The 55,769-nt window shown below is 68.9% G+C and carries 54 protein-coding genes (2 of these 54 only partly in view); 35 read left to right on the top strand and 19 right to left on the bottom strand.

What is annotated here, in order from left to right; all coding sequences use genetic code 11:
• Together UG56_RS02115 and UG56_RS02110 are read right to left on the bottom strand one after the other, a co-directional pair.
• A protein-coding gene (locus UG56_RS02115) for an acyltransferase family protein (protein WP_045547117.1) crosses the window boundary here: on the bottom strand, positions 1-1,082 show its 5' portion. Its footprint begins 73 nt before the window's first position; 1,082 of the gene's 1,155 nt are visible here — the first part of the coding sequence; its start codon is at positions 1,080-1,082; its stop codon lies off the left edge, out of view.
• A gap of 4 nt (positions 1,083-1,086) precedes the next feature.
• Positions 1,087-2,502, bottom strand: a complete 1,416-nt coding sequence (locus UG56_RS02110; RefSeq protein WP_045547118.1) for a bifunctional cytidylyltransferase/SDR family oxidoreductase — start codon at positions 2,500-2,502, stop codon at positions 1,087-1,089.
• A gap of 333 nt (positions 2,503-2,835) precedes the next feature.
• Here UG56_RS02110 and UG56_RS02105 point away from each other — a divergent pair, with 333 nt between their 5' ends.
• The 8 genes from UG56_RS02105 to UG56_RS02070 all read left to right on the top strand — a co-directional run bounded on the left by UG56_RS02105 (position 2,836) and on the right by UG56_RS02070 (position 11,680).
• The gene (locus UG56_RS02105; RefSeq protein ID WP_045547119.1) at positions 2,836-3,756 is read left to right on the top strand and encodes a Rossmann-like and DUF2520 domain-containing protein; all 921 of its coding nucleotides are present in this window, start codon (positions 2,836-2,838) and stop codon (positions 3,754-3,756) included.
• On the top strand, positions 3,756-4,625 hold the full coding sequence (panC, locus tag UG56_RS02100; RefSeq protein ID WP_045547120.1) for a pantoate--beta-alanine ligase: 870 nt from the start codon (positions 3,756-3,758) through the stop codon (positions 4,623-4,625). Before UG56_RS02105 ends, panC begins: the two co-directional genes overlap by 1 nt.
• Positions 4,622-5,047 (top strand): aspartate 1-decarboxylase, encoded by a 426-nt coding sequence (gene panD, locus UG56_RS02095; protein WP_045547121.1) that lies wholly within the window; start codon positions 4,622-4,624, stop codon positions 5,045-5,047. Before panC ends, panD begins: the two co-directional genes overlap by 4 nt.
• 9 nt (positions 5,048-5,056) lie before the next feature.
• Positions 5,057-6,712, top strand: a complete 1,656-nt coding sequence (locus UG56_RS02090) for an L-aspartate oxidase (RefSeq protein ID WP_045547122.1) — start codon at positions 5,057-5,059, stop codon at positions 6,710-6,712.
• Positions 6,712-7,641, top strand: a complete 930-nt coding sequence (nadC, locus tag UG56_RS02085; protein WP_045547123.1) for a carboxylating nicotinate-nucleotide diphosphorylase — start codon at positions 6,712-6,714, stop codon at positions 7,639-7,641. Before UG56_RS02090 ends, nadC begins: the two co-directional genes overlap by 1 nt.
• Positions 7,642-7,653: 12 nt before the next feature.
• Positions 7,654-8,436 carry a type III pantothenate kinase gene (locus UG56_RS02080; protein WP_045547124.1) on the top strand — a complete coding sequence of 261 codons (783 nt, stop codon included), beginning with the start codon at positions 7,654-7,656 and terminating at the stop codon, positions 8,434-8,436.
• A 120-nt stretch (positions 8,437-8,556) separates the two neighbouring features.
• Positions 8,557-8,880 (top strand): histone-like nucleoid-structuring protein Lsr2, encoded by a 324-nt coding sequence (locus tag UG56_RS02075; protein ID WP_045547125.1) that lies wholly within the window; start codon positions 8,557-8,559, stop codon positions 8,878-8,880.
• A gap of 214 nt (positions 8,881-9,094) precedes the next feature.
• On the top strand, positions 9,095-11,680 hold the full coding sequence (locus tag UG56_RS02070; protein ID WP_045547126.1) for an ATP-dependent Clp protease ATP-binding subunit: 2,586 nt from the start codon (positions 9,095-9,097) through the stop codon (positions 11,678-11,680).
• Between the two features lie 163 nt (positions 11,681-11,843).
• Here UG56_RS02070 and UG56_RS02065 read toward each other — a convergent pair whose 3' ends face one another.
• Positions 11,844-12,710: an A/G-specific adenine glycosylase gene (locus UG56_RS02065; protein ID WP_256206391.1), complete on the bottom strand. Its 867-nt coding sequence runs from the start codon at positions 12,708-12,710 to the stop codon at positions 11,844-11,846.
• A gap of 80 nt (positions 12,711-12,790) precedes the next feature.
• On the opposite strand from UG56_RS02065, the gene UG56_RS02060 reads away from it, so the two are divergent.
• Positions 12,791-13,504, top strand: a complete 714-nt coding sequence (locus UG56_RS02060; protein WP_143054871.1) for a hypothetical protein — start codon at positions 12,791-12,793, stop codon at positions 13,502-13,504.
• A gap of 289 nt (positions 13,505-13,793) precedes the next feature.
• Here UG56_RS02060 and disA read toward each other — a convergent pair whose 3' ends face one another.
• Complete coding sequence (disA, locus tag UG56_RS02055; RefSeq protein WP_052693162.1) at positions 13,794-14,876, bottom strand: DNA integrity scanning diadenylate cyclase DisA; 1,083 nt, start codon at positions 14,874-14,876, stop codon at positions 13,794-13,796.
• Between the two features lie 88 nt (positions 14,877-14,964).
• Positions 14,965-16,350, bottom strand: a complete 1,386-nt coding sequence (gene radA, locus UG56_RS02050) for a DNA repair protein RadA (RefSeq protein ID WP_045547129.1) — start codon at positions 16,348-16,350, stop codon at positions 14,965-14,967.
• A 123-nt stretch (positions 16,351-16,473) separates the two neighbouring features.
• Between radA and UG56_RS02045 the strand changes: the two genes are divergently transcribed.
• Positions 16,474-17,511 carry a LacI family DNA-binding transcriptional regulator gene (locus UG56_RS02045; protein WP_084100324.1) on the top strand — a complete coding sequence of 346 codons (1,038 nt, stop codon included), beginning with the start codon at positions 16,474-16,476 and terminating at the stop codon, positions 17,509-17,511.
• 28 nt (positions 17,512-17,539) lie between these two features.
• Positions 17,540-18,700 carry an NAD(P)/FAD-dependent oxidoreductase gene (locus tag UG56_RS02040; protein ID WP_045547130.1) on the top strand — a complete coding sequence of 387 codons (1,161 nt, stop codon included), beginning with the start codon at positions 17,540-17,542 and terminating at the stop codon, positions 18,698-18,700.
• Positions 18,701-18,702: 2 nt separating this feature from the next.
• Here the strand turns inward: UG56_RS02040 and UG56_RS02035 are convergent, their stop codons facing one another.
• Entirely contained in the window at positions 18,703-19,467 is a 765-nt protein-coding gene (locus UG56_RS02035) for a M15 family metallopeptidase (RefSeq protein ID WP_045547131.1), read from the bottom strand.
• A gap of 100 nt (positions 19,468-19,567) precedes the next feature.
• Positions 19,568-20,299 carry an SDR family oxidoreductase gene (locus UG56_RS02030; protein ID WP_045547132.1) on the bottom strand — a complete coding sequence of 244 codons (732 nt, stop codon included), beginning with the start codon at positions 20,297-20,299 and terminating at the stop codon, positions 19,568-19,570.
• 101 nt (positions 20,300-20,400) lie between these two features.
• Here UG56_RS02030 and UG56_RS02025 point away from each other — a divergent pair, with 101 nt between their 5' ends.
• Positions 20,401-21,243: a LysR family transcriptional regulator gene (locus tag UG56_RS02025; RefSeq protein WP_045547133.1), complete on the top strand. Its 843-nt coding sequence runs from the start codon at positions 20,401-20,403 to the stop codon at positions 21,241-21,243.
• Positions 21,244-21,252: 9 nt separating this feature from the next.
• On the opposite strand, the gene UG56_RS02020 is transcribed toward UG56_RS02025, so the two are convergent.
• From UG56_RS02020 to UG56_RS02010, 3 genes are all read right to left on the bottom strand, one after another.
• The gene (locus tag UG56_RS02020; protein ID WP_045547134.1) at positions 21,253-21,966 is read right to left on the bottom strand and encodes a class I SAM-dependent methyltransferase; all 714 of its coding nucleotides are present in this window, start codon (positions 21,964-21,966) and stop codon (positions 21,253-21,255) included.
• Between the two features lie 45 nt (positions 21,967-22,011).
• Positions 22,012-22,668 (bottom strand): VOC family protein, encoded by a 657-nt coding sequence (locus tag UG56_RS02015; RefSeq protein WP_052693164.1) that lies wholly within the window; start codon positions 22,666-22,668, stop codon positions 22,012-22,014.
• A gap of 77 nt (positions 22,669-22,745) precedes the next feature.
• Positions 22,746-23,507 carry a hypothetical protein gene (locus UG56_RS02010; RefSeq protein ID WP_045547135.1) on the bottom strand — a complete coding sequence of 254 codons (762 nt, stop codon included), beginning with the start codon at positions 23,505-23,507 and terminating at the stop codon, positions 22,746-22,748.
• A gap of 128 nt (positions 23,508-23,635) precedes the next feature.
• Here UG56_RS02010 and UG56_RS02005 point away from each other — a divergent pair, with 128 nt between their 5' ends.
• The gene (locus UG56_RS02005) at positions 23,636-25,072 is read left to right on the top strand and encodes an ATP-binding protein (RefSeq protein WP_052693166.1); all 1,437 of its coding nucleotides are present in this window, start codon (positions 23,636-23,638) and stop codon (positions 25,070-25,072) included.
• 32 nt (positions 25,073-25,104) lie between these two features.
• On the opposite strand, the gene sigJ is transcribed toward UG56_RS02005, so the two are convergent.
• Entirely contained in the window at positions 25,105-25,989 is an 885-nt protein-coding gene (gene sigJ / locus UG56_RS02000) for an RNA polymerase sigma factor SigJ (protein WP_045547136.1), read from the bottom strand.
• Between the two features lie 135 nt (positions 25,990-26,124).
• Between sigJ and UG56_RS01995 the strand changes: the two genes are divergently transcribed.
• On the top strand, positions 26,125-26,715 hold the full coding sequence (locus UG56_RS01995) for an NADPH-dependent FMN reductase (RefSeq protein ID WP_045547137.1): 591 nt from the start codon (positions 26,125-26,127) through the stop codon (positions 26,713-26,715).
• Complete coding sequence (locus UG56_RS01990) at positions 26,712-27,143, top strand: YybH family protein (protein ID WP_045547138.1); 432 nt, start codon at positions 26,712-26,714, stop codon at positions 27,141-27,143. The genes UG56_RS01995 and UG56_RS01990 overlap by 4 nt, the downstream gene beginning before the upstream one ends.
• Before the next feature lie 67 nt (positions 27,144-27,210).
• Here the strand turns inward: UG56_RS01990 and UG56_RS01985 are convergent, their stop codons facing one another.
• From UG56_RS01985 to UG56_RS01975, 3 genes are read right to left on the bottom strand one after another with little or no spacing between them, the layout of a single operon-like run.
• Positions 27,211-28,239 (bottom strand): ABC transporter permease subunit, encoded by a 1,029-nt coding sequence (locus UG56_RS01985; protein ID WP_045547139.1) that lies wholly within the window; start codon positions 28,237-28,239, stop codon positions 27,211-27,213.
• Positions 28,236-29,126 (bottom strand): ABC transporter ATP-binding protein, encoded by an 891-nt coding sequence (locus UG56_RS01980; protein WP_045547140.1) that lies wholly within the window; start codon positions 29,124-29,126, stop codon positions 28,236-28,238. The genes UG56_RS01985 and UG56_RS01980 overlap by 4 nt, the downstream gene beginning before the upstream one ends.
• Positions 29,123-29,518 carry a GntR family transcriptional regulator gene (locus UG56_RS01975; RefSeq protein ID WP_177191402.1) on the bottom strand — a complete coding sequence of 132 codons (396 nt, stop codon included), beginning with the start codon at positions 29,516-29,518 and terminating at the stop codon, positions 29,123-29,125. The genes UG56_RS01980 and UG56_RS01975 overlap by 4 nt, the downstream gene beginning before the upstream one ends.
• 231 nt (positions 29,519-29,749) lie before the next feature.
• On the opposite strand from UG56_RS01975, the gene UG56_RS01970 reads away from it, so the two are divergent.
• The 5 genes from UG56_RS01970 (at position 29,750) to UG56_RS01955 (ending at position 34,619) form a co-directional block, all read left to right on the top strand.
• Positions 29,750-31,012: an MFS transporter gene (locus UG56_RS01970; protein WP_045547141.1), complete on the top strand. Its 1,263-nt coding sequence runs from the start codon at positions 29,750-29,752 to the stop codon at positions 31,010-31,012.
• A gap of 173 nt (positions 31,013-31,185) precedes the next feature.
• Positions 31,186-32,295, top strand: a complete 1,110-nt coding sequence (locus UG56_RS27400) for a helix-turn-helix domain-containing protein (protein WP_177191401.1) — start codon at positions 31,186-31,188, stop codon at positions 32,293-32,295.
• 10 nt (positions 32,296-32,305) lie between these two features.
• Positions 32,306-32,830 carry a hypothetical protein gene (locus UG56_RS01965; RefSeq protein WP_045547143.1) on the top strand — a complete coding sequence of 175 codons (525 nt, stop codon included), beginning with the start codon at positions 32,306-32,308 and terminating at the stop codon, positions 32,828-32,830.
• 52 nt (positions 32,831-32,882) lie between these two features.
• Complete coding sequence (locus tag UG56_RS01960) at positions 32,883-33,839, top strand: Ppx/GppA phosphatase family protein (RefSeq protein WP_045547144.1); 957 nt, start codon at positions 32,883-32,885, stop codon at positions 33,837-33,839.
• A gap of 9 nt (positions 33,840-33,848) precedes the next feature.
• Positions 33,849-34,619 (top strand): sugar phosphate isomerase/epimerase family protein, encoded by a 771-nt coding sequence (locus tag UG56_RS01955; protein WP_045547145.1) that lies wholly within the window; start codon positions 33,849-33,851, stop codon positions 34,617-34,619.
• Between the two features lie 59 nt (positions 34,620-34,678).
• Here the strand turns inward: UG56_RS01955 and UG56_RS01950 are convergent, their stop codons facing one another.
• Positions 34,679-35,041: a LysR family transcriptional regulator gene (locus UG56_RS01950; RefSeq protein WP_045547146.1), complete on the bottom strand. Its 363-nt coding sequence runs from the start codon at positions 35,039-35,041 to the stop codon at positions 34,679-34,681.
• Between the two features lie 345 nt (positions 35,042-35,386).
• Between UG56_RS01950 and UG56_RS01945 the strand changes: the two genes are divergently transcribed.
• Both UG56_RS01945 and UG56_RS01940 read left to right on the top strand, forming a co-directional pair.
• Positions 35,387-36,544, top strand: coding sequence for a hypothetical protein (locus tag UG56_RS01945; protein WP_143054870.1), 1,158 nt, complete (start codon positions 35,387-35,389; stop codon positions 36,542-36,544).
• Positions 36,545-36,679: 135 nt separating this feature from the next.
• Positions 36,680-37,108, top strand: coding sequence for a hypothetical protein (locus UG56_RS01940; RefSeq protein WP_143054869.1), 429 nt, complete (start codon positions 36,680-36,682; stop codon positions 37,106-37,108).
• Between the two features lie 3 nt (positions 37,109-37,111).
• On the opposite strand, the gene UG56_RS01935 is transcribed toward UG56_RS01940, so the two are convergent.
• Positions 37,112-38,317 carry an MFS transporter gene (locus tag UG56_RS01935; RefSeq protein ID WP_045547149.1) on the bottom strand — a complete coding sequence of 402 codons (1,206 nt, stop codon included), beginning with the start codon at positions 38,315-38,317 and terminating at the stop codon, positions 37,112-37,114.
• A 74-nt stretch (positions 38,318-38,391) separates the two neighbouring features.
• Here UG56_RS01935 and UG56_RS01930 point away from each other — a divergent pair, with 74 nt between their 5' ends.
• From UG56_RS01930 to UG56_RS01885, 10 genes are all read left to right on the top strand, one after another.
• Complete coding sequence (locus UG56_RS01930; protein WP_045547150.1) at positions 38,392-39,594, top strand: heparan-alpha-glucosaminide N-acetyltransferase domain-containing protein; 1,203 nt, start codon at positions 38,392-38,394, stop codon at positions 39,592-39,594.
• Between the two features lie 9 nt (positions 39,595-39,603).
• Positions 39,604-40,200: a TetR/AcrR family transcriptional regulator gene (locus UG56_RS01925; RefSeq protein ID WP_045547151.1), complete on the top strand. Its 597-nt coding sequence runs from the start codon at positions 39,604-39,606 to the stop codon at positions 40,198-40,200.
• A gap of 44 nt (positions 40,201-40,244) precedes the next feature.
• On the top strand, positions 40,245-40,958 hold the full coding sequence (ccmA, locus tag UG56_RS01920; protein ID WP_045547152.1) for a heme ABC exporter ATP-binding protein CcmA: 714 nt from the start codon (positions 40,245-40,247) through the stop codon (positions 40,956-40,958).
• Positions 40,955-41,692: an ABC transporter permease gene (locus UG56_RS01915; RefSeq protein ID WP_045547153.1), complete on the top strand. Its 738-nt coding sequence runs from the start codon at positions 40,955-40,957 to the stop codon at positions 41,690-41,692. The genes ccmA and UG56_RS01915 overlap by 4 nt, the downstream gene beginning before the upstream one ends.
• 333 nt (positions 41,693-42,025) lie before the next feature.
• Entirely contained in the window at positions 42,026-44,065 is a 2,040-nt protein-coding gene (locus UG56_RS01910) for a molybdopterin oxidoreductase family protein (protein ID WP_084100315.1), read from the top strand.
• The gene (locus UG56_RS01905; RefSeq protein WP_256206390.1) at positions 44,062-45,567 is read left to right on the top strand and encodes an FAD-dependent oxidoreductase; all 1,506 of its coding nucleotides are present in this window, start codon (positions 44,062-44,064) and stop codon (positions 45,565-45,567) included. The genes UG56_RS01910 and UG56_RS01905 overlap by 4 nt, the downstream gene beginning before the upstream one ends.
• On the top strand, positions 45,564-48,185 hold the full coding sequence (nirB, locus tag UG56_RS01900) for a nitrite reductase large subunit NirB (RefSeq protein ID WP_045547157.1): 2,622 nt from the start codon (positions 45,564-45,566) through the stop codon (positions 48,183-48,185). Before UG56_RS01905 ends, nirB begins: the two co-directional genes overlap by 4 nt.
• Positions 48,182-48,529: a nitrite reductase small subunit NirD gene (gene nirD, locus UG56_RS01895; RefSeq protein ID WP_045547158.1), complete on the top strand. Its 348-nt coding sequence runs from the start codon at positions 48,182-48,184 to the stop codon at positions 48,527-48,529. Before nirB ends, nirD begins: the two co-directional genes overlap by 4 nt.
• Positions 48,530-48,617: 88 nt before the next feature.
• Positions 48,618-49,772: a uroporphyrinogen-III synthase gene (locus tag UG56_RS01890; protein ID WP_045547159.1), complete on the top strand. Its 1,155-nt coding sequence runs from the start codon at positions 48,618-48,620 to the stop codon at positions 49,770-49,772.
• A complete protein-coding gene (locus tag UG56_RS01885) occupies positions 49,769-50,443 on the top strand; it encodes a sirohydrochlorin chelatase (RefSeq protein WP_045547160.1) in 675 nt (224 codons plus the stop codon). The genes UG56_RS01890 and UG56_RS01885 overlap by 4 nt, the downstream gene beginning before the upstream one ends.
• Positions 50,444-50,456: 13 nt before the next feature.
• Here UG56_RS01885 and argJ read toward each other — a convergent pair whose 3' ends face one another.
• A complete protein-coding gene (gene argJ / locus UG56_RS01880) occupies positions 50,457-51,605 on the bottom strand; it encodes a bifunctional glutamate N-acetyltransferase/amino-acid acetyltransferase ArgJ (RefSeq protein ID WP_045547161.1) in 1,149 nt (382 codons plus the stop codon).
• 173 nt (positions 51,606-51,778) lie between these two features.
• Positions 51,779-52,240, bottom strand: coding sequence for a hypothetical protein (locus UG56_RS01875; protein WP_045547162.1), 462 nt, complete (start codon positions 52,238-52,240; stop codon positions 51,779-51,781).
• 332 nt (positions 52,241-52,572) lie between these two features.
• Between UG56_RS01875 and UG56_RS01870 the strand changes: the two genes are divergently transcribed.
• The 3 genes from UG56_RS01870 (at position 52,573) to UG56_RS01860 (ending at position 55,512) form a co-directional block, all read left to right on the top strand.
• Complete coding sequence (locus tag UG56_RS01870; RefSeq protein ID WP_045547163.1) at positions 52,573-54,414, top strand: phosphoenolpyruvate carboxykinase (GTP); 1,842 nt, start codon at positions 52,573-52,575, stop codon at positions 54,412-54,414.
• A gap of 166 nt (positions 54,415-54,580) precedes the next feature.
• Positions 54,581-54,955, top strand: a complete 375-nt coding sequence (locus UG56_RS01865; protein ID WP_052693168.1) for a DUF805 domain-containing protein — start codon at positions 54,581-54,583, stop codon at positions 54,953-54,955.
• A gap of 59 nt (positions 54,956-55,014) precedes the next feature.
• Complete coding sequence (locus UG56_RS01860; RefSeq protein WP_045547164.1) at positions 55,015-55,512, top strand: PGPGW domain-containing protein; 498 nt, start codon at positions 55,015-55,017, stop codon at positions 55,510-55,512.
• Positions 55,513-55,518: 6 nt separating this feature from the next.
• On the opposite strand, the gene UG56_RS01855 is transcribed toward UG56_RS01860, so the two are convergent.
• Positions 55,519-55,769 carry the end of a DUF5107 domain-containing protein gene (locus UG56_RS01855; RefSeq protein ID WP_071326832.1) on the bottom strand. 1,630 nt of this gene lie beyond the right edge of the window, so the window shows 251 of its 1,881 coding nt (coding positions 1,631-1,881); its start codon lies beyond the right edge, outside the window; the stop codon is at positions 55,519-55,521.

Below are 55,769 nucleotides of genomic sequence, written 5' to 3'. Positions count from 1 at the left end.
TCGACCAGGTAGTGGAGAGCGATGGCCAGCACGAGAGCGGTCGACACCGCGGCGGCCAGGACGACGTACTCGTCGTAGCGGCCGTGGAACGTGTCGATCACCCAGAACGCGAACTGCGCGTGGATCAGGTAGAGCGGGTACGTCAGCGCCCCGAGCGTCGTCAGGAAGCGTGCCTCCACCCGGCCCAGCGGGCCGGCCGAGACCAGCCAGACGAGCGCCGCGAACGCCACGATCGCCCAGCCGGTGACCGCCGGCGAGACGGTGGCGCCGACGAGCTCGGTCGCCCGGTCGGCGTACTCCGTCGCCTGACGGATGCCGAGGATCACGTTGTAGGCCACCGCGAGCCAGGCGATGAACGAGTTGCCGAACCGGTAGATCAGGAACAGCGCCATGCCCATCGCGAAGAACGGGGCGTACTCGGCGAAGAGCAGCGAGTTGAGCACGCCGGAGTCGGTCGCGCGGGCGATCTGGGCGATCAGCGGCCACAGGAAGACCATCGCGATGACCCGCTGCTTGGTGATCCCGAGGAGCAGGAAGATCCCGATCAGCAGGTAGAACTTGAGCTCGATCCAGAGCGTCCAGAAGGCACCCTGGGCGCTGAGCACGTTCCAGGCGTCCTGGGTCATCGTCATGTTGATCAGGCCGCCCACGAAGCCCTGGTCGCGGCCGCCCTTCCAGTAGGCCTGGAGGATCAGCGTGATGATCACCGCGACCCAGTAGGCGGGGAAGAGCCGGGCGACGCGGGAGGAGACGAACCGGGGCAGGTCGCGTCCCCACGCGGTCATCAGGATCACGAAACCGCTGATGATGAAGAAGAGCTCCACGCCGAGGTAGCCATAGCGGGTGACGTGGTTGAGGGTCGGGAAGACCTCGCGGGGGTCGACGCCCCAGTAGGGGGTCGAGATCCCGGTCAGGTGGTAACCGACGACGACGGCTGCCGCGAGGAACCGGAGCGCGTCGAGCGCGCCGAGCCGGGAGCGGCGTACGACCTTGGTGGGGGCGGGGGCCGGGTCGGGGGCGGGGGCCGCGTCCGCGGGGGCGGTCGAGGTGTCGGCCGGGGCGCTGGTCGGGGCGCTGGTCATCGGATCAGTTCCCCGCCGCGGCGTCCAGGGCCTCCTGGATCGGGTCGATGCGGCGCAGGTCGATGACGTGGCCGGTGCTCGACGCGATCAGGGTCTCCAGCGACGCCCGGGCGACCGCCTTCGACTCCAGGAGCGTGTGGGAGGGCTCCTGGCCGAACGCCTTGGTGCGCATCGGGGTCGCGGTGCGCTCGGGGTTGATCGCGTTGACGCGTACGCCCTGGTCGGCCCACTCGTCGGCGAGCGCCTGGGTCAGGTTGACGGTGGCCGCCTTGGCGGAGGAGTAGAGCGCGTAGCCGCGGCGACCGCGGGTGTAGGAGCTCGAGGTGAAGAAGAGCAGGGAGCCCTTCGCGCGGGCGAGGTAGGGGAAGAACTCCTGGGCGATCAGGACCGGCGCGATGTAGTTGATCTCGGTCGCGCTGTAGATCGTCTCCTCGGACACGGTGGCGAGCTCGCCACGGGGCAGCACGCCGGCCGTGTTGACGACGAAGTCGATCGAGCCGAAGCGCTTGCCGGCGTCGGCCGCCGCGGCGACGATGTCGGCCCGCTTGGAGACGTCGGTGTTGGTGGCCGAGCGGCTGTAGGAGGCGACGTTGGCGCCGTAGGACTCGGCCAGCTCCGCGATGTCGGCGCCGATGCCGTAGCTGCCGCCGAAGACGACCATGTTCTTGCCCTCGAGGGCGGCCCGGTAGTCGTCCTCGGACTTCTGCGGGAACTGCTGGTGGGCGGTGAGCTGGAAGAGCTTGTCGGCGATGTAGACGTCGATCGGCTCGGTGACCTTCATGTTCTGCTCGTGGCCGTCGACCACCCAGATCTTGGTGTCGGGCAGGTACTTCAGCACCACGCTGCAGTCGTCGGTCGCCTTGAACGTCGGGTCCTGGTCGGCGATCTCGTAGGCGCGCTTCAGGGTCGAGGCGAGGAAGGCCTGCGGGGTCTGGCCGCGGCGCAGCCGCGAGCGGTCCGGGATCTGCGCGATGGTGTTGTCGTCGTTGAGCTCGATGATCGTGTCCGCGGACGGGATCGCCACGTCGACGGCCTGGTAGGTCACCAGCGCCTTGAAGCAGTCGGTGATCACGTCCTCACTGAGCAGCGGACGTACGGCGTCGTGGAGGAGTACGTTGCAGTCCTCGCCCTCGGGGAGGGCGGCCAGGGCGCGCTTGGTCGTCTCGTTGCGGGTCTCGGCGCCCTCGAGGATCTTGGAGACCTTCGGGTAGCGGCCGTCGCGGGTCATCGCGTGCACGGCGTCGAGGTGGCCCGGGGCCATCAGGATGATGATCTCGTCGATCTGGGGGTGGCGGTCGAGCACACCGAGGGTGTGCTCCATGATCGGCATCCCGGCGATCTTGATGAGCTGCTTCGGGATGTCGAGACCCACGCGGGAGCCCACACCGCCGGCAAGCAGCACGGCAACGTTACGAAGCACTGAACTCTGACCCTTTGATAGATGACGAGGAGCCGTGGATTCTTCCACGTTGCTCGCGGTTGACTCCAATGCTGGGGGAGAGGTGGTACCCAGCCGTTGGTTCAGCGTGTGATCCGCGGCATGGCCACCGCTGGTGTGATCGCAGTCACTGCAGCGTGATGTTTCGGAAGAGTGTCCGGCGGCGTACCTTTGTTTCGGCTTCGTTGAAGCGAAGCCCGAAACAATACAGCTCGGTCACGGTGGCTGAGCAGGCAGGCACAACGTCTGGTACCCAACCCGGCTCCGCTCACCAGGGGGAGTGGTCGGAGGGACTGGAACGAAAGGTCTACAACCATGAACCCACTCAGGGTGGGCGTCGTCGGCGCGGGTCGCGTCGGGGCCGTCCTTGCTGCAGCACTTCGGTCCGCCGGTCATGAGATCGTCGCGGTCGCCGGAGAGTCCGACGCCTCTCGCGCGCGGATCGCCTCTCTTCTCCCGGGTGTCCCGGTCGAGAAGCCGACCGCTGTCGCCCGCGCGTGCGACCTCCTTCTTCTCACCGTCCCCGACGACATGCTCGGCAACGTCGTCCGGACGATGGTCGATGCCGGTGCGATCCGACCCGGGATGTACGTCGCCCACACCTCCGGTCGCCACGGCCTGGCGATCCTGGAGCCGGCCGCCGCGATCGGCGCCCACGTGATGGCCGTCCACCCGGCGATGACCTTCTCCGGCACGTCGGTCGACCTCGCCCGCCTCTCCGGCTGCGTCTTCGGCCTGACCGCCGCCACGCCGGCCGACCGGGGCTTCGCCGAGGCGCTGGTCCACGACCTCGGTGGCAACCCGATGTGGGTGCCCGAGGAGATGCGGACGCTCTACCACGCCGGTCTCGCCCACGGTGCGAACCATCTGGTCACCCTCGTGACCGAGGCGATGGAGATCCTCGCCGCCGCCGGCGCCACCGACCCCGCGGGCACGCTGCGGCCGCTGCTGACCGCCGCCCTCGACAACGCCCTGGAGCACGGCGACGCGGCGCTGACCGGACCGATCGTCCGTGGCGACGCCGGCACGGTGGCCGCCCACCTCGACGACATCCGCACCAACGCTCCGCAGACCCTGGCGTCGTACGTCTCGATGGCGCGGGCCACGCTCGACCGGGCCGTCTCCGACGGGCGGCTGCTGCCCATCCGGGCGCTCAAGATCAAGAACTTGCTCGACGACGCCGACCGTGCAGCCGTGCAGCCGCTGCCGCGTCCCGCCCACCTCTGGAACCAGTGATGACCGTTCTCGCCTCCACTCGCGAGGAGCTCGCGAAGCTCCTCGACTCCGCCCGCCGCGACGGCATCCCTGTCGGGTTCGTGCCGACGATGGGCGCGCTCCACGAGGGCCACGCCTCGCTGATGCGGGTCGCCCGCGAGCGGGTCGGGTCCACTGGCCCTGTCGTGGTGTCGATCTTCGTCAACCCGCTCCAGTTCGGCGCGGGCGAGGACCTCGACCGCTACCCGCGCACCCTCGAGGCGGACCTGGAGGTCTGCGAGCGGGAGGGCGTCGACGTCGTCTTCGCACCGTCGGTGGAGGAGGTCTACCCAGGTGGTGACCCGCAGGTCACCGTGGCCCCCGGGCCGCTCGCCGAGGTGCTCGAGGGCAAGACCCGCCCGGGCCACTTCGGCGGCGTGCTCACCGTCGTCGCGAAGCTGTTCGGGCTGGTGAAGCCCGACGTCGCCGTCTTCGGCGAGAAGGACTACCAGCAGCTCGCCCTCATCCGCCGGATGGCGGCCGACCTGTGCCTCGGCGTCGACGTGGTCGGCGCACCGACGCAGCGCGAGCCCGACGGGCTGGCCCTCTCCTCGCGCAACCGCTACCTCTCGCCCGAGCAGCGGGAGGAGGCGACGACGCTGTCGCGCGCCCTCTACGCAGCGCAGGCCGAGGCCGGGCACGGCGTCGAGGCCGCGCTCCAGGCGGCTCGCGCCGAGCTGCGTCGCGCGAAGGGGGTCGACCTCGACTACCTCGTCATCACCGACCCCGCCCTGGCAGCGCTGCCCACCGACCCGGAGCCGGCCACCGAAGCCCGGATCCTCATCGCCGCCCGGGTCGGCACGACCCGCCTCATCGACAACATGAGCCTCACGATCGGAGCATCCCGATGACTCGTCTGCGCACCATGATGACCGGCAAGATCCACCGCGCCACGGTCACCGAGGCAGACCTCCACTACGTCGGCTCGGTCACCGTCGACGCCGATCTCCTCGACGCCGCGGACATCCTCCCCGGCGAGCTGGTCTCCATCGTCGACATCACCAACGGTGCCCGGCTGGAGACCTACACGATCGCCGGCGAGCGCGGGTCGGGTGTCCTGGGGATCAACGGCGCCGCCGCCCACCTCGTCCACCCCGGCGACCTCGTCATCCTCATCGCGTACGCGCAGATGAGCACCGAGGAGGCGAAGGCTCTCGAGCCGCACGTCGTCCACGTGGACGAGGCCAACCACATCGTCGCGCTCGGCTCCGACCGGAGCGAGCCGGTTCCAGGGACCGACCAGATGCGTGGACCGCTCGTTCTCACGCAGTAGCGTGCCGCTATGAACATCGAGCTCCTGTCCGCCCGCGATCCGGGCTGGACCGAGTGGGCGGACGTGATCGTGGTGGGCTCGGGGATCGCCGGGTTGACCGCGGCGCTGCGGCTGAAGGACCAGGTCGAGCGGGTCGCGGTCGTCACCAAGGACGTGCTCCAGGCCGGCTCGACGCAGTGGGCCCAGGGCGGCATCGCGGCGGCGCTCGGCGAGGGTGACACCCCTGCTCAGCACGAGGTCGACACGCTCGTGGCCGGCGCCGGGGCGTGCGACCTGGAGGCCGTACGCGTCCTGGTCGGTGAGGGCGCCGAGGCGGTCCGCGAGCTGATCGAGTGGGGGGCCGAGTTCGACAAGGACCCGGCCGGCAACCTGTCGCTCACCCGCGAGGGCGGTCACCGCCGCGACCGGATCGCGCACGCCGACGGCGACGCGACCGGGGCCGAGATCCAGCGCGCGCTGATGGAGGCCGTGCGACGGGCTCCGGAGATCCTGGTCTTCGAGCACGCCATGGTCGTCGACCTGCTCACGGCCGCCGACGGCGGCGTGGCCGGCCTGACCATCCACGTGATGGGCGAGGGCGACGCCGACGGCGTCGGGATCGTGCGTACCCGGGCCGTCGTGCTGGCCTCCGGTGGCCTCGGCCAGGTCTTCTCCCAGACCACCAACCCCGCCGTCGCGACCGCCGACGGCATGGCGATCGCGCTGCGGGCAGGAGCGACGCTGCGCGACCTCGAGTTCGTCCAGTTCCACCCGACCGTGATGTATCTGGGTGAGGACTCCCGCGGCCAGCAGCCGCTGATCTCCGAGGCCGTACGCGGCGAGGGCGCCTTCCTGGTCGACTGGGACGGCAACCGGCTGATGGAGGGTGTGCACGAGCTCGGCGACCTCGCGCCGCGAGACATCGTCTCCAAGGCGATCATGAAGCGGATGCTCGAGACCGGCCACCCCAACATGTGGCTCGACGCCCGCCACCTCGGCCGTGAGTTCTGGGAGAAGCGCTTCCCCAACATCCTGGCCTCCTGCGAGCAGCACGGGGTCGACCCGTCGGCCGACCTGATCCCGGTCGCGCCGGCCTGCCACTACGCCTCAGGTGGCGTCCGCACCGACCTGTGGGGTCGTTCGGACGTACCCGGGCTCTACGCCACCGGCGAGGTCGCGTGCAGCGGCGTCCACGGTGCCAACCGGCTCGCCTCCAACTCCCTTCTCGAGGGACTGGTCTTCTCGCGCCGGATCGCCGAGGTGCTGCCCGGCGAGCTGCGCCAGCTCGAGGATCCCGCCCCCGGCGCCGGACGGGTGCTCGTCCCGGGCAACGCGCTCAAGCAGCTGCAGGAGACGATGACGACCAAGGTCGGCGTGCTCCGCAACGCGACCGGTCTCGCCGAGGCGATCGACGAGCTCGAGCAGCTCGGGAGCACCCCGGCGGCCGAGATCGACCCGGCGGCCTGGGAGGCGACCAACCTGCTGACCGTCTCGCTCGCGCTGGCGAAGGCGGCGCTGCTGCGCGAGGAGACCCGCGGGTCCCACTGGCGCGAGGACTTCGCCGAGCGCGACGATGCCGGGTTCGCCGGCCACTTCGACGTTCGGCTCCGGGACGGCGAGACTGTCGTCAGCTTCACCCCGGCCCCAGCGACCGACCGCACCACCTCAACCATGGCAGGAGCCTGATGACCATCCGACGCGTGCCCTTCGACGAGATCCCGCAGTCGCTGCGCGACGAGCTGACCAGTGCCGGCCTGGACGCCGGCGAGGTCTACGACGCAGTGGAGCTCGCTCTCGACGAGGACCTGCCCTCGGCCGCCCCCGGTGACATGCCCAGTGAGGACGTGACCTCCGTGGCCACGATCGCCCCCGACTCGACCGGGATCGGCGTCTTCGCCGCCCGGGAGGACGGCGTGGTGGCCGGCCTCGGCGTGGCCGAGCTCGTCTTCGCGTACGTCATGGGGGATCACGTCACGGTCACCGACCGCGTCAAGGACGGGTCGAAGGTGAAGGCCGGCGACGTCATCATGCGGATCGCCGGGCCGACCCGCGGGCTGCTGACCGCGGAGCGTACGGCTCTCAACTACGCCTCCCACCTCTCCGGTGTCGCCACCGGTGTCGCGGCCTGGACCGAGGCGCTGGAGGGCACCGGCGCCCAGGTCCTCGACACCCGCAAGACGCTGCCGGGCTTCCGGGCGCTGGAGAAGTACGCCGTCCGTTGCGGCGGCGGCGCGAACCACCGGATGTCGCTCTCCGACATGGCGCTGGTCAAGGACAACCACATCGTCGCCGCGGGCGGGGCGGTGCAGGCCTACGAGGCCGTGAAGTTCGCCTACCCGGACGTGCCGATCGAGGTGGAGGTGACCACGCTCGAGGAGCTCAAGGCGCTCCTCGACGCCGGCTGCGGCCGGATCATGCTCGACAACATGTCGACGGCGATGATGAAGGAGGCCGTCGAGATCACCGCCGGCCGTGCGGTGCTCGAGGCGTCCGGCGGGCTGACCCTCGACCGGGCCCGCGAGGTCGCCGAGACCGGTGTCGACTATCTCTCCGTCGGTGCGCTGACCCACTCGGTGAAGGTCTTCGACATCGGCTTCGACCTGTCCGAGGGCTGAGGCGTCCCCGCCATGTCCCTGCTCGCGGTCAACATCGGTAACAGCCACACGGTTCTCGGGCTGATCGCCGACGGCGTCGTGTCCGCGGACTGGCGGGTCTCCACGCTCGAGCACCGCACCGCCGACGAGTGGTGGGCGCTGCTGCGGGGGACCATGGGCGACCCGCTGGTGGCGGGCATCTCCGGGGTGGTGGTCTGCGCGACCGTGCCCTCGGTGCTGCACGAGTGGCGCGAGATGATCGCCCGCCACCTGGGCTCGGTCGCGAGCGTGGTGGTCGAGCCGGGCGTACGCTCCGGCATCCCGATCCTCATGGACAACCCGCGCGAGGTCGGCACCGACCGGATCGCCAACGCGGTCGCCGCGGTGACCCTTCATGGCGGACCCGCGATCGTGGTCGACTTCGGCGGGACGGCGACGACCTTCGACGTGGTCAACGCCGCCGGGCAGTACGTCGGTGGCGCGATCCTGCCCGGGATCGAGCTGTCGTTGGAGGCTCTGGGGCGGCGCGGCGCGCAGCTGCGGAAGGTCGAGCTCGCCCGGCCCCGGTCGGTGATCGCCAAGAACACCGTCGAGGCGCTGCAGTCCGGAATGGTCTTCGGGGTCGCCGCCCAGGTCGAGGGTCTGGTCGCCCGGATCATCGCGGAGCTGGATGTCCCCACCGATGAAGTCACCGTGATTGCGACCGGCTATCTCGCGGAGTTCGTTCTGGGCGAGAGTAAATGTTTCTCGACGCATTCTCCGTGGCTGACGTTGCAAGGTCTCGAGCTCATATTCCAACGAAATGTCATTCGTTAGTTTTTTCAGTATGGCGACCTGTTGATTCATCTGGATCGTATGTAATGCTATGGGCATCTCGCTTAACGGCGATGGCTATATTCGGCCCGTTTCCGGGTGAAGAGCAGTGAAGGTAGGAACATGGCTAAGAAGGTTCAGATCATCCTCGAGGATGACATCGACGGCTCGGAAGCTGCAGAGACGGTGTCTTTTGCCCTGGACGGCACCTCTTACGAGATTGATCTCAGCGATGCCAATGCGGCAAAGCTTCGTGATTCTCTCGCTCTCTTCATCGGCCACGCGCAGAAGGTGAGCGGTCGTCGTGGGAGCGCCAAGAAGGCGCCTGCTGCCGGTGGGTCCACCCCGAAGGTCATGCGCGAGTGGGGCAAGGCCAACGGTTACACCGTTCCCGACCGCGGCCGCATTCCGGCCGATGTCCGAGCGGCTTTCGAAGCGGCTCACTGACCGACCGTCGCACCGCACCGAACGACCGGCTGCCGCGCCCTCCGGGGCGCGGCAGCCGTCTTTGTCCGGGGCCGGCCGTGGAGGGGGACCGTCCGGCGTACGAAACGCTTGTTCGCTCTCAGCGCACGGATCGCGTTGTGTTGTCGGGAACGCGTAGGCTGTCTGCGGGGTTGAATCTTGGTGACGCCCCAGAATTCTTAGGAGAGATGCGTACATGTTCGAGCGGTTCACTGACCGAGCCCGCCGGGTGGTCGTGCTGGCCCAGGAAGAGGCCCGCATGCTCTCCCACAACTACATCGGGACCGAGCACATCCTGCTCGGCCTCATCCACGAGGGCGAAGGCGTCGCGGCCAAGGCCCTCGAGTCCCTCGACATCTCGCTCGAGGCGGTGCGCAACCAGGTCGAGGAGATCATCGGCCAGGGTCAGCAGGCGCCGTCCGGGCACATCCCGTTCACGCCGCGTGCCAAGAAGGTGCTCGAGCTGTCCCTGCGCGAGGCGCTGCAGCTCGGCCACTCCTACATCGGCACCGAGCACATCCTGCTCGGCCTGATCCGTGAGGGCGAGGGCGTCGCGGCCCAGGTGCTGCAGAAGCTCGGCGCCGACCTCAACCGGGTCCGCCAGCAGGTCATCCAGCTGCTCTCGGGCTTCCAGGGCAAGGAGGGCCAGGCCGGCACCTCCGGCGCCACCGCGTCGACCGGCACCACCTCGACCGAGGCTCCTTCTTCCAGCCTCGTGCTCGACCAGTTCGGCCGCAACCTGACCCAGGACGCCCGTGAGGGCAAGCTCGACCCGATCATCGGTCGCGAGGGCCAGATCGAGCGCGTCATGCAGGTGCTGTCGCGGCGTACGAAGAACAACCCGGTCCTCATCGGTGAGCCCGGCGTCGGTAAGACGTCGATCGTCGAGGGCCTGGCCCAGGACATCGTCAAGGGCAACGTTCCCGAGACGCTCAAGGACAAGCAGATCTACACGCTCGACCTGGGTGCGCTCGTCGCCGGCTCGCGTTACCGCGGTGACTTCGAGGAGCGCCTCAAGAAGGTGCTCAAGGAGATCAAGACCCGCGGCGACATCGTGCTGTTCATCGACGAGATCCACACTCTTGTCGGTGCCGGTGCGGCCGAGGGCGCGATCGACGCCGCCTCGATCCTCAAGCCGATGCTGGCTCGTGGCGAGCTGCAGACCATCGGTGCGACCACGCTGGACGAATACCGGAAATACCTGGAGAAGGACGCCGCTCTCGAGCGCCGTTTCCAGCCGATCCAGGTGCCGGAGCCCTCGATCGCGGTCGCGATCGAGATGCTCAAGGGCATCCGCGACCGTTACGAGGCCCACCACCGGGTGACGATCACCGACGAGGCTCTGGTCTCCGCGGTGACGCTGGCCGACCGTTACATCTCCGACCGGTTCCTGCCGGACAAGGCGATCGACCTGATCGACGAGGCCGGCTCGCGTCTGCGGATCCGCCGGATGACGGCCCCCGCCGACCTGCGGGAGTACGACGACAAGATCGCCGACGTGCGCCAGCGCAAGGAGGCCGCGATCGACGGCCAGGACTTCGAGGCGGCGGCGCGTCTGCGCGATGAGGAGAAGCAGCTCATCGCCAAGAAGGCCGAGCGTGAGAAGGCCTGGCGTGCCGGCGACATGGACGAGGTCGCCGAGGTCGACGAGGAGCTGATCGCCGAGGTTCTCGCCGTGGCGACCGGCATCCCGATCGTCCAGGTCAACGAGGAGGAGTCCCAGCGCCTTCTGCGCATGGAGGACGAGCTCCACAAGCGCGTCATCGGTCAGGACGAGGCGGTCAAGGCCCTGTCCCGCGCCATCCGACGCACGCGTGCCGGTCTGAAGGACCCGAAGCGCCCCGGCGGGTCGTTCATCTTCGCCGGTCCGTCCGGTGTCGGTAAGACCTGGCTGTCCAAGACGCTCGCCGAGTTCCTCTTCGGCGACGAGGACGCGCTGATCCAGCTCGACATGTCGGAGTTCGGCGAGAAGCACACCGTCTCGCGACTCTTCGGTTCGCCTCCGGGCTACGTCGGCTACGAGGAGGGCGGCCAGCTCACCGAGAAGGTGCGCCGCAAGCCGTTCTCCGTGGTCCTCTTCGACGAGGTCGAGAAGGCCCACCCGGACATCTTCAACTCGCTGCTGCAGATCCTGGAGGAAGGTCGCCTGACCGACTCCCAGGGCCGCGTGGTCGACTTCAAGAACACCGTGATCATCATGACCACCAACCTCGGCACGCGGGACATTGCGAAGTCGGTCAACCTGGGCTTCTCCCAGGCCAGCGACGCCGCGGGCTCCTACGAGAAGATGAAGGCCAAGGTCTCCGACGAGCTCAAGCAGCACTTCCGTCCGGAGTTCCTCAACCGTGTCGACGAGGTCATCGTGTTCCCGCCGCTGTCGCAGGAGCAGATCATCGCGATGGTCGACAACATGATCGGTGCCGTCGAGATCCGCCTCAAGGACCGCGACATGGGCATCGAGCTCACCACGGCCGCGAAGAAGCTGCTCGCCGAGCGCGGTTTCGACCCGGTCCTGGGTGCTCGTCCGCTGCGCCGCACGGTGCAGCGCGAGATCGAGGACGTGCTCGCCGAGAAGATGCTCTACGGCGACATCGGCCCCGGCTCGATCGTCGTCGTGGACGTCGAGGGCGAGGGTCCGGCCGCGAAGTTCACCTTCGAGGGTCAGAAGCGTTCCTCCATCCCGGACGTTCCCCCTCTCGAGGGCGCGACCGTGACCGATATCGAGCTCCCCGACCAGGATGAGCCGATCAACATCGAGAAGCCCAAGCCCGACTCGGAGTAGTCGGTCAATAGCGACGCCCCGGCCGTTTAGGCCGGGGCGTTTGCTTTATCCCCGCCGAGTCGGCAGAAATGCCGGCCGAGACGTCAGTTGCGGCGGCCGAGACGTCAGTTGTGGCGGACGAAAGTAGAGTTTCGTCCGCCATTTCTGCGGTTTCGGCTGGAGGTTAGGGGAGGGCGAAGAAGTCTGGTTCCACCTCGGTGGCGAGATTGTCCTTCAGCAGTCCCTCGAGGGCGCGTTTGCGTTGGGTCTCGTCGGACCAGACGACGTCGAGGCGGCTGCGGTGGACGGGGGAGTCGGCGTCGCGCAGCACGGCGAGAAGCCGGCCGCGGCACTGGCGATCGGTGCCGGCCCAGGTCTGGACCTTACGAGGAGGACCGTCGTACGCGGGATGGCCGGCCGCGCGCCAGGCGCAGAGGTCCGTGACGGGGCAGCGGGCGCAGGACGGGTTGGCGGCCGTGCAGACGAGGGCGCCGAGCTCCATCACCGCGACCGACCAGGTGGCGGCGGTGGGCTCGTCCTGAGGGAGTACGCCGGCGGCGAGCTCGCGCTCGGCCTTGTTCACCGACTGCGCGGGGAACTCGACGCCGCTGAGCGTCCTGGCGAAGACGCGGCGTACGTTCGTGTCGAGGACCACGTGGCGCTTGTCGTAGGCGAAGGTCGCGATCGCGGCCGCCGTGTAGTCGCCGACGCCGGGGAGTGCGATGAGCTCGTCGTAGGAGTCGGGCACCTCGCCGCCGTGGTGCTCGACGATCGCGGTGGCGGCCGCGTGCAGGCGTAGCGCCCGGCGGGGGTAGCCGAGGCGGCCCCAGGCGCGTACGGCCTCGCCGGTCGGCTCCGCGGCCAGGTCGGCGGGGGTCGGCCATCGCTCGAGCCAGGCCTCGTGGATGGGAAGCACGCGGGAGACCGGGGTCTGCTGGAGCATGAACTCGCTGACCATCACCGACCATGGAGTCGCGGTGGCGGATCGCCACGGGAGGTCGCGGGCGTTGGCGTCGTACCAGTCCAGAACGGCGTCGTGGAGTTCGGTCACACCCAGATTGTGCCGTGCGACAGGTATTGCCACGGAGTGGCACCCCGAAACCTGCGCGTGTGGTCACTACGGTGTCGCCTATGGCCCGTGGGAGAAGGACTGGAGGACGACTGCCGGCCTCGGTCTACTGGCGCCGGCGGCTGGCGGTGCTCGGCATCGTCCTGCTCCTGGTCGTCGGGATCTCGCGCTTCTTCCTCAGCGGTTCCGACGCGGCCGACGACACCGCGACCCCGGTGGCCGACGAGCCCACGGCGACCGTGACCGTCACGCCGACGCCGAGCGCGAAGCCGTCGAAGGAGGCGGGCAGCGCGGGCAAGCCCAAGAAGCCGAAGAGCAGTGCACCGCCCGAGCCGACCGGCGAGTGCTCGCCCTCCGACATCGTCGTCGAGCCTGCCGTCACCGACGGCTACTCCTACGACAACGTCACCATCCCGCTGCAGCTGCGCACCGTGAAGGCGTCCGCCTGCACCTGGAAGCTGTCCGCCGACGCTCTTCAGGTCCGGATCTCGCAGAAGGGCGGCGACCTGGTCTGGTCCACGGTCGACTGCCCCAAGGCGGTGCCGACCAAGGAGATCGTCGTACGCCGCGACGCCGTCACCACTCTCCCGCTCACCTGGACCGGCCGCCGTGTCGTCGCCGGCGAGTGCACCGGCCACGGCCCGTGGGTCAAGCCGAACTTCTTCGTGATCGTCGCCGCCGCCCTCGGTGGCGAACCCGCATCCGCCACCTTCGGCCTCTACAAGCCCGGCACCGCCCTGTCGCGTACGGAACCCGACTCCCCGGTCGCCCGATAGCCGAGGCGTCAGCCCGGTCGGTCGAGGCGTCAGCCCGGTCGGTCGAGGCGTCAGCCCGGTCGGTCGAGACGTCAGCCCGGTCGGTCGAGACGTCAACTAGGACGGCCCAGACGTCAGCTAGGACGGCCGAGACGTCAACTAGGACGGCCGAAACGTCAACTAGGACGGCCGAGACGTCAGTCCGGTCGGGCGAGAGGGTCAGCCCGTGCCAACTCGGCCGACGTAAGTGACGTCTCGGCCGACGTACCTGACGCTTCGGCCGACGGGGCCGACGCCTCGGCAGAGAGGGTCAGACGTAGCGCTCGAGGATGGTGGACTCGGCGAGGCGGGAGAGGCCTTCGCGTACGGAGCGGGCGCGGAGCTCGCCGACGCCTTCGACGGCCTGGAGGTCGTCGACGCTGGCGGAGAGGAGCTTCTGGAGGGTGCCGAAGTGGTCGACCAGGCGGTCGACGACGGCGGGTGGGAGGCGGGGGACCTTGGCGAGGAGGCGGTAGCCGCGCGGGGCCACGGCGCCGTCCAGAGCATCGGACGTGGTCAGGCCCAGCACCCGGGCGGTGGCGGCGGGGTCGACTAGCTCGGCGGAGTTGAGCGCCTCGAGCTCGGCGAGCAGCTCCTCGGGCGAACGGGCGCGCCGGCCGCGGGGGAGATAGTCGCGGATGACCATCTCGCGCTCAGCGTCGACGCCGGTGATGAGCTCCTCCAGCTGGAGGGACAGCAGCCGGCCGTCGGTGCCGAGCTCGAGCACATAGTCCTCGATCTCGCGGGCGATGCGGGTGACCATCTCCAGGCGCTGCGCCACGACGGCCACGTCGCGCACGGTCACCAGGTCCTCGATCTCCAGCGCCGACAGGGTGGAGGCCACCTCGTCGAGCCGCAGCTTGTAGCGCTCCAGGGTCGCCAGCGCCTGGTTGGCGCGGGAGAGGATCTGGCCGGAGTCTTCCAGGACGTGGCGGGTCTCCCCGACGTACGCAGCGATGATCTGCATCGACTGGGACACCGAGATCACCGGGTGACCGGTCTGCTTCGCGACCCGGTCGGCGGTGCGGTGGCGGGTGCCGGTCTCGGTCGAGGGGATGGTGTGGTCGGGCATCAGGTGGACGGCGGCCTGCACGATGCGGCTCAGCGAGTCGTCGACGATGATCGCCCCGTCCATCTTGGCGAGCTCGCGCAGGCCGGTGGAGGTGAACGGTACGTCGAGGGTGAAGCCACCGGTCGAGATGCCGTCGACCATCTTGTCGTGGCCGAGGACGATCAGCGCGCCGGTGCGGCCGCGAAGGATGCGCTCGAGCCCATCACGCAGCGGCGTTCCGGGCGCGATCAGAGCGAGCGTCTCGCGCAGTCGGATGGAGTCCGCGGTGCGGTCGGCGGGCACGAGGATCCTTTCGGAGTGGGATGGGGTGATTCTAACCGTGGATCCAACCGTAATGCCGAGAACGTTCGGCCACGAGTCACCAAGCCGATCACACCAAGCGGAGGAATTCCAGCGCGGCACTGATGCTGTGCACCTCAAAGACACGCATCCCGTCGACATCGCGCTCCTTGGGACGGTTGGGCACCGGAGCTCCCGGGTCGGCAGGTACGACCGCGACGGTGAACCCCAGCCGCGCCGCTTCCGAGAGCCGCTGGTCGAGATCCCGCACCCGGCGCAGCTCTCCGGCGAGGCCGATCTCCCCGAGCGCCACCACCCCGCGTGGCGTCGGTGTGCCGGTGTGGCTCGACGCCACCGCCAGCGCCATCGCCAGGTCGGCGGCCGGGTCGCTGATCCGGGCTCCGCCGACGGTGGAGGCGAAGACGTCGCGACCGGAGAGGCCGACCCGCGCGTGACGCTGCAGCACGGCGAGGATCATCGCGAGCCGGGAGCCGTCCAGCCCCGAGGTCGTACGTTTCGCCCGCTCCTCCGCGCCCAGCACGGTCAGCGCCTGGATCTCGGCGAGCAGCGGCCGGCGGCCCTCCATCGTCACGGTGACGCAGGTGCCGGGGACCGAGACGTGATGGGTCTCCACGAAGAGACCCGACGGGTCGGTGACCGCCACGATGCCCTCCGAGGACAGGTCGAAGCAGCCCACCTCGTCGACGGGCCCGAAGCGGTTCTTCATCGCCCGCACCATCCGGAAGCGTGAGTCGCGGGCGCCCTCGAAGTGGAGGACCACGTCGACCAGGTGCTCCAGCACCCGCGGCCCGGCGATCGCTCCGTCCTTGGTCACGTGGCCGACCACGACGGTGGTGATGTTGCGGGTCTTGGCGACCCGGATCAGCGCCGCCGCCACCTCGCGCACCTGGGTCACGCCACCGGGAACGCCCTCGACGCCGGAGGCGCCGATGGTCTGCACGGAGTCGACCACGATCAGGTCGGGCCGGGTCTCCTCGATGTGGGTCAGCACGGCGCCGAGGTCGGTCTCGGCGGCCAGATAGAGCTCGTCCTGGATGGCGTTGGTCCGATCGGCGCGCAGCCGCACCTGCGACGCCGACTCCTCGCCCGTCACATACAGAGCGCGCCGCCCGTAGCGCGCGGTCTGCGCCGCGACCTCGAGCAGCAGCGTCGACTTCCCGACGCCCGGCTCGCCGGCCAGCAGGATCGCGGCTCCCGGCACCAGCCCACCACCGAGGACCCGGTCGAGCTCCGGCACGCCCGACGTACGCCGCTCCGACTCGGTCACCGACACCGTCCCGATCGGCACCGCCGCGGTGGAGACGGGGGCCGCCTGCGTACGTCCGATCGGGGCCGCCGCCTCGGCGACCGACCCCCAGGCCTGGCACTCGCCGCAGCGGCCGACCCACTTCGCGGTCTCCCACCCGCACTCGGAGCAGCGGTAGGTGGCACGTTTGGACGAACGAGCGGTAGCCATGGCCAGCAACTTAGACCAAGGCACCGACAAGGAATGGGGCCTAAAGCGTCCCAGGGGGCCAGCAGTCGTTACCATGGCTTGGAACGATCCAGAGTTCCACATCGGCATCAAGGGAGGCAGAGCGTGGCGGTGCCGCGTTCCGGCGGTCATATCTCGGCCGCTCCGCCGACCCTGGCGGACGTCGCGGAGCTGGCCGGCGTGTCCCGCCAGACGGTCTCCAACGCGGTCAACAACCCTGATCTGCTGCGCGCCGACACCCTGGCCCGGGTGCAGGACGCGATCGACAAGCTGGGCTACCAGCCCAACCGCGCCGCCCGCAGCCTGCGGACCAGGGCGAGCCACCTGATCGGCCTGCGGATGCCCGCCCTCCAGGAGGGCACCGCCAACGCGATGATGGACCGGTTCGTGCACAGCTTCGTCGAGGCCGCGGCCGAGACCGGCTACCACGTCCTCCTCTTCTACGGCGACCCCGCCGACCCGCTCGACGGCTACGACGAGCTGCTCCGGTCGACCGCGGTCGACGCGTTCGTGGTGACCGACACCCACCTCGGCGGCCAGCAGACGACCTGGTTGCAGTCGCGGCGCGCACGGTTCGTCTCCTTCGGACGACCCTGGACCCAGCCCGACGCCAAGCACCCGTGGGTCGACGTCGACCTCGCCTACGGCGCCGAGATCGCGACCGAGCACCTGATCGAGCGCGGCCACTCCAAGATCGCCTGGATCGGCTGGCACAAGGACTCGCTCCTGGGTGAGGAGCGGCGAAGCGGCTGGATCCACGCGATGCACACCCACGGCCTCTCGACCACCGGCCTGGCCTCGCGCACCGAGGACTCGATCAGCTCGGGCAAGGCCGCTGCCGACGCGATCCTCGACGAGACCGAGCCCACCGCCCTCGTCTGTGCCTCCGACACGCTCGCGATGGGTGTGCTCCATGCGCTCTTCGAGCGACGCCTCCGTCTCGGTGAGGACATCGCGGTCGTCGGCTTCGACGACTCCCAGGTCGCCCAGACGGTGCCGCCGGGCATCACCTCCGTACGTCCTCCCCTCGAGGAGGCCGCGCGCGAGCTGGTCAAGGCGCTCGAGGAGCTCCTCGCCACCCCGTCCTACGCCGCGCCCGGTGTGATGCTGAAACCCGCCCTGACCGTCCGAGGGTCTTCATAGACGGACGGATCCGCGCGACGATGGCGTCATGGGAACTGCGGACATCGTCGTGATCGGTGCTGGTCTTGCTGCGGTCAGCGCCATCGAAACCCTTCGCGAGGAGGGCTATGACGGCCCCCTGATCCTGGTCGGCAGGGAGCCGGAGCTGCCCTACGAACGACCACAGCTCTCCAAGGACTTCCTCGCCGGAGCCAAGGAGTTCAAGCTCTCCCACGACGAGGCCTGGTACGCCGAGAAGGATGTCACCGTCCTGGCCGGCACCACCGCCACCGCGCTCGACCTGAAAGACGGAACCGTCGCGCTGGACAACGGCAAGAAGCTGGCCTTCGGCAGGCTGCTCCTGGCCACCGGCGCTGACCCGAAGACACCACCGATCCCGGGTATCGAGCACGCGGTGACCCTCCGCACCGTCGAGGACGCCCGCAGGCTCAAGGAATCGGTCCGACCGGGGACGAGGGTCGTCACCGTCGGCGGCGGCTGGATCGGCCTCGAGGTCGCGGCGTCGGTGACCGCACTCGGCGGGAAGGCCGTCGTGCTCGAGGCGGCCGCGCAGCCCCTGCTCAACGTCCTCGGCCCGGAGCTCGCCGAGCACGTCGCCGCCCTCCACACCCGCCACGGCGTCGAGATCCACACCGGGACGACCGTCGAGGCGATCGAGCCCGGGCTCGTACGCACCAGCGTCGGCGAGATACCCGCCGACATCGTGCTCGTCGCCGTCGGAGCCGCACCGGCCACGAGCCTGGCCGCCGACGCCGGCCTCGAGGTCGGCGACGGCATCGTGGTCGACGAGAGGCTGCGTACGTCTGATCCTCGGGTCTTCGCCGCGGGCGACGTCGCGCTCGCGCAGCACACCGTGCTCGGCCCGCTGCGGGTCGAGCACTGGGACAACGCGATCAAGCAGGGCCGGCTGGCGGCCCGGACGATGCTGGGCAAGGAGGGCACGTATGACTGGCAGCCCTACTTCTTCACCGACCAGTTCGAGTTCTCGATGGAGTACGTCGGCCGCTCCGCGCCCGAGGACGAGGTGCTGCTCCGCGGAGACACCGAGCGTGACGAGTTCATCGCCTACTGGCGGCGCGGTGCGACCGTCACTGCCGGCATGAACGTCGGGATCTGGGACGTCAACGACAAGCTCCGCGAGCTGGTCGGGACCGAAGCCGATCCCGACCAGCTCACCGATCTGTCATGAGGTCAGAAGCACTGCGAGGCGCTCTGGTAGATGCTCGACTGGATGCCGAGGTGGATGTGGTCGCTGTGGTCGGGGTAGCCCGGCCCGAGCACCTGCGGGAACGACTGGCGTGAGGCACGGGCGATGCCGCACATGGTCGTCGCGCTGCTGCCGGGCACCAGATCCATCGCCCGGCCGTAGAGGTGGTTGCTGTTCGAGGCGCCGCCGACCGCGTCGTTGCACGCCTTCGAACGGTAGGCCGAGGTGACCCGGAGCGGGTTGTCGCCGAGCCGGTGCCGGATCGCCTCGGCCCGCCACATCGCCTGCATCAGGTTGGCCTTGACCTGGGCGATCGTCACCCCGGAGATCGGGGTCGGCCAGCCTCCGTAGCAGACGTCGTCGACCTCGCTCCAGTCGAAGTGGATCGGGGTGCAGTCGTCGTCCTGGAGCGCGTAGAGCTTGTTGAACGTGTTCGTCCCCGCGACGCCGTCGGCGGAGAGCCCGTAGGCGGCCTGGAAGTTGCGGACCGCGGTCGTCGTCGCCGGGCCGTAGGAGCCGTCGATCGAGAAGATCGTGCCGGAGGCCGCCCATCCGGCGACCCGGATCTGCAGCTGGGTGACCGCGTTGCCCGTGGACCCCTGCTGGAGCGTGCCGCTCCAGGTGTAGCAGGCGTCGGCGTGGGCGGGGGCGGCCGTGGAGGTGATGGCGACCAGGCTGGTCGCCAGCGTGACGAGGAGGGAACCGATGACCGTGCCGAGGCGACGCCCGGGACGTGGAATGAGGCGCATCTGTGGAGCTCCTATCTTTCCGAGAGGTCCGAGAGGACCCGAGTCGCTCCCTAGCGTGGCCTCCTTTGACGTCGTGTACCTGGATTTCGCGTGAATGTAATCACCAGGGGATGACGCCGGCGTCCTCGAAGTAGCCGCCGGTCGGGCCGTCGTCGGGCAGGGTCGCGAGGCTGATCGCGATCCGGGCGCCCTCCTCCGGCGTGCGTACGCCGCGGAAGCCGTTCAGGTCGGTGGCCACGAACCCGGGGCAGCCGAGGTTGATCAGGATGTTCGTGTCGTGCAGCTCCTTGGCGTACTGGATCGTGACGGCGTTGAGGTAGGACTTCGTCGGGCTGTACGCCACCGAGATCGGCCCCACGGCCAGCGGGTCGTCCGTCGAGGTCTGCCGGGCGAGGGAGCCCACGCTGCTCGACATGTTGACGATCCGCGGCGACGAGGAGCGGCGCAGCATCGGCAGCATCGCGTTGGTGACCCGGACGACGCCGAAGACGTTGGTCTCGACGGCGACGCGCATCTGGTCGATCGAGATCTCGGTCGGGTTCTGTGGCATCCCGCCGGTGACGCCGGCGTTGTTGACGAGTACGTCCAGGCCGCCCTGCTCCTCCTCGATCAGCCGGGCCGCGGCGGCGACGCTGGCGTCGTCGGTCACGTCCAGCGGCACCCCGAAGGCGTCGACCCCGTTCGCCCGCAGCTTCTCCACCGCGGCCTCCCGGCGGGCCTCGTCGCGGGCGCCGACACCCACCTTCCAGCCGCGCGCACCGAGGCCCGCGGCGATCTCGTAGCCGATTCCCTTGTTTGCGCCGGTGACCAGCGCGATCGTGTTCTCGCTCACGCCGTCAAGCGTGGTCGGGGGCCGCGGGAGACTCCAATATCGTCTCGGTCGCCGCCGATACCGCTCAGGTATGTTCCCAGGTCGGAGCTAGGGTTGAGGTCATGGAGACCCGGGAGCTTCGCTACTTCGTCGCGGTCGCCGAGGAGCTTCACTTCAGCCGTGCGGCCGCTCGCCTCGGGATCGCCCAGCCGCCGCTGTCACGCGCGATCAGCCAGCTCGAACGGCGTCTGGGCGGTGCGCTGCTCGAGCGCAACAGCCGAGGCGTCACGCTGACCGACGCCGGCCGGGTGCTCCTCGCCGAGGCCCGCGCCGCTCTCGACGTGATCGACGCGGCCGAGCGCCGCACCCGTCGCGCCACCGGCGACGGTGCCGAGCCGGGTCTGGTCCTGGTCTCGAAGGCCGGAGCCTCGACGGAGCTGCTCACCAAGCTGCTCGACGCCTACGCCGCGGAGCCGGGATCGGTGAAGGTCGAGGTCGACCTGTGCGGCATCGGGCAGCAGGGGCCGAGACTGCGTGACGGCCGCGCCGACGTCGCGCTGCTGCATCGTCCGTTCGACTCCGTCGACGGGCTCGACTCGGAGGACCTGCTCACCGAGGGCCAGGTCGCGGTCCTGCCCTCCAGCCATCCGTGGTCGACCCGGTCGCAGCTGAGGATGGCCGACCTCGACGACATCCCCGGCCTCCCGCCGATGCGCTGGCCGTCAGGCGGTGGCTACGCGGACGGCCCCGGCCCGGAGGTCCGCGACTCGATGCAGCTCTATCAGCTGATCGCGCTCGGCCGGGCGTACGCGCTCCTACCGGAGTCCGCACGCGCCGAGCAGCATCACGGCATCGTCACCATCCCGGTGCTCGACGCTCCCGAGGTCACCACGGTCATCGCCTGGCCGCAGCACAGCCGTTCGCTCGCCCTGGCCGCGCTGGTCCGGACCGCAACGCGCCTCTAGCTCTGCTGATCAGAAGCGTTTCCACCAGAGGTTGACCGCGTAGTCGACGTACATCCCCTGGTGCTCCTCCAGGATCGCGGCCGCCGTGGCGGGGTCGAACTCGATGCGGACGACGGCCTCGAGGTCCGCGCGGGAGCCGAAGGACCAGTCCATGTCGACGGGGACGCGGGTCCAGCCGTGCATCGACCAGAACCGCTCCTGCTCCTCGGGCGGCGGGACCTTCGGATAGCCGCGGCGGAACCATCCGCCGAAGGTCGAGCGGGAGCCGTCGTTGTCGATCACCATCGCGACGCCGCCGCGGCGCATCACCCGGTCGAGCTCGCCGAGCCCCGGCTCGGAACCCGGCCCGAAGAAGTAGGCCCAGCGGGCGTGCATGACGTCGACCGACGCCGGCGGAAGCGGCAGTTGCTGCGCGACGCCGTTGTGGACCGTGACGTTCGTCAGGCGTTTCGTACGCCGCCGGGCCAATGTCACCAAGTCCGGGTGCGGCTCGATGCCGGTGACGGTGCGGGCCTCTTCGGCGAATTTCGGCAGGTAGAACCCGGTGCCGCAGCCCAGGTCGAGCACATCCCGCCCGGTCCACGGTGCGACCTCGGTCATCGCCGCCCAGAGGCGGCCGTGCGGGTCGAGTGCACGGTTCTCGATCTCGTACGTCGCGGTGTGGTTCCAGATGTTGGGGGACGGGATCGCGCCTGTAGCGCCGGGGAGGTCAGCGCGGCTCATGTCTCCTCGACGGGGGTCTCGACAAGCTCGACCACCCGCGCCGGGTCAGATCCGGACCTCGCCGCGGGGGGTGACGAACTGCGCGGCCAGGAGACCGGGGGTGCCGTGCTCGGCGACCCACTCGATGTTGACGTTCTCGGCGGGCTTGCCGGTCCAGGGGTCGACGCGCTCCTTCAGCTCGTCACCGAGGTAGTCCTTCACCCGGTCGGGATCGCCGGAGATCTCCAGGCAGGTGAGGGTGATGTCGGAGCCGGCGTTGCCGGGGTGGAGCTCGGGGGTCTCCCACTTGATGAAGTAGGGCAGCTGCGGGTCGGCGATCAGGCCGTTGATGCCGATCTGCTGCCAGTGGAGCTCGCGGCCGTCGGGGAGGTGACGGTTGCCGGGGACGGCCTTGCGGCCGAGCCGCTCCTCGATCGGAGTCATGTCGTCGACGCCGATCACGAAGCCGATCCAGCCGCCGCCGAGCGCGGAGCGGGCCTTGACGGCCTGCCCGAACGGCGCCTTGTCGCTGGCCGGGTGCTCGAGCGCCTCGACGACCTCGAGGTAGAGGCCGCCGCGCATCGGCAGGATGTAGTTGCGGGTGCCGAAGCGGGGGTGGACCCCGCCGTCGACGAACTCCTGGCCGAGCAGCTCACCGAGCTGCTTGGCGGTCTGTACCAAGCCATCGGGTCCTGCAGCGTACGAAACATGGTCCAGGCGCATGTAACGATTCTGAACTCTCGCTGAGAGAGAGACCAATCCAGGGTCGCTATCTCTTGATGTCGAGATACACCCTGGGGTCAGCGCGGGCTGGCGGGATGCAGGGCGAGGGCGGACCTCGACCGGACGTGCGCCTCGCAGTGACGGACGAGCTCGGCGTACGCCGCCTTGCCCATCAGCTCGGTCAGCTCGGCCTGGTTGGTGATGTAGACGGGCTCGACGGCGACGTGGGCCTCGGTGTTGCCGGAGCAGTACCAGTCCAGGTCGTGGCCGCCCGGGCCCCAGCCGCGCCGGTCGTACTCGGTGATCGTCACCTCGGTGTAGGTCGTCCCGTCGGTGAGCTCGACATCCCGGAACGTACGCCGGATCGGCAGCTGCCAGCACACGTCCGGCTTCGTCTCGAAGTGCTCCCTGCCTTCCTTCGCCGCCAGGATGTGCAGTGCGCACCCCGATCCGCCGGCGAAGTCCGGGCGGTTGGCCAGCACGCAGGACTCCTGCCCGCGGAACTCGGTGACCCGGGTCTTCCGCTCGCCGTCCTCGTCGAGCTCGACCCAGTCGTCGGTCGTCACCTCACGGCCCGGGTGCTGCTCCCAGATCTCCGGTGTCAGCTCGGCGACGAACCCCGCCGTCCGCGTCTCGTCCTCCTCGTCCGCGAAGTGAGCCCCCAACGTGCAGCACCCCACGTCCGGCGAGCTCTTGAACATCCCCGGGCAGCCGTTGCCGAAGATGCAGGAGTAGGCCGACGTCAACCAGGTCAGGTCGCATCGCATCCGCTCGTCGGGGTCGTCGGGGTTGACGAACTCCACCCACGCGCGCGGGAAATCCAGGGGTACCTCGGGCACCGGGCAAGCCTATGTCGAGCACTGTAGAAAGCTGACGCCGTGCCGCGCAGAGAGAATACGTCGAAGAATACGTCGCGCGTATTCTTCGACGTATTCTTCACGTATTCGGGAACATGAGGAGCGATGGCATGGCGATCAACGAGATCCTGAGCGCACTACGGGCTGCCGGTGGCGACACGACTGCGATCGAGGTGAAGTCCGCCGCGGGTGGCTATCCTGCGACGACGCTCGAATCGATCGGGGCATTGGCCAACACGCCTGGGGGAGGCGTGATCGTATTCGGACTCGACGAACGCTCCGGGTTCACGGCGACCGGCATCTATGACGTACAGGCGCTCAAGCAGCGCCTTGGCAACGACGCGCAGGACTTCGTGCCCCATGTGAAGTGCTCAATCGAGGATGACGAGATCGACGGAAGACCTGTCGTGATCGCAAACGTCGCAGAATGTGACCCGTCGTTCAAGCCGTGCACGCACATCAGCGGCAAGTCATGGGTGCGAAGCTATGACGGAGACTTTCAGTTGTCGGACCTCGAGCGACAGGGGTTTCTGAGCAATCGCTCCGCGCCGCATTTCGACACAGTGCCGGTCTCCGGCACGACCGCTGCCGACCTCGACGTCAAAGGCCTAGCCGCCTGGCGCGAGGCGGTGGCGCGGGAGGAACGTGGCGGGCTGGGACGGTTCTCTGGTGATGCGTTGTTGCGACACGGTGGAGTGATGACTAGCGACGGGGAGTTGACGGTCGCTGGTCTGCTGATGCTCGGCGAGTATCCGCAGACGAGGTTTCCGCGCCACGTTGTCCACGTCGCCCGCGTTGAGCCGGACGGCTCCTATCGGAATGCCCGGCCGCTGAGTGGATCGATTCCCGTCATGCTTGATGCGGCGATGGACTGGGTCGCCGCGAACATCGACTACACGACCGTCTCGGGCTCCGACGGACATCTGAGGGACGTTCCGACTTTTCCCCTTGCGGTTGTCCGTGAGTTGGTTGGAAACGCTCTTGTTCATCGCGACCTCGCCCCTTGGTCCGAAGGCATCGCGATCAACCTCCGACTCTTCCGTGACAAACTGGTGATCACGAACCCAGGTGGCCTGTACGGCGTGACGGTGAACCGGCTTGGACGCGAGATGATCAGCCGATCGCGAAACGCGACGCTGGTCTCGTTGGGGGTGAAGGTTTCGGCCCCAGGCGGGGTGAGGGTCGTGGAGTCGCTGGCCTCCGGCCTCATCAGGGTCAATGCGCAGTTGGACGATCACGGTCTGCCTCGGCCACGGTTCATCGATACCGGCATTCAGTTCACGGTGATCCTGAGCGTCACAGAACCTGGCCGAAAAGGTCTACCTGTTCGGCCGGGTAAAGAGCCCATCCAGTTGATGGGGCAGAAGCAGCAAGCGGTTCTCAATGCCCTAGTTGAGGGAGGTGAGCTCGGTGTCCCCGAGATCAGTAGCCGTACGGGCCTGTCACTCGTAACCGTCCGTCGGGCCGTTGCGGAGCTTCGTACGAAGGGACTTGTCGTGACGGCCGCTGGCGGTAGGGGTCGTACGACCACGTACGCCGCGAAGTGAATGCGACGCTCGGCCCTCCGTCGTGCCGCTGATCAGACCGTCCACGGACGCAGCTTCTCCGGGTTGCGTACGGCCCAGATGCGGGTGATGCGGCCGTCGGCGACGTCGAAGGCGTAGACGGAGACGGTGGCACCGTCGACCTGTCCGATCAGGCCGGGCTGGCCGTTGACGGAGCATTCCTGCAGCGTCACCTCGGGGGCGCGGGAGGCGATCTCCATCCAGACGGCGGCGATCTGCTCGGCGCCGCTGATCGGCTCGAGGAAGGCCAGGGCGCGGCCGCCGCCGTCGGCGGTGGCGACCGCCTCGGGGTCCAGGAGGCCGACGAGGGCGTCGATGTCACGGGACTCCCAGGCCTGCTTGAAGCTGCGGACCAGGTCGGCGCGCTCCGCGCCGGGACGGGTACGCGAGAGGTCGATGCGGCGGCGAGCCTGTGAGGCGAGCTGCCGGCAGGCGGCCGGGGTGCGCCCGACGACCTCGGCGATCTCGTTGAAGGTGTAGCGGAAGATGTCGTGCAGGACGAAGGAGACCCGCTCGGCGGGGCTCATCGAGTCGAGCACCACGAGGAAAGCCATGCTGACCGACTCGTCGAGGGTGACTCGGTCGGCGGGATCGGCCGGCGCCGCCCCCGTGTCGAGCCAGCCGCCCGGCACCGGCTCCGGGATCCAGTCGCCCACATAGTGCTCCCGTCTGGCCCGTGCCGAGCCGAGCAGATCGAGGCAGATCCGGCTGGCGACCGTCGTCATCCAGGCGCCGGGGGAGGCGATCGCGTCCCGTTGCTGCTCGGACAGGGCGTACCAACGGGTGTAGGTCTCCTGCGCGACGTCCTCGGCCTCGGCGAGCGATCCGAGCAGACGGTAGGCGAGATTGATCAGCTGACGACGCTCGCTGATCACCTCGGAGAGGTGCGGGTCGGTCATGGCGGCTCCTTCGGTCTGCATGTCTACAACCGATCCGACGAAACAGCGACCCGATCTGTGAGAGCGCCTGACATTCCGTACGCCTGCTTCGTCGGAGGGACATCAGCAGACCCCAGCGAACAAGGAGTTCGGAACATGATCAGAGTCGGCATCATCATCGGCAGCACCCGCCCCAATCGCAACGGTCCACAGGTCGCCCGGTGGGTCCATGAGCAGGCGTCGCGCCGCGACGACGCGGCCTTCGAGGTGATCGACCTGCGCGACCACCCGCTCCCGCACCTCGACGAGGCCGTGCCGCCGATGTTCGGGCCGTCGGCGAACCAGCACACCCGCGACTGGGCCGAGCGGATCGCCCCGTTCGACGGCTTCGTGATCGTGACCCCGGACTACAACGGCGGCATGCCGGGCGTCCTGAAGAACGCCATCGACCACGCCTGCTCGGAGTGGACGAACAAGGCGGTCGGCTTCGTCTCCTACGGCGTCAGCGGCGGTGCCCGCGCGGTCGCCCAGCTGCGTACGGTGTGCAGCGCGCTGGGCATGGCGGACGTGAGCCGTCCGGTGGAGCTCTCGCTGTTCACCGACTTCGAGAACAACACCGTGTTCGTGCCCGGCGAGCGACCTGCCGCCACGCTCACCACCATGCTCGATCAGGTCGTCGCGTGGAGCACCGCGCTCGCGCCGCTGCGCGCGGGCAGCCTGGTCGGCGCTTCCGGGGTGCGGTCATGAGCACGCACGAGGAGACCGCGATCCGGGGCCAGATCCAGAAGATCATCGACGGCCTGCGCGCCAAGGACCTCGACACCCTGCGGGAGCCGTACGCACCCGATGTCATCTCCTTCGACGTCGAGCCGCCGCTCCAGCACGTCGGGATCGAGGCGAAGCTCGCCAACTGGGCGAAGGTCTTCCAGGTCTTCGAGACGGTGGACTACGAGCTGCGGGATCTGACCGTCACGGTCGGTGAGGACGTGGCGTACGGATATGCCTTCGGCCGGCTCAGCGGGACGATGAAGAACGGGGTCGCGACGACCGGGATGTGGGTCCGGGTGACCTACGGACTGCGCAAGATCGACGGCACCTGGGTGATCGCCCACGACCAGGTCTCGGTGCCGTTCGACATCCTCAGCGGCAACGGGGTGGTCGACCTCGAACCCTGACGGACGGCCGGCGGTGCGGACTCCGCGTAGCTTGTCGGCGGAGTCCGCACCCCGGCTCACGTGGCCGTCAGGCCGGGTCCCGCCGTATCCGCCAGAAACAGAAGGAGATCAGCGCCCCCGCGACCACGAGAAGGAGCCCGGTCTCGATCCATTGCAGGGTCCAATAGCGATCCGCGGGCTGGTAGACCACGTGGTGACGGTATCCCGCGTCGTTGATCGCGGCCGCGCAGTTCGCCGGTGGCCCCACCTTCGCTGTGCCGGCCTCGTCCGGCATGCAGGACTTGGGAAGCGGCAAGGGGGTGGCCACCTGGCCCTTCGAGTCGACGATCTCATTCGTCACGATCCAGGCACCCGGGTCGTCGAGGCGTACGCCGATGCTCAGGATCTCGTCGGTGCCTGGTGAGACACGCATTCCTCGCATGTTGTCCGTCGTGATCTCCAAGGTCTTCTCCTCGGTCGGCAACAGCAACGGTTGCACCAGCAGAGGCATGGCGACCTGCATGGCGATGGTTGCGATGAGCGTGGCGGCCATCGCCGGCACGGTTCGCTTGAGCAACAGCCCAGCTGTGACACCGAAGGCGAAAGCGACCATGGCGAAGCCGATCGGAACGAGGCCTCGTGCGCCGAAGAGCAAGCCGGAGAGCCGGGTGACGCTGAAGAAGCCTGAGTCCTCCGCCCCGCTGTTGATCGCCGCATCGAGCGGGGCGGTCCACCAGCTCGCGGCGAGACTGACAAGCCCGGCGACGACGGTGATCGCCACGACAACGCCGATCTTGGTGGCGAGCCAGCGCGTTCTGGTGATGCTCTGGTTCCAGATCAGCCGGTGGGTTCCACCTTCCAGCTCGCGAGCGACGAGGGGAGCACCCCAGAACATGCCGACGAGGGCGGGAAGTGCGTACACGGCCGCTGCTGAGACGTAGTAGATGCCGGGGTAGACCGAATCCGCGGCGAATGCCTGCGGGAACTGGTCGCCGGCGACGTCATGGAGATCCGCCACGCCCGAACGGGTGATCGCGAGGGCAGCGGCAACTGCGGCCAGCGCACCGAGGATCATCAACGCCTGGGCCCGGAACTGTCGCCACGTGAGCCAGATCATCGGAGCACCTCCAGAGTGGGAGCGGACGCCTGCTTCGAGGCGTTGCGCAGGTAGGTGAGCACGAGGTCTTCGAGGTCGAGGCTGCTCACCGTCCACGAGGGATCGTGGACAGGGCTCTCGGTTCGGACCAACAGGGTGGTCTGCCGGTCGGTGTGACTTGCCGAGATCACTTGTTGACCTGCGGGCAGGTCGGCCGGGTCACGGCGCGGCCCGGTCAGGCGATGGTGAGTCGCGAGCAGGTCGTCGATGTCACCGGCCACCTGGACACGCGATTCGCCGAGCACGATGAGGTGGTCGCAGGCGCGTTCGAGGTCCGAAACCAGGTGGGAGGAGAGCACCACGCTCAGCTCGTGCTCGGCGACGGCCTCCATCAGCTCCTGCATGAACTCGCGACGAGCCAGCGGATCGAGACTGGCAACCGGTTCGTCGAGCAGCAGCAGCTCCGGTCTCTTCGCTACGGCCAGCGTGAGTGCCAGCTGGGCGCGCTGGCCGCCCGAGAGGCGCCCGGCGCGCTGGTGGAGGTCGAGGCCGATCCGGGCGATCCTCGCCTGTGCCAAGGACTCGTCCCAGCCCGGGTTCAGGCGAGCGCCGAGCCGGAGGTGGTCTTCGACGCTCAGCGCGCCATACGTGGGCGAGTCCTGCGCGACGAAGCCGACTCGTGCCAGTTGTTCCGGACCGGCGCCCGGTCGGGACCCGAGGACCTCGACGCTGCCCGTAGTCGGTGTGAGCACACCGACCGCCAGGTTCAGCAGGGTGCTCTTGCCTGCGCCGTTCGGTCCGACCAGGCCGACAACTCGCCCCGCCGGCACCTCCAGGTTGCAGTCGGACAGTGCCCACCGGCGACCGAACCGCTTGCCCAGGTCGCGGGCTCGTACCGCCGTGCTCACGCGATGTCCTGGACGGCCGAGCTGCGGACCGTGCTCTGGAACAGCGCCTCGATGGTCTCCTCGTCCAGCCCGGAACGGCGTGCCTTGGCCAACCAGCGTTCCAGGCCGGCCCTGAGCGATCGCTGCGCGGCGAGAGTGTCATCACTCATCGTTGCGGTCACGAAGGTCCCGACGCCTGCCCGTGCGGTGACGAGCCCGGCGTGCTCGAGCTCGCGGTAGGCCTTCGACACCGTGTTGGGGTTGATCGCCAGCCTTGACACCACGTCCTTGACCGTCGGGAGCTGGTCGCCCTCGCGCAGCAGACCAAGCCTCAGGGCATGTCGAACCTGCGTGACGATCTGCTGATAAGGCGAGATCCCAGACTGTCCGTCGAGATGGAACTCGATCACCATGGCTTCCTCATTTCACTAGATAACTAGGACTATAGGAGCCTAGGGCGGGCAAGGCAAGAGAGGTGGGCCGGCGACTCGGCGTCGGCGATTCCGGAGGGGCGGGGCCGGCGGCGTATTCTTGTAGGTGCGGAGCGACCGCTCCGTGTCCAATGTGTGTATCACCTCGCGCTGGCCCCGCCGGCGGACCAAGGCGGCACAGAGCCGCGGTTCGCAGCGGGAGGTTCGAAAGAGATGTCAGAGCAGCGCGAGCAGAGTCTGGTGCGCGCCGTCGGAGGGACGTACTTCCCGCTCGCGCTGGTCGCGCGCCTGCCGTACGCCATGGTCGTCGTCGGAGTGCTGACGCTGGTCGTCGCGGGCCGTGGGTCGCTGGCGCTCGGCGGTCTGAACTCGGCGATGGTCGGGATCGGCGCCGCGACGTGCGGGCCACTTCTCGGTGCCGCCGTCGACCGGTTCGGCCAGCGGCGGGTGCTGCTGGCGGTCAGCGTCGCCAGCACCGCGGCGCTCGGTGCGATGGCCTGGGTGGTCTACAGCCCGCTGCCCGACGCGGCGGTGCTGGCGGTGGCCTTCCTGGTCGGCGCGACCGCCCCGCAGATCGCGCCCCTGTCGCGGTCGCGGCTGGTGGCGATCATCTCCGCGTACGTCGTCCCCGGACGCCGGGTCCGGGTGCTCAACTCGACCATGGCGTATGAGTCGGCGGCCGACGAGATCGTCTTCATCGTCGGACCTGTCGTCGCGGGCGTCCTCGCCGTCGCCGTCGACCCGTGGGCGCCGGTCGTCGCCGCGGCAGCGCTCACCCTGGTCTTCGTCTCGGCCTTCGCCCTCCATCCGAGCGCCGCCACCGCGCAGGCCTCGGCAGGACGTACGCCGGCTGCCGGCTCCGTGCGCGAGCTCGCCCGTCCACGCGTGGTCGTGATCGTGGTCGGCATCCTCGGCGTCGGCCTCTTCTTCGGCTCGATGCTCACCTCGCTGACCGCGTTCATGGCCGACCACGGCCGTCCCGAGGAGGCGGGCCTGGTCTACGCCGCGATGGGCGTCGGGTCGGCCGCGCTGGCGCTGGGCGTCGCCCTCTTCCCGGTCGGCTTCACCTCGGCCGCACGCTGGCTCGTCTTCGGCGGGGTGATGCTCACCGGTGCCCTCGCGCTGCCCGGGGTGTCGTCGGTGACCGGGATGGTGCTCGCTCTGCTCGTCATCGGCCTCGGGATCGGGCCGACGCTGGTCACGCAGTACGGCCTCGGTGCCCGCCGCAGCCCGGTCGGCCGGTCCGCCACTGTGATGACCCTGCTCGGCTCCGCGGTGATCCTCGGCCAGTCCCTGGCCTCCGCGATCACCGGCAACGTCGCCGAGCGCTGGGGCACCGATGCCGCCCTGCTCCTGCCTGCCGCCGCCGCGCTCGTCGTCGTGGTGGCCGGGGCGGTCAACGCCCGGATCGGGGAGTCCTCCACCGCTGGTGGGACCCCGATCCCAGAGCCCGCCTTGGCAGAGGTGGGGAGATGAAGAGCCGGGCAGAGCCGCTGGCCCGGCAGTTCCCTTGAGTGCACGACATCGTCGGTTTCACGAAAGCGTCGAGCAAAGACATCTGTATCGCAGGCCCCGGCCATCAGGCGATCAGCATGCGGCGATTCTGCTGAACGCTTGACTCTGGTCAAGGCTGTGTGAAAATCACACACGTGGACAAAGTAGCGCTTGGAAGGCGCATTGCTGCTGCGCGCGAAGACTCTGGGGTGACCCAAGAGGGGTTGGCTCGTGCCGTCCACCTTGACCGCACGGCTATCACTCGTCTGGAGAAGGGCGAGCGCAAGCTCAACGTCGCGGAGCTCGTGGAGATAGCACGCACACTCGGGCGCCCATTGTCATACTTCGTCAACGATCCACTGCCGGCTGTCGTCAGTCGACGGTCCGGACGCATGCAGGGTCACGACACAAGCAGGTCGCTGGACACGACGCTGTCGCTCTTCGCCAATGACATCCGAACCCTGCTTGACATGGAGCTTCTTCAAGCCGTCGAGCGGCCAGCGGGGGCGCGGGTTCCGAGGACGCATCTTGAAGCGGAGAACCTGGCCGCGAAGATACGGCGGGAGCTTAGGCTGGGGAGTGAGCCAATCGCCGATCTAGGGCGGATTGCAGAGACACTCGGCCTCTTTACCTACTCGGCGCATCTCGGCGAAGGCGGGCCTGACGGTGGCTGTGTCGAGGTGAGCGAGGATCGAGCGACTCTTGGTGCGGCCGTTGTCAACGGTGATACTCCGTCGGGACGTCGCCGAATGACGCTTGCTCATGAGCTGGGTCATTGGCTTTGTGGTGACGCATATGACATCAAGGCTTCAGCGGAATCCGAGAAGATGATCAACTCGTTCGCAATCCACCTCCTGGTGCCGCGGGCAGGAGCGCGCAGGATCTGGAACGACAACTCAAGCTGGCCGAGCCGCGATCGAGCCCTGGCAGTTGGTGCCGCCTTCCAGGTGAGCTGGTCGGCCACGATCCTGCAACTGCGCAACGTTGACCTCATCGATCGCGAGGAGCACGAGCGGCTTAGTCGCCAAGATCCGCGCTCAGGCGACTATCTCCGACTTGGACTCTCCTGGTCTGATCAACTGAGCGATGACTACCTATCTCCTGGCTTCACCGCTGCCGCTCTCCAAGGCTATGCCCGAGCGTCTCTTACCCAAGAGCGGGTGATCGAGCTGCTCAGAGGCACATTGAGCGTCGCGGATCTTCCGCCTCAGGATCCGGCGTCGATTGACGACCTGAGGCGCGCGTTCATCGGACACGATGACTGACAGTTCATGGGTGACCGACACCAGCACGTACACCCACCTTTGCCGAGCCGGTCATTCGCTCATTCTCGAGAAGCTTGCGCCCGGTGGCGTCATTCTCGTTCCCGACGCGGTCAACGTGGAGATCGAGCGCGGGCGTGTCATGCAGAGCGGGATCCCGAGAGTGTCCGATGTCTCCTGGGCTGAGTTGGCCGTACTGACTGACGACGAGGTCTGGACGCAGCTGCAGGTCAAGGCAGAGATGGGAGGTGGCGTGACTGCGCACATTGGAGAGTGTGCTGTCATTGCATGCGCGCAGCACCGTGGTCTCACCGCTCTCATTGACGACCGAGCAGCGGTCGTGCAAGCCGATCTTCGAGGCGTGCCATCCCATGACACGCTCTGGTTGGTCGTCGAGGCGTACAAGTCGTTGTTCGACCGGGACCGCGAGCAGGCAGCGCGCGTCGTGGATGATCTGCTTGCGACAGGAATGTACCTGCCGATCACATCGGGCAAGAGCCTCTTTTCCTGGGCCTACGAAGAGGGGATCCTGCCGTAGAGGCTGGCTAGGAGTTCCTTGCGGGGGAGGATGAGCCACTAAAGTCGAACTCATGCGTCTGGGCGTACTCGACATCGGATCGAACACGGGACACCTGCTCGTGGTCGACGCCCACGGCGGGGCGGCCCCGCTGCCGGCGTACTCGTTCAAGCAGCCGCTGCGGCTGGCGGAGCACCTCGACGACTCCGGCGACGTGACCGAGGCCGGGATCGAGGCGCTCACCGCCTTCACCCGCGACTCGGTGCAGGTCGCGGAGGAGAAGGGGGTCTCGGAGATGCTGGCGTTCGCGACCTCGGCGGTGCGCGATGCCGGCAACTCGCAGCAGGTGCTCGACCACGTACACGCCGAGACCGGGGTCGAGATCGAGGTCCTGCCCGGCGACGACGAGGCGCGGCTGACCTTCCTGGCCGTACGCCGCTGGTTCGGCTGGTCCGCCGGACGGCTCGCCGTCTTCGACATCGGCGGCGGCTCGCTGGAGATCGCGGCCGGGCTGGACGAGCAGCCGTACGTCGCGTGGTCGCTGCCGCTGGGCGCCGGCCGGCTGGCGCGCAGCTACTTCGGTGACCGGCCCGCCGAGGAGGAGCTGCGCGAGCTGCGCAGGATGATCCGCGCCTCGATCGCCGAGGACGCGGGCCGGATCCTGCGCGACGGCCAGCCCGACATGGCGGTGGCGACGTCGAAGACGTTCCGGTCGCTGGCGCGCATCTGTGGTGCCGCGCCGAGCGGCGAGGGGCTGCGCGTGCGTCGGCAGCTGCCGTTGGCCGAGCTGCAGCGCTGGATCCCCAAGCTGCTCGAGATGTCGCTGGAGGAGCTCTCCGAGCTGCCCGGGGTCAGCTCGTCGCGGGCGCATCAGATCGTGCCGGGTGCGCTGGTGGCCGAGGCCTGCCTCGACATCTTCGACCTACCTGCCTTCGAGATCTGCCCGTGGGCGCTGCGTGAGGGGCTGATCCTCGACCGCCTCGACCACCTGTCCTTCATCGGCAGTGCCAACGTCGGCAGGTCCGAGTAGGAGACCGCGATGATCTCGCTGTCGACGTCCTCGACCTATCCCGAGTCGACCGCCCACGCCTTCACCTACGCCGCGGAGGTGGGCTATGACGGGGTCGAGATCATGGTCGGGATCGACGCGCTGTCGCAGCAGACCCATGCCGTCAAGCAGCTCTCCGAGCACCACGGCCTGCCGATCGTCGCGATCCACGCGCCGACGCTGCTCTTCACCCAGCAGGTCTGGGGCTTCGAGCCGTGGGGGAAGCTCGAACGTTCGGCCGCGATGGCCATCGAGGTCGGCGCCGAGGTGGTCGTCGTCCATCCGCCGTTCCGCTGGCAGCGGGAGTATGCGGCCCGGTTCGTGGAGGGGATCGCGAACCTGGAGCGCTCGACGGGGCTGCGGTTCGCGGTGGAGAACATGTATCCGTGGCGGGCGGCCCGGCGCTCGACGCCGATGTACCTGCCCCACTGGGACCCCTCGACCGAGGACTACGCCAACACCACCATCGATCTCTCCCACGCCGCGATCGCCGGCGACGACGTGATCGAGATGGCCGAGCGGCTCGGGTCGCGGCTGCGCCACATCCACCTCACCGACGGCACCGGCTCGGCCAAGGACGAGCACCTCGTCCCCGGCCGCGGCCACATGGGCGCCGACCGCTTCCTGCGCCACCTCGCCTCGTCGGGGTTCGAGGGCGAGATCGTCCTCGAGATCAACACCCGCCGCGCGCGCTCCCGCGCCGAGCGCGTCGCCGACCTCCGCGAGTCGCTCGAGTTCGCGCGGAAGCACTTCGAGGTCTAGTGGTCCTGGGGGCGGAACCGTCGGTTTCACCGTCCGGGAGCGGAACGTGCCAGGGAGCTTCACGCGTTGGCCGGCATGCCGGATGACCGGCGTGCTACGCGCAGCGCTTTGATCGCGGCGTCAGCGGCGACTATCTGCAAGAGGTGAGGCAGGAGTTCCTCACCCGCTGGGGTCAGTTGAAGGCGCCCGTCCTTGATCGCGACCAGTCGGGCTCCGCAGTGCTTCCCGAGCTTGTGCACCTGCTTACCCACCGCACTTCCGGTTTCGAGATGGAGAAGTGGGGCCGCGGCGGCGTACGAACCGGCGCGTAGCGCGGCGAGAAGCGAATAGATGTAGGTGACACGCATCGTGACCTCCGAGATCACCTCTTTACCTATGGTGACGATGACAGTAGCTGCCGATTGAATCGATGTCTCGGTCATTTACCTTCGTTCCAGATTGGACCGAACGCTCGACCCTGGACCCCCGGAACTCTAGGTTTGTGCTCGAACGGATGAGCTCGTACGCAGTTGTCGGGCTGGCCTTCGGCTAGTGCTCTGTCCGGTGCGGTAACACCGATGACCGGGACGGACTCGGTCAACACGAGGCGTCTGAAAGGACGTGTGCATATGGGACTCTATCGAACTGGGGAGGCGCGAAAACCGGCCTCGTACGTGTCACCGCTTCCAGGACGACGGCTATTTGTCTGCTCGATTGCCGTCGCCGCCCTTGTCGGAGGTGGAGCGGCAGCGCCATTGATGGCGGCCGCCCCTCCCGTGACTGCGCCGTTGCTTGCAGACACCGCGTTGACGGGAACGGTGTGGAGCAAGGGCGTCTCGGTTGACGGCGCGGACGTTGTCGTCATCGCATGGCCCAACCAGTCAGTGTTGGCGTCTCTTGGGGATGACCAGAAGGTCGAGTCTCAGGTTGTCGCAACTGCTCAGACCGACGCGAGCGGAGGTTTCACGGTCCAGTTGGACTCATCCTCGCTTCCCAAGGACCTCGTCTCCGAAACCGGGCAGGTCGACGTCGATGTGATCGTCGCTGACAAGGAGCACGAGGCGGAGAGGTCCCTTTCCCTTCTAGCGACCCCTAGCGGCTGGACCTCGACTGAGGTGGTTGCCACGGATGTCGACAGTGCCAGTCCCATCGATTTGCAGTTCGACTTGGGAACCGGAGCGTTCCAGAGTTCCGCAGTATCCGAAGTGGACTTGAGGGCAGATCCAGACCTCCTTTCGGATGAAGAAGGGCTGGCGCTGGGTCCGGGGAAGGCCTCCGGGTTCAGCACGACCTCAGTGGTTGACCGACGAAAGATCGACACGCTCCTCTCGGACCGAGGAAGGGAGTCAGGCATCACTCCTATGGAGGAGTGCTATTCGATCGCGACGAGCAAGTACCAGTCGCAACGACCTGAATCGTTCGTGATCGCGCAGGGCGTAGCCAATGCCAAGGTGAAGGTGACGCAAGGCCGAGGAACGTCTCACTCGCTTGGAGTGGCTGTCACCTTCGGCAATGGCTGGAAGGGTAGTGGCTCGACATCCAGGTCAACGAACTCAAGAGCGGCTCAGGGCGGGATCGCCACAGCACGTCGCTACTACAACAGGGTCAAGTATCGCTATTACACGAATTCGTGTGGACCCGGCTATGGCTACTACTGGAGACCATACAGCGTTCAGGAGCTTGTGGCGGGTTACGTCCTCGTCTCCAGACTGCACTACTCCCGATGCAACACCTATGATTCAGGCTACAGCTACACCAAGGACACGGGTCGGAACACGACCTACGGCACCGGCGTCGATCTGGCTCAGGTCAACGTATCGGCCCAATCGGGGTACAACTCCGACACCAGCCTCAGTTTCGGCGACTTCACTGGACGGGCCAAGCTCTGTTGGAGTTCATCAGCTGGTCGCGAGCAGTCGGCCCGTGTAGTGGCTGCGGTGGCGTGAATGAGGACCACCCCGGCCGCATGCGGCGCAATGTTGCTAGCCATCGCACTGTCTGCCTGTGGCGAGAACTCAGGAAGTAATGGCGGGCGGGTAGCCGCAGCGGGCGGGGTGGACTTCTCCGCTGGTCTTCGAGTCGTGGACGTCTCCGCCGGCGAGATCAACACCATCCATGTCACCGGACTCTGCTTCGAAGGGGGCGAGGGCAGTGGGCGGGTGAAGTCCGTCGAAGCAGCACCAGACTCTGGACTCGAGGTGCGTCGATTCACGGTGCTCGACAAGATGGCGGACGTCGGTGGCGCTAGGCAGTCGTTCGCAGAGCTCGGGCTGACCGCCGACCAGCGAGACGTGTCCCACAAATGCGGGGCATCGGAGGAGCCTGCGGCTCTGTATGTGGAGGTCGCCCTGGCCGATGGTAGGTCGGCCTACTCGCCTTACCTCACGATCGCGACGGAGGCGAATGGGGTGTCCGACTCGTTTCGTTATCCGCTGGGGCTCACGCTCTGCGTCGTCGGCGAGGCCGACGAAGAATTCTGTTCAGGTGAAGCTCGCGCCGGGAGATCCTGAACGTCAGTCGCGGGCGGCGAGCCAGGACCAGGTGAGCGAGGTCAGGGCGAGGAGGAGGACGGCGGTGGCGACGCCCCACCAGCCGACGACGTACGCATAGCCCAGCAGCCAGCCGAAGAGGCTCGAGCCGCCGTAGTAGAAGAGGTTGTAGAGGGCGCTGGCCTGCGCCTTGCCGACGCGGGCGCGGGCGCCGACCCAGCCCGAGGCGACGCCGTGGGCGCCGAAGAAGCCGGTGGTGAGGACGAAGAGGCCGGTCAGGACCATCGCGAGGTTGTCGGGGAGGGTCATCGCGACGCCGACGATCGTGATGACGACGCAGGTCAGCATCACCTTTCGGCGCCCGTGGGTGGCGGCCAGGCGGCCGGCGACCGAGGAGGAGACGGTGCCGCCGAGGTAGGCGAAGAAGATCTGGCTGGAGATCGCCACCGGCAGCCCGAAGGGCTCGCGCTCGAGGCGGAAACCCAGATAGTTGTACGTCGCCACGAACCCGCCCATCAGCAGTGCTGCCTGCCCGTAGAGGACGAGCATGCCCGGGTCGCGGAGGTTGGCGAGCACCCCGTCGCGTACGGAGGTCTCCGGCTTGCCGGTCGGGCGGACCCAGCCCCGGGCGCGTGGTATCAGGGTGATGGCGATGATCGCGGCGATCGCGGAGAGGACACCGCCGGCGGTGACGCCCAGGCGCCAGCCGCCGAGGTCGGCGAACGGGCCGGTGATGACCCGGCCGAGGAGGCCGCCGACGGTGGTGCCGGAGATGTAGATGGCCGCGGCGAGGCTGACGTGGCGTACGTGGATCTCCTCGGCGAGGTAGGCGACCGCGAGCGCGGGTACGCCGCCGAGCGCGAGGCCTTCGAGGCTGCGCAGGACGAGGAGCGTGGTGAAGCCGGGGGCGAGGGGAGTGAGCAGGCCGAGGACCAGCGAGATCGAGAGCGCGATCTTCATCGCCGGGGCGCGGCCGATGCGGTCGGCGATCCACGACCAGCCGAGGACGCTGACCGCGAGCCCGAGGGTCGCCATCGAGACGGTGAGCGCGGCCGAGGCCTCGTCGACCTCGAGCGCGTGCGCAACGGTGGGGAGGATGCCCTGGGTGGAGTACATCTGCCCGAAGGTCGCGATCCCGGCGGCGAAGAGGCCGATCAGGATCCGCCGGTAGCCGCTGCTGCCGGCATCGTGCCCTGCCCACGAGCGGGTCAGGGAGGCATCTACGGACATCGTTCCCACGGTAAAGCAGGGCGCACGCCCGGGTGAACCTCGCGCCTGCGTGAGATATCTCTACTCTTGGGTCGATGTCCGCCATCTCGTCCCATCTCGCCGACCGACTCTCGACCCGTCTCGTCGGTGTGGACGTGGCGCGGTGCCTGGCCCTGCTCGGCATGATGGCGACGCACGTGCTCGATCCGGTCGACGCGACCGGGGAGCTGACCCGGATCCAGGCCGTCGCCGGTGGCCGGTCCGCGGCGCTCTTCGCGGTGCTGGCCGGGGTCAGCCTGGCGCTGATGACCGGACGTCAGCAGCCGGTGCAGGGCCGCGTCCTGAGGTCGCGGTCCCTGGGGCTGGCCGTGCGGGCGGTGCTGATCGCCGCGCTCGGGCTGGTGCTCGGCTCGCTCGGCACCAACATCGCGATCATCCTGACCTACTACGGGGTCCTGTTCCTGCTCGGCATCCCGTTCCTCCGGCTGCGGGCGCGGTGGCTGTGGCTGCTCGGCGTGGTCTGGGTCGTGGTCGGGCCGCTGTTGTCGCAGGTCATCAGGCCGATGCTGCCGCCGCGGCAGTTCGCCAGCCCCGAGCCGTCCCAGCTGCTGGAGCCCGGCCGGCTGCTCGCCGAGCTGCTCTTCACCGGCTACTACCCGGCCGTCCCGTGGCTGGCGTACCTGCTGATCGGGATGGCCATCGGCCGCATCGACCTGCGCAACCGGCTCGTGGTCTCGATGCTCTGGACGGGCGGCGTCATCATCTCCGTCTCGGCCACCTGGCTCTCGGAGCGGCTGACCCGGCTGCCATCGGTGGCCGAGGTGCTGCTGCGCAGCTATCCCGGGCTGGACATCGACGACGCGCTGACGTCGATGAGCGAGGGTCTCTACGGTCAGACGCCGGTCGACGGCGGCTGGCAGTGGCTGCTGGTCGTCGCGCCGCACTCGTCCACGCCGTTCGACCTGGCGCAGACGATCGGCAGCTCGATGTTCGCCATCGGCGCCTGCCAGATGATCGCGCTCCGGCTGCCCGACCGGTGGCGGGTCGGGATGGCGGTGCTGTTCGGCGCCGGCACGATGACCCTCACCCTCTACACGCTGCACGTGGTGATGAGGACCGATGCGGTCTGGCCGCCGGAGAGCCCCGACACGTACGTCGTGCACGTGCTCGTCGTGATGACGATCGGCGCGCTCGTCACCGCGTGGGGTCGTCCCGGACCGCTCGAATGGCTCGTCGGTCGTCCGGCGGCGTGGTTGCGCCGGACGGAGCCTCGCCTCGAGCGGACGTCGGCGGGTTAGCGTGGTCGCATGAGCACGACGGCACCGCGGCGGGGGCGCAGGCCCGGTTCGCCGGACACGCGGGCGGCGATCCTGGCGGCGGCTCGGCAGCGCTTCGCGCAGCAGGGGTACGCCGCGACCTCGGTCCGCGGGATCGCGACCGCCGCCGGGGTCGACTCCGCGCTGGTGCACCACTACTTCGGCACCAAGGAGGACCTCTTCGTCGCCTCCCTGGAGCTGCGGATCGACCCCCGCGAGATCGTGCCGGTCGTCACCGCCGGAGGACGTGAGGGCGCCGGCGAGCGCCTGGTGCGGCTCCTGCTGAGCGTCTGGGACGACGAGGAGTCGCGGCTCCCGCTGATGGCGCTGGTGCGCAGCGTCTTCGAGCCGGAGGGGAAGGCGCTGGTGCCGGAGGCGTTCGGGCGGCTGATCCTGAGGCCGGTGGGTGAGGCGCTCGGGCTCGACGACCCGGAGCGGCGGATGACCCTGGTCGCCTCGCAGCTGGTCGGGATGGTCGTACTCCGCTACGTCGCCCGGATCGAGCCGCTCGCCTCGGCGCCGGCGGAGACGCTGGTGGCGACGTACGCACCGGTGGTCCAGGGCTATCTGACCGGGCCTTTGCCGTAGTCCTCTTGCGCGCGGCGTCGCGGCGTGCCACATTTCATCATGTGATGAATAACGTGGTGGAGGCCTCAGGTCTCCGAGTCGTACGCGGGAAGCGCGAGGTCCTCCATGGCCTCGACTTCTCCATCCGGGCGGGTGAGGTCACCGGGCTGCTCGGGCCGTCCGGGTGCGGCAAGACGACGTTGATGCGGGCCCTTGTCGGCGTGCAGGCGAAGGTCACCGGGTCCCTGACCGTCCTCGGCCGCCCGGCAGGCGCGGCGGCGCTGCGCCCGAAGATCGGCTACGTCACGCAGGAGGCCAGCGTCTACGAAGACCTGACGGTCACCGAGAACCTGAAGTTCTTCACGCGCGTGCTGGGTGCGCCGCGGTCGGCGGTCTCCGACGCCATCGAGACGGTGGACCTGATCGACCACAAGGACCAGGTCGTACGCGATCTCTCCGGCGGGCAGCGCTCGCGGGTCGGACTCGCCGCCGCTCTGCTCGGCTCGCCGGAGCTGCTGGTGCTCGACGAGCCGACCGTCGGGCTCGACCCGGTGCTGCGTGAACAGCTGTGGGGCACCTTCCGGGACCTGGCGACCGCGGGGGTGGGGGTCATCGTCTCCAGCCATGTGATGGACGAGGCCGAACGCTGCGACCGGTTGCTGCTGATGCGTGACGGCGCGTTCCTCGCCGACGGCAGCCCGGCCGAGATCAAGCAGAAGGCGAGCGCCGACGACATCGAGCACGCCTTCCTGGCCCTGGTGAGGGGAGCGGTTCGATGAGCCTTCGACGGACCCTCGCGGTGACCGGGCGCGTGCTCGCCCAGATCCGGCGCGACCGTCGCACCCTGGTGATGCTGGTGGTCCTGCCGACGCTCCTGATGTCGCTGCTGTGGTGGATGTACGAGGAGTCGCCCGCCCCGATCTTCGACCGGATCGGCCCCGCCCTGCTGGCGATCTTCCCGTTCATCGTGATGTTCCTGGTCACCTCGGTGACCACGCTGCGCGAGCGCTCCTCGGGGACGCTCGAGCGGCTGCTCGCGATGCCGCTGGGCAAGGGCGACTTCCTGCTCGGCTACGCCCTGGCCTTCGGGTTGCTGGCTGCCGTGCAGTCGGGTGTCGCCGTGGCGGTGAGCGTGGGGCTGCTCGGGCTGGAGATCACCGGCTCGGTCGCGATGCTCGTCGTCGTCGCGATCGTCGACGCCGTCCTCGGCACCGCGCTCGGCCTGCTCGTATCGGCGTTCGCGACGACCGAGTTCCAGGCGGTCCAGTTCATGCCCGCGATCGTCGTCCCGCAGATCCTGCTGTGCGGTCTGCTGGTCCCGCGGGACTCGCTGCCGTCGGTGCTCGAGGCCATCTCCGACGTACTCCCACTCTCCTACGCGGTCGACGCGATGACCCACCTCGTCACCTCCACCGGCACCGGCGACGTCTGGTCCGACCTCGCCGTCGTCGCCGGCTTCGTCGTCGCCGGCCTCGCCCTCGGCTCGGCGACCCTGCGGCGGCGTACTCCCTGATCGCCGAGGCGTCACCCGCGTCGGCCGATGGGCCTGACGCTTCGGCCGATGGGCCTGACGCTTCGGCCGATGGGCCTGACGCTTCGGCCGATGGGCCTGACGCTTCGGCCGACCGGCCTGACGCTTCGGCCGACCGGCCTGACGCTTCGGCCGACCGGCCTGACGCCTCGGCCGACGGGCCTGACGTCTCGGCCGACCGGGGTGACTTGTCGGCGGGATTGTGAGGTGGTGAGCGGAAGTTGACGGAAGGGGTACGGGAAGCAGGTCGGGGCGAAACCTTGACACCGGAAGGTAGAGGTCGCCAGTCCCCGACCCGAAACGGTGTGAGTACGCGTGACCGACACCCACTGTCCTTACTGCAGCTTGCAGTGCGGGATGACCCTTTCGCGCAAGGGTCCCCGGCTGGAGGTCAGTGAGCGAGCGTTCCCGGTGAACGAGGGTGCTCTGTGCCGCAAGGGGTGGACGGCGGCCGGCCTGCGAGGGAGCAGGGAGCGGCTGACGACCCCGATGGTGCGGGACCGGGCGACGGGGGAGTGGAGTGCGGCGACGTGGGACGAGGCGCTCGACCTGGTCGCCACGAAGCTCGCCGACCTGCGCGATGCCCACGGCGCCGACGCGAACGCCGTGTTCGGCGGCGGCGGGCTGACCAACGAGAAGGCCTACCAGCTCGGCAAGTTCGCCCGGGTCGCCCTCGGCACCTCGCAGATCGACTACAACGGCCGCTGGTGCATGAGCTCGGCGGCGTCGGCCGGCAACCAGGCCTTCGGCGTCGACCGCGGGCTGCCGTTCCCTCTGGCCGACATCGAGAAGACCGACGTCTGCGTGCTCGTCGGCTCCAACCTCGCCGAGACGATGCCGCCGGCGGCCCGTCATCTCGACCGGCTGCGTGAGAACGGCGGCAAGGTCGTCGTCATCGACCCGCGGCTGACCTCGACCGGCGAGCGCGCCGACCTCTTCCTCCAGCCGGTCCCCGGCACCGACCTGCCCCTCGCGCTCGGCGTCCTGCACCTGCTCGACGCGGCCGGCGCGGTCGACGAGGACTATGTCGCCGAGCGGACCACAGGCTTCGAGGACGTACGCCGCTCCGTGGCTGCCTGGTGGCCGGAGATGGTCGAGCGGGTCACCGGCGTCGAGGCGAGCCAGGTGCGCGAGCTCGCCACCCTGCTCGCGAACGCGGAGAAGGTGACCGTCCTGACCGCGCGCGGCGCCGAGCAGCACGCCCAGGGCACCGCGACCGTCCTGGCCTGGCTCAACGTCGCGCTCGCCCTCGGCATGCCCGGCAAGACGTACGCCGGCTACGGCTGCCTCACCGGCCAGGGCAACGGCCAGGGTGGCCGTGAGCACGGCCAGAAGGCCGACCAGCTTCCCGGTTACCGGATGATCGACGACCCCGCGGCCCGCGCGCACGTGGCCGCGGTCTGGGGCGTCGACCCCGAGACGATCCCCGGCAAGGGCCGCTCCGCCTACGAGCTGCTCGACGCGCTCGGCACTCCCGAGGGCCCCAAGAGCCTGCTCGTCTTCGGCTCCAACATCGTCGTCTCCGCTCCGAACGCCACCCATGTCACCGAGCGCCTGGCAGCCCTCGACCTGCTCGTTGTCGCCGACATGGTGATGAGCGAGACCGCGGCCCTGGCCGACGTGGTGCTGCCGGTCACCCAGTGGGCCGAGGAGAGCGGCACCATGACCAATCTCGAGGGCCGGGTCATCCTGCGCAACCAGGCGATCAGCGCACCCGACGGGGTCAGGAACGACCTCGACATCATCACCGGCCTCGCCACCCGCCTGGGCGCCGCCTCGACCTGGTCGACCGACCCCGAGGAGATCTTCGAAGAGCTCCGGGCGGCCACGAAGGGCGGCAAGGCCGACTACAGCGGCATCACCTACGACCGCATCCGCGACGAGGACGGCGTCTTCTGGCCCTGCGCCGAAGGCGCCGAGGGCACCCCGCGCCTCTTCGCCGACTCCTTCTTCCACGCCGACGGCCGCGCCCGCTTCATCGACGTCGCCCACCGGGGTGCTGCCGAGCAGCCGACCGCCGACTACCCGCTCCACCTCACCACCGGCCGGGTGCTCGCGCAGTACCAGTCCGGTGCCCAGACCCGGCGGATCAAGGAGCTCCCCGACGAGGGCGCGTTCGTCGAGCTCCACCCGCTGCTGGCCGACCGCGTCGGCGCCCACGACGGCGACCCGGTGGTCGTACGCACCCCGCGTGGCGAGATGAAGGCGCCGGCCCGGGTCGTGACCACGATCCGCCCGGACACGGTCTTCGTGCCGTTCCACTGGGTCGGCGCCAACAAGCTCACCAACGACGCGCTCGACCCCTCCAGCCGGATGCCCGAGTTCAAGGTCTGCGCCGCGGCGGTGAGCGCATGAGCGAGCCCATGAGCGAGCGCAAGATCGTCATCGTCGGTGGCGGCATGGCCGCGGCGCGGCTCGTCGAGGGACTGGTCGCGCGCGGCCTCGGCCCGCAGACGACCGTGCTCGCGGAGGAGCAGCACGTGCCGTACAACCGGATCCTGCTCTCCGCCGTGCTCGAGGGCACCCACCGTCCCGGCGCGCTGGCCCTGCGCGAGAAGCAGTGGTACGCCGACCGGGGAGTCGACCTCCGCCTGGACAGCCTCGTCGTGGACATCCACCGAGACACCAGGACGGTCGAGCTCGCCGACCGGACGAGGGTCCCCTACGACGCAGTGGTGCTGGCGACCGGGGCGATCCCGAGCCTGCCGCCGATCCGCGGCGTGGTGCGGATGGACGGCTCGATGGACCCGCGGGTGCAGGCCTTCCGCAGCCTCGACGACTGCGCGCGGCTGCTGACTCTGCTCGATGAACAGGGCCTCCGTGACAACCCGCGCCTCCCGCGGAGCGCGGTGATCGTCGGCGGCGGCCTGCTCGGCCTCCAGGTCTCCCGCGCTCTGGCCGTACGCGGCATCGAGACCGAGATCGTCGAGGGCCGCGACCACCTGCTCAGCAGCCAGGTCGACGCCTCGGCCGGCAAGGTGCTGAAGCGGTCGATGGCCAAGCTCGGCACCCAGGTCTACCTGGGCGCCCGCGCGACCCGGCTGACCGACGAGGGCCTCCAGCTCGACAACGGCTACACCCTCGAGACCGACCTGGTGGTGCTCACAGCGGGCGGCCGCCCGCGCGCCAACCTCGCCCGCCGCGCCGAGCTCACCGTCAACCGCGGCATCGTCGTCGACGACCAGCTGCGCAGCGTCGACGACCCCGATGTCTACGCGATCGGCGACTGCGCCGAGCACAACGCGACCACCACCGGCTTCGTCAGCCCCGCCTGGGAGCAGGCCGGCGTCCTCGCCGACGTGCTCGCCGGCAACCAGGCGGCCTATCAGGGGCACCGCGTCGTCGCCCGCCTCCGCGCCACTGACCTCGACGTCTGCGTCCTCGGCGAGCCCCAGAACGAGACCGGCGAGATCGTCGAGATCGCCAACCCGATCAAGGGCACCCACCGCAAGCTGGTGGTCCGCGACGGTCGCATCGTCGCCGGCGCCCTCGTCGGGGACCTGAGCCGGGTCGGCCTGATCACCCAGGCCTTCGACCGGCAGACGGTCCTCGGCGAGCACGAGGCCGGACAGCTGCTGCTGCCCGAGGCGTCCGCGTCGGGCTCCGGGATCCCGCAGCTCCCGGACGACGCGGAGGTGTGTGCCTGCGCCGGGGTCAGCGCCGGCCGGATCCGGGCGTGCCGGTCCCTCGAGGACGTACGCGACACCACCCGCGCCACCACCGGATGCGGCGGCTGCGCGCCGGCCGTACGTCAGCTTCTGGCCACGCGGCCCAGCGGTAGCCAGCTCAACGCCAGTCAGATCAGTGCTAGCCAGCCCAGCAACGGGCAGCTCAGTGTGGAAGGAACTACGTCATGAGCCCTCACCTCCGCAAGAAGGTCGTCGTCGTCGGCCACGGCATGGTCGGTCACCGGTTCGTGACCGCCGCGATCGAGCGCGGTCTCACCGAGACCCACGACATCGTGGTCTTCGGTGAGGAGCCACGCCCGGCGTACGACCGGGTGGCGCTCACCAGCTTCTTCGAGGTCGGCGCCGAGGCGCTCTCCTTCCTGCCGTCCGGCGCCTACGAGGACCCGCGGGTCACGCTGCGCACCGGCACGAGCGTCGTCGAGATCGACACGGCGGCCCAGACGGTGATGCTCGCCGACGGCGAGGAGATGGCGTACGACGAGCTGGTGCTCGCCACCGGAGCGGCACCGTTCGTGCCGCCGGTGCCGGGTGCGGAGCTCGGGAACGTGTTCGTCTACCGCACGATCGAGGACCTCGAGGCGATCCGCGAGGCCGCCAAGACGGCTCGCGCAGGTGCGGTGATCGGCGGCGGCCTGCTCGGGCTTGAGGCGGCCAACGCGCTGCACCAGCTCGGGGTCGAGACCCACGTGGTCGAGCTCGCGCCGCGGCTGATGGCCGTGCAGGTCGACGACGCCGGCGGCAACACGCTCAAGCGCCACATCGAGAAGCTCGGCCTCACCGTCCACACCGGGGTGATGACGGAGTCGATCTCGCCCGACGCGGTGGTCTCGGTCGTGGACGAGGACGAGAGCGGCATCCTCGACGGCAAGGTCAGCGCCCTGAAGTTCAAGGACGTCGAGGAGCCGCTGGCGGTCGACATGGTCGTCTTCTCGGCCGGCATCCGCCCGCGCGACGCGCTCGCCCGATCGGCGGGCCTGGACCTGGCCGAGCGTGGCGGCGTCCTCGTCGACGAGCAGTGCCGGTCCTCCGACCCGCACGTGTGGGCGGTCGGCGAGTGCGCCGCGCCCGGCGGGAAGATGTACGGCCTGGTCGCTCCCGGCTATGACATGGCCGAGGTCGTCGCCGACGCCCTGCTGGGTGGCGCCGGCACCTTCACCGGTGCCGATATGTCGACAAAGCTCAAGCTGCTCGGTGTCGACGTCGCGAGCTTCGGCGACGCGCACGGCACCACCGACGAGTGCCTCGAGCTGACCTACTCCGACGCCGTCGCGGGCGTCTACAAGAAGCTGGTGATCAGCGAGGACGGCACCCGCCTGCTCGGCGGCGTGCTGGTCGGCGACGCCTCGGCGTACGGCCTGCTCCGTCCCATGGTCGCTTCCGGCATGGCACTTCCGGAGAACCCGGAGGAGCTGATCCTCCCCCAGTCCACGGGCGGTGGGGGAGGGATCCAGCTTCCTCCGGAGGCGCAGATCTGCTCGTGCAACAACGTCACCCGGGGTGAGATCGAGGCGGCCGTCGACAACGGCTGCGAGAGCGCGGCGGACGTCACCCGGACCACCAAGGCGGGAAGCACCTGCGGCTCCTGCAAGGTGCAGGTCAAGAAGATCGTCGAGGACTACTTCACCGCCCAGGGCAAGACCGTCGACACCAGCCTGTGCGAGCACTTCGCGATGACCCGCGCCGAGCTCTTCGACGTGGTCCTGATCCACGGCTACAAGACCTTCGACCAGATCATCGAGGCCCACGGCACCGGCCGCGGCTGCGACATCTGCAAGCCCGCCGTCGCGTCGATCCTGGCCAGCCAGCTCAACGGCCACGTGCTCGCCAAGGAGAACCGCAAGCTCCAGGACACCAACGACGCCTACCTGGCCAACCTCCAGAAGAACGGCTCCTACTCCGTCGTCCCGCGCATCCCCGGCGGCGAGATCACCCCGGAGGGCCTGATCGTGATCGGTGAGGTGGCCAAGGAGTTCGGCCTCTACACCAAGATCACCGGCGGCCAGCGCATCGACATGTTCGGTGCCCGGATGGAGGACCTGCCGGCGATCTGGAAGCGGCTGGTCGACGCCGGCTTCGAGTCCGGCCACGCCTACGGGAAGTCGCTGCGAACCGTGAAGTCCTGCGTCGGCTCCACCTGGTGCCGCTACGGCGTCCAGGACTCCGTCGGTCTGGCGATCATGCTGGAGACCCGCTACCGCGGGCTGCGCTCTCCGCACAAGCTCAAGGGCGGTGTCTCCGGGTGCGCCCGCGAGTGCGCGGAGGCCCGCGGCAAGGACTTCGGTGTCATCGCCACCGAGAAGGGCTGGAACCTGTACGTCGGGGGCAACGGCGGCGCCATCCCGGCCCACGCCCAGCTGCTCGCCGGTGACCTGAGCACCGAGGACCTGGTCCGCTACCTCGACCGCTTCCTCATGTACTACGTACGCACCGCCGACCGCCTCCAGCGCACCTCGACCTGGATCGAGTCCCTCGACGGCGGCCTGGACCGGGTCAGGGAGGTCGTGATCGACGACGTCCTCGGCCTGGGCACCGAGCTCGAGGCCGCGATGGCCACGCACGTCGACGGCTACTTCGACGAGTGGAAGGCGACGATCGAGGACCCGGAGAAGCTGAAGCGGTTCGTCTCCTTCGTCAACGCCCCCGAGATCCCGGACCCCAACATCTCCTTCGGGTCCACCCGTGGCCAGATCGTGCCGGACGTCGCGGACGGCCCGGCTCTCGTCGGCCCGGTCTCGCTCGGTGCCACCATCCCTGTCGGCGCACCCAACCTGGAGGAGTCGCGATGACCCAGACGCAGACCCAGACGTACATCTCCGTCTGCCGCCTCGACGACATCGACCCCGAGACCGGCATCGCCGCGCTGGTCAGGGGCGAGGCGGTGGCCGTTTTCCGGACCCTGGACGACCGCGTCTTCGCGCTCTCCAACTTCGATCCGTACGGCCACGCCTCCGTGCTCGCCCGCGGCATCGTCGGCACGCGCGGCGAGGTGCCGTTCGTCGCATCGCCGCTGCTCAAGCAGCCGTTCGCGCTCGAGACCGGTCTGTGCCTCGACGACCCGTCGGTGTCGGTCCCGACCTACGAGGTCGACGTCGTCGACGGAGAGGTACGCATCGGGGGTCGCCGGGAGTAGATGGCTCCCGTGAGGCCGTGAGCGAAAGTTAGCGCCGACGATCGAGCAGGCCACGCACGGTGAAACGCCGCCGTCGCAAGGTGGAAGCATGGCGGTGCACAAGGCTCAGGAGATCTACGATTCCGATGTGGACAGTCGCGCGCTGAGCGGCTTCCGCGTCGGGGTGACCGCGGCGCGGAAGGCCGAGGAGCAGATCAACCTGCTCGAGAGGCGGGGCTCCCAGGTGGTCTGGGCGCCCGCCCTCTCCGTCGACCCCAACCGGGTCGACGCCGGCGCGCTGCGCGCGGTGACCGAGCAGATCATCGGCCAGAAGATCGACATGTTCCTGGCCACGACCGGCATCGGGACCCGCGCATGGTTCGACGCCGCCGAGGAGTGGGGACTCCTCGACCGGCTCCTGGAGACGCTCGGCAGAGCCGAGATCCTGGCGCGCGGACCGAAGTCGGTCGGAGCGCTCCGGCGACGCGGTCTGCGTGAGCTGTGGGCGCCGGAGTCGGAGGAGTTCGACGACGTCCTGGAGCACCTGCGCGGACGTGATCTGACCGGCAAGCGGATCGTGGTGCAGGAGCACGGGCAGTCGCTGTCGATGGTCGCGCACGCGCTCACCCGGCAGGGTGCCGAGGTCATCAACGTCGTCGTCTACCGGGTCGAGTCGGCCTCCGACCCGGAGCCGATGTTCCGGCTGGTCGAGACGTTGGCCGACGGCGAGCTGGACGCGGTGACCTTCACCTCCGCGCCGGCGGTCGCCGCGTTCATGCAGGCGGCCGGCTCGGTCGGCCTGCGCGACGAGGTCGTGGCGGCGTTCCAGGCCGACGTGGTCGCGGCCTGTGTCGGCCCCGTCACCGCCGCCGCCTTCGAGATGTGGGGCGTACCGACCATGGTCCCCGACCGCTCCCGCACCGCGGCCATGATCAAGATGCTCGAGACCGAGCTGCCGCTGCGACGCGAGGGCCTCCTCGTCGAGCTCGCCGGCGGTCACCAGCTGTTGCTCCACGACGACGCGGTGATGCTCGACGGTGCCGAGGTGAAGCTCTCGCCGGCTCCGGCCGCCGTCCTGGGCGCGCTCGTCGCCAACCCCGGCAACGTCGTCTCCCGGCAGGTCCTGCTCGCCACGCTGCCCTCCGGCACCGCCGGCTCCGAGCATGCGGTCGAGATGGCCGTCGCCCGGCTCCGTTCGGCGCTGGGCACCAAGACCATCCAGACCGTCGTGAAGCGCGGCTACCGGTTGGCGGTGGCCTCATGAGGCTCGTCGTCGCCGCCCACGGCACCCGCCAGCTGCTCGGCAACGCGGTCGCCTCGATCATCGCCAAGCGCGCGGGCCGCGTGCTGGGGATGGAGTCGAAGGCCGCGTACGTCGAGCTCTGCGAGCCGCTGCTGACCGATGTCCTGGCCGACGGCCAGCCCTCGGTCGTGGTCCCGCTGCTGCTCTCGACCGGCTATCACATCAACGTCGACCTGCCGCAGGCCGCCGAGGGGCTGCCCGTGACGATGGGCCGCGCCCTCGGCCCGGACCCGCTGCTCGCCTCTGCGCAGGTGTCCCGGCTGGTCGCCGCCGGTGCTTCTCCTGGTCGTCCCGTGGTCCTGGTCGCCGCGGGCTCCAACGACCCCTCGGCCCGGGCTGACATCGCGTCCGCCGGCCTGATGCTGGCAACGGCCTGGGGCGGTCCGGTCCGGGTCGCCACCGTCTCCGGCTCCGGCGCTCCGCCCGTCGACGAGGTCGTACGCCCCGGCGACGCCGTCTCGCCCTACCTGCTCGCCCCCGGCTTCTTCTCCGACCTGGTCCGGTCCCGCTCCGAGGCCGCCGGGGCCGAGGTCGTCGCCGACGTCATCGGCCCGCATCCCGACGTGGTCGAGCTGGTCGTACGTCGCGCCTCGGCGCTGCTCGCCCAGGAGCGCTCCGCGCAGGCCGGCTGAGCGGGAGGGGCCGTCAGGTCGTGTAGTCGGCGTTGATGCGGATGTAGCCGTCGGTGAGGTCGCAGCCGTAGACCGTGAACTCACCCGATGCGATCCCGAGGTCTACCTCGATCGAGACCTCGTCGCCGGACAGATAAGTCGACAAATCCGCCAATAGATTTGCCGAGACCTGAGCGGGGTAGGTCTCGGTGCCGCCGAAGGCGATGCGGACGTGGTCGGGGGAGATGTCGGTCTCCTCGCGGAGCTTGCCGATGGCCATCGCGACCCGGCCCCAGTTGGGGTCGGCGCCGTGCACGGCGGTCTTGACCAGCGGCGAGTTCACGATGGCCTTGCCGACCCGCTTGGCCTGGGCGTCGTCGCGGGCGCCACTGACCACGACCGTGATCAGCTTGGAGGCGCCCTCGCCGTCCGAGGCGATCTTCTTCACCAGGGCCAGCGCGGCGTCGTAGAGCGCCGCCTCGAACTCGCCCAGGTCGACCGGGCCAGCTGCCCCCGAGGCGAAGATCGCGGCGGTGTCGGAGGTGGAGGTGTCGGTGTCGATCGAGACCGCGTTGTAGGTGCGGTCGACGACCCGGCGGAAGGCCGCGTCGAGATCGTCGGCCGGGACCGCGGCGTCGGTGAAGAAGTAGGTCAGCATCGTGGCCATGTCTGGCTCGAGCATCCCGACGCCCTTGGCGATCCCGGTGATCGTCGCCTCGCCCACGGTCCGGGTCTCTATCTTGGCGATCGTGTCGGTCGTCATGATCGCCGCCGCGGCGGCCTCGAAGTCGGCCGCGCCCGCGGTGCCGACGAGCTTCTCCAGCGCGGGCGTGAGCACGTCCATCGGGTACTGCACGCCGATCACGCCGGTCGAGGCGACCAGCAGCTCCTCGGGGCGGACCCCGACGATCTCGGCTGCCCGGCGGCGTACCTCCACGGCGTTGGCCTCGCCCGTCGGGCCGGTCGCGACGTTGGCGTTCTTCGAGATGGTCACCATCCCGCGGAACGCGGCGAGGTCCGAGGTTCGGGAGAGCAGCACCGAGGCGCCGGCGAAGCGGGATCGGGTGAAGACCGCAGCGCTGGTGACGGGGCCGGAGGGGGCGGCGACGACGGCGAAGTCGTCAGCGCCCTCCTTGAGACCGAGGTTGGCGGTGACTCCGACGAATCCGGCTGGTTGAGGCATAGCCGGATTCTAAGGTGGTCCACCGACGTCGCAGGACGAATCTCGCGCTCGCGGCTGACCGCATCGCGAGACGGTGTGCCGTACTGGGCGGGCACTTCGCGGACTTGGTGGGTGTTTCAGTGCCCGTCAAGTCCAGGGATACCCGGTCGACCGGGTATCCCTGGGCCCGGCGCTCACGTCCGCAACCAGGCGAACGCCGCCGCCTCCAGGATCACCCACGAACGGAGTACGCGGCCCACGAACGTGATGCCGACGAAGAGCATCAGGTTGGCCTTGAGCGAGCCGTAGACCACCGCGAGGATCGCCAGCGGCGGAAGCCCGCTGAGCGCGGCGACCGCGAGCAGGCCGCCGGCGTAGGCGGGCCGTCCCTGCGTACGCCGCTCCCACTTCTCCATCCGCAGCCGCCACTTCTCGCACGACATCTTCTTGCGGACGAAGGGGAGAGCGGTGGTGCCGTGGCCGGCGTAGTACCAGACGACCTTCGAGCTGGTCTGGCCGACGCCGGCCACCAGGGCGAGCACCAGGGCCGAGAAGGTGAGGTTCGAGGCGGCCACCGCGAGGTAGGTCTCGAAGTTGATGACGGGGAAGAGGCCTCCGGTGAAGGAGGCGGCGAAAGTCCCGAGAATGAGGTCCATCAGGCGACCTCTGGACCGCGCAGGAATTGAAACAATTCAACAGATTCGTGTTGGGGGATCACTCGCGAAACCTTAGATGTAATCCGTGTCACGGTGCGACATCGGCGTCACATCCACATTACGGACCGCTCACCGAAATGAGGCGTTTCTCACTTAAACATGGGGGTCACAACGGTCTCAGGACCGGCTATCGGAACAGGGCCCGCAGTTGGATCGATCAATTGTCCAGGCCCGTGATCGATGACCCACTCTGGTGCACGGTACCCCGGTTGGAGGCCTCTTCAACTGGGGTAACGTGCCTGCAATCGGCGAAACTTTTGAAGGGTGTCGGAATGGTTGACGTGGACAAGGTCCTCGATGAGGCGGGGCTGACGAATCCTCATGTGCGGGAGTATGTCTCCTACTGGGCAGGGGTGACCGGAGCCGAGCAGATCGAGGTTGTCAGCGCAGCCGACGACGAGCGGCTCCTCCAGGAGTCGCTGGAGGCTGGTGAGCTCCTCCCGGTGACGGGCGGCCGCTACTACAGCCGTTCCTACAGCAAGGACACCGCGCGCTCCGAGGAGCGCACCGTGGTCGCCACCTCCAACCCGGAGGACAAGGGCGTCTACAACAACTGGAAGCCCGCTGACGAGACCGTCAAGACGCTCACCGAGCGGATGACCGGCGCCTCGGTGGGCAAGACGATGTACGTCATCCCCTACCTGATGGCTCCCGCGGGCAGCCCGCTCGAGGCCTACGCCGCCGGTGTCGAGCTCACCGACAGCCGCCCGGTCGTGCAGCAGATGATCCGGATGGCCCGCGTCGGCATCGACTACATCAACAACCTCGAGGACCCGAACTCGTTCGTCCGTGCCGTGCACGTGACCGGCGACCTGCCCAACCTCGGGCAGGGGACCGACAACGACCAGCGTCTGTTCGCGACGGTCGCCGACCAGCGTACGATCCTTCACTTCGGCTCCTCCTACGGCGGCAACGCGCTGCTGGGCAAGATCGCCCACGGGCTGCGCCAGGCCTGCTACGACGGCCGCGCCTCGGGCAAGTTCCTGGCCGAGCAGTTCCTGCTGCTGGGCATCAAGGACAAGGAGACCGGTGAGGAGTTCCACGTCGTCGGTGGTTTCCCCTCGGCCTCCGGCAAGACCAACCTCTCGATGACCCTCTCGCCCGACGCGCTCGGCGAGCGTTACGAGGTCACCTTCTACGGCGACGACATCGCCTGGATCTGGGTCGGCGAGGACGGCAAGCTGCGCGCCTTCAACCCGGAGAACGGCGTCTTCGGTGTCGCCAAGGACACCAACGAGAAGACCAACCCGGGCGCCATCCAGGCGATCCTGCCGGGCTCGGGTGCGATCTTCACCAACGTCGCCTACAACGAGAAGACCCAGGAGGTCTGGTGGGAGGGGCTCACCAAGCACCACCCGGACGACCTCGACGGCTGGATCGACTGGAAGGGCGAGCGCATCGCCGACCGGATCGACGACGAGCTGGGTGAGCCCTGGGCCCACCCCAACTCCCGGTTCACCACGCCGATCTCGCAGGTGCCCAACGCGGCGCCCGACTTCGACGACGCCGCCGGCGTGCCGATCGACGCGATCATCTTCGGTGGCCGCACCCGTGACCGCGAGCCGCTGATCCGCGCGATCACCGACGTGGCCGAGGGCGTCTACGACGGCCTCACCCTGGGCGCCGAGGCGACCGCCGCGGCCGACGGCCTCGAGGGCGTGCTCCGCTACGACCCGATGTCGATGCGTCCGTTCCTCGCCTACGAGGAGGGCGACTACGCCCGCCACTGGCTGAAGATCATCGGCGAGGCCACCGACAAGCCGGTCTTCGCCCACGTCAACTGGTTCCAGCGTGACGCCGAGGACGGTCACTTCCTGTGGCCCGGCTACCGCGAGAACGTGCGTGCGCTGCTGTGGCTGCTGCAGTTCAAGAAGGGTGAGGTCAAGGGCCAGCAGAGCCCCGTCGGCATCATCCCGACCGAGGACGAGCTCGACCTGCGCGGCCTCGAGCTGCCGCAGAAGGACCTCGACCGGATCCTCTCCCTGGACCTGGCCCGCTGGAAGCAGGAGATGGGCTTCCGCGAGGAGCACCTCAAGCAGTTCAAGCTGCCCGAGGAGATCTGGGAGGCGCACAAGCGCGTCGCTGCTGCCATCGACGAGGCCGCTCAGGCCTGATCGAGACCACAGCCGGGGGCGGCGTACGGAATTCGTTCCGTACGCCGCCCCTTTGATGTTCCGTCTGCATCTGTTTACGACGGGAAGATGAACTTTGTAGATATTTGGAACAGATGCCCGGCCAGACATTTACGCAGCCGATCTCCGCCACCTAAGGTTCCTGCCCGTGACGATCCCCCTTAGCCAGCCGCTTCGTGCGGCCTCGATCACCGAGGCGTACGCGCGGTTCTGGAAGAAGTACGCGACATTCTCGGGTCGCGCCAGCCGCACCGAGCTGCTCTGGCCGATGCTCGTGAACCTTCTGATGTTCATCGTCCTCGTGCTGGCGCGCAACGATGTGGCGAGCCTCGTGATCGGTCTCTATGCGCTGGTCGCGTTCGTGCCGACCATCGCGCTCGGCGCGCGGCGGCTGCACGACATCAACCGCTCCGGTTGGTGGCAGCTCATCCTGGTCGTACCCGCGGTCGGTCACCTCGTCCTCGCGGTGCTGTGGCTGACCTTCCCGAGCCCCGAGGGCGTCAAGTACGACCTGGCCGCATGACCGACCGCAAAATTCCCCTAGTTGCCCTCGGGGTTGTCCCCGAATGGCAGGCTATTGGCATGAAGTCCCTCGCAGGAGCCGCAGCGAAGCGGCTCGCCTACGAGATCGTCGGGTGGCTGCTCGTGGTCGCCGGCATCGCGGCGCTGATCCTGCCCGGTCCCGGCCTCCTGATGGTCTTCGGGGGGCTCGCCGTGCTCTCGAGGCAGTACGCCTGGGCTCGTCGCTACGTCGAGCCGGTGCGGCTGCGGGCGCTCCGTGGTGCGGCCGAGGGTGTCGAGACCTGGCCGCGCATCGTGGCCTCGACCCTGGGGGCGCTCTCCATCGGTGCCGTCGGCGTGGTCTTCCTGGTCAAGCCGCCCGCGCCCCACTGGTGGCCGCTCGAGGCGTCCCTCTGGCTCCTCGGCGGCGACTGGACCGGGGTCACCCTCATCGGCTCCTGCATCATCGCCCTCGCCGTCCTGGGCTACTCCTACAAGCACTTCCACGGCCACCCCGACGCCCGTCACCAGCTCGACGAGTCCATCGAGCACACCGGTGAGATGAACAAGGTCGCCTGAGGGTCGTCAGCCGGGAGACATCCGGAAGTCGTACGCCGCAGGCACCGGCTCGCCGGGATGAACGGCTCGCCAGAGCGTGTCCAAGGCGGCCTCGCCCTCGCGGAGGTTGTCGACCGTGATGCCTTCGTCGAGGAGTGTGCGGACCCGGTCGAGGTCGCCCACGGCCAGCGCCGCCTGTGCGGTGCACAGCCGGATCCGGCCGTGCTCACGGTCGGTGTCGGCAAGGGAGTCGATCACCTCGAGCGCTTCGGCGGGGC

This window comes from Nocardioides luteus, assembly GCF_000960475.2.
Classification (GTDB): Bacteria; Actinomycetota; Actinomycetes; order Propionibacteriales; family Nocardioidaceae; genus Nocardioides; species Nocardioides luteus_A.
This window is presented reverse-complemented; position numbering and strand designations above follow the sequence as displayed.

What these genes read in the sequence shown, in the direction of transcription:
- UG56_RS02105 (WP_045547119.1), top strand. Translation starts at nt 2,836, where the DNA reads ATGAACCCACTCAGGGTGGGCGTCGTCGGCGCGGGTCGCGTCGGGGCC.
- panC (WP_045547120.1), top strand. Translation starts at nt 3,756, where the DNA reads ATGACCGTTCTCGCCTCCACTCGCGAGGAGCTCGCGAAGCTCCTCGAC.
- panD (WP_045547121.1), top strand. Translation starts at nt 4,622, where the DNA reads ATGACTCGTCTGCGCACCATGATGACCGGCAAGATCCACCGCGCCACG.
- UG56_RS02090 (WP_045547122.1), top strand. Translation starts at nt 5,057, where the DNA reads ATGAACATCGAGCTCCTGTCCGCCCGCGATCCGGGCTGGACCGAGTGG.
- nadC (WP_045547123.1), top strand. Translation starts at nt 6,712, where the DNA reads ATGACCATCCGACGCGTGCCCTTCGACGAGATCCCGCAGTCGCTGCGC.
- UG56_RS02080 (WP_045547124.1), top strand. Translation starts at nt 7,654, where the DNA reads ATGTCCCTGCTCGCGGTCAACATCGGTAACAGCCACACGGTTCTCGGG.
- UG56_RS02075 (WP_045547125.1), top strand. Translation starts at nt 8,557, where the DNA reads ATGGCTAAGAAGGTTCAGATCATCCTCGAGGATGACATCGACGGCTCG.
- UG56_RS02070 (WP_045547126.1), top strand. Translation starts at nt 9,095, where the DNA reads ATGTTCGAGCGGTTCACTGACCGAGCCCGCCGGGTGGTCGTGCTGGCC.
- UG56_RS02060 (WP_143054871.1), top strand. Translation starts at nt 12,791, where the DNA reads ATGGCCCGTGGGAGAAGGACTGGAGGACGACTGCCGGCCTCGGTCTAC.
- radA (WP_045547129.1), bottom strand. Translation starts at nt 16,350, where the DNA reads ATGGCTACCGCTCGTTCGTCCAAACGTGCCACCTACCGCTGCTCCGAG.
- UG56_RS02040 (WP_045547130.1), top strand. Translation starts at nt 17,540, where the DNA reads ATGGGAACTGCGGACATCGTCGTGATCGGTGCTGGTCTTGCTGCGGTC.
- UG56_RS02035 (WP_045547131.1), bottom strand. Translation starts at nt 19,467, where the DNA reads ATGCGCCTCATTCCACGTCCCGGGCGTCGCCTCGGCACGGTCATCGGT.
- UG56_RS02025 (WP_045547133.1), top strand. Translation starts at nt 20,401, where the DNA reads ATGGAGACCCGGGAGCTTCGCTACTTCGTCGCGGTCGCCGAGGAGCTT.
- UG56_RS02020 (WP_045547134.1), bottom strand. Translation starts at nt 21,966, where the DNA reads ATGAGCCGCGCTGACCTCCCCGGCGCTACAGGCGCGATCCCGTCCCCC.
- UG56_RS02015 (WP_052693164.1), bottom strand. Translation starts at nt 22,668, where the DNA reads ATGCGCCTGGACCATGTTTCGTACGCTGCAGGACCCGATGGCTTGGTA.
- UG56_RS02005 (WP_052693166.1), top strand. Translation starts at nt 23,636, where the DNA reads ATGGCGATCAACGAGATCCTGAGCGCACTACGGGCTGCCGGTGGCGAC.
- sigJ (WP_045547136.1), bottom strand. Translation starts at nt 25,989, where the DNA reads ATGACCGACCCGCACCTCTCCGAGGTGATCAGCGAGCGTCGTCAGCTG.
- UG56_RS01995 (WP_045547137.1), top strand. Translation starts at nt 26,125, where the DNA reads ATGATCAGAGTCGGCATCATCATCGGCAGCACCCGCCCCAATCGCAAC.
- UG56_RS01990 (WP_045547138.1), top strand. Translation starts at nt 26,712, where the DNA reads ATGAGCACGCACGAGGAGACCGCGATCCGGGGCCAGATCCAGAAGATC.
- UG56_RS01985 (WP_045547139.1), bottom strand. Translation starts at nt 28,239, where the DNA reads ATGATCTGGCTCACGTGGCGACAGTTCCGGGCCCAGGCGTTGATGATC.
- UG56_RS01975 (WP_177191402.1), bottom strand. Translation starts at nt 29,518, where the DNA reads ATGGTGATCGAGTTCCATCTCGACGGACAGTCTGGGATCTCGCCTTAT.
- UG56_RS01970 (WP_045547141.1), top strand. Translation starts at nt 29,750, where the DNA reads ATGTCAGAGCAGCGCGAGCAGAGTCTGGTGCGCGCCGTCGGAGGGACG.
- UG56_RS01960 (WP_045547144.1), top strand. Translation starts at nt 32,883, where the DNA reads ATGCGTCTGGGCGTACTCGACATCGGATCGAACACGGGACACCTGCTC.
- UG56_RS01955 (WP_045547145.1), top strand. Translation starts at nt 33,849, where the DNA reads ATGATCTCGCTGTCGACGTCCTCGACCTATCCCGAGTCGACCGCCCAC.
- UG56_RS01950 (WP_045547146.1), bottom strand. Translation starts at nt 35,041, where the DNA reads ATGACCGAGACATCGATTCAATCGGCAGCTACTGTCATCGTCACCATA.
- UG56_RS01935 (WP_045547149.1), bottom strand. Translation starts at nt 38,317, where the DNA reads ATGTCCGTAGATGCCTCCCTGACCCGCTCGTGGGCAGGGCACGATGCC.
- UG56_RS01930 (WP_045547150.1), top strand. Translation starts at nt 38,392, where the DNA reads ATGTCCGCCATCTCGTCCCATCTCGCCGACCGACTCTCGACCCGTCTC.
- UG56_RS01925 (WP_045547151.1), top strand. Translation starts at nt 39,604, where the DNA reads ATGAGCACGACGGCACCGCGGCGGGGGCGCAGGCCCGGTTCGCCGGAC.
- ccmA (WP_045547152.1), top strand. Translation starts at nt 40,245, where the DNA reads ATGAATAACGTGGTGGAGGCCTCAGGTCTCCGAGTCGTACGCGGGAAG.
- UG56_RS01915 (WP_045547153.1), top strand. Translation starts at nt 40,955, where the DNA reads ATGAGCCTTCGACGGACCCTCGCGGTGACCGGGCGCGTGCTCGCCCAG.
- UG56_RS01905 (WP_256206390.1), top strand. Translation starts at nt 44,062, where the DNA reads ATGAGCGAGCCCATGAGCGAGCGCAAGATCGTCATCGTCGGTGGCGGC.
- nirB (WP_045547157.1), top strand. Translation starts at nt 45,564, where the DNA reads ATGAGCCCTCACCTCCGCAAGAAGGTCGTCGTCGTCGGCCACGGCATG.
- nirD (WP_045547158.1), top strand. Translation starts at nt 48,182, where the DNA reads ATGACCCAGACGCAGACCCAGACGTACATCTCCGTCTGCCGCCTCGAC.
- UG56_RS01890 (WP_045547159.1), top strand. Translation starts at nt 48,618, where the DNA reads ATGGCGGTGCACAAGGCTCAGGAGATCTACGATTCCGATGTGGACAGT.
- UG56_RS01885 (WP_045547160.1), top strand. Translation starts at nt 49,769, where the DNA reads ATGAGGCTCGTCGTCGCCGCCCACGGCACCCGCCAGCTGCTCGGCAAC.
- argJ (WP_045547161.1), bottom strand. Translation starts at nt 51,605, where the DNA reads ATGCCTCAACCAGCCGGATTCGTCGGAGTCACCGCCAACCTCGGTCTC.
- UG56_RS01875 (WP_045547162.1), bottom strand. Translation starts at nt 52,240, where the DNA reads ATGGACCTCATTCTCGGGACTTTCGCCGCCTCCTTCACCGGAGGCCTC.
- UG56_RS01870 (WP_045547163.1), top strand. Translation starts at nt 52,573, where the DNA reads ATGGTTGACGTGGACAAGGTCCTCGATGAGGCGGGGCTGACGAATCCT.
- UG56_RS01860 (WP_045547164.1), top strand. Translation starts at nt 55,015, where the DNA reads ATGAAGTCCCTCGCAGGAGCCGCAGCGAAGCGGCTCGCCTACGAGATC.